Below are 50,088 nucleotides of genomic sequence, written 5' to 3'. Positions count from 1 at the left end.
AGCCAGGATCAAACTCTCAAGTTGACTTGCTGACCATGTCAGCAATCAAGAGCTCGCTTCCTGCACATATCTCAATAGAGCGTGTTTCTCTTTTAAGATGCACAAGAAGCAAGACCATTCCGGTCGCCGCCGCCTGCGCATCCCTTCCGTCTTCACTTGTCAAAGAGCCCGGACAATCCTACCGGTGCCATCGCGCCGCCTCGCCGTCCGCCCCGTCGTCGGGAGGCCGGTTTTTAGCCCCGATGAACCGCGCCTGTCAAAAGGAATAGGAAGCATGATGCGCATTCCTGCTATGCGCGGTGCGCATGCCTTCATCCCATGACGCTGGTGCCAAGTGTACGGTCCTGTATGATCCCCGACCGCTATCCAAGGGGGAGGTCCGAGTGCAGGGAACGCTTGAAATCGTCTTGCCGGTTTTCGCCGTCATCGCTTGCGGCTATCTCTTCGCCCGGCTCAAGCTGATCTCTGACAGCGGCGTCGGCGGCATCGTCAATTTCGTCTTCTACATCGCCATCCCGGCCCTGCTGTTCCGGACGATGGCGGGCGGTGCCGTGCAGCAGCAATTCGATATCTCGATCCTGGGCGCCTATTTCAGCGGGATGCTGCTGCTCTTCGGCCTGAGCTGGCTGGTGTCGCGCCATCTTTTCGGCAACAAGGGCGATTTCAGCGCCGTCGGCGCCATGTCGGCCTCCTTCTCGAACCTGGTGCTGATCGGCTTTCCCCTGGTGCAACGCGCCTATGGCGATGCCGGCCTGCTGCCCCTCACCCTGATCGTCACCATTCATTCCGCCGTCCAGTTCACGACGACGACGCTGGCCATCCAGATCAGCCGCGGCAGCGGCAGGAATTGGGGACATACCCTGGCCACCACCTTGCGTTCCGTCCTGTCCAACCCGGTGGTGCTGGGCGCATTGAGCGGCCTGGCCTATGGCTTCACCGGGCTGGGCCTGCCGGTGATGCTGGACGAGACCCTGTCGCTGCTGGAACGGGGGGCCGGGCCGCTTTCCCTTTTCGCGGTCGGCGCGACCCTGGCGTCCTTCAAGCTGGCCGGCGACCTGCGCGAAAGCCTGACCATGACGGCGCTGAAGCTGGTGGTCATGCCCGCCCTGGTCTGGGTCACCAGCATCCATGTCTTCGCCCTGCCCCCCGGCTGGGTGACCGTCGCCGTCCTCGGCGCCGCCCTGCCCACCGGCGCCAATGTCTATATCCTTGCCCGCAAATACGACATCTACACCGCCCGGGCCACGGCCGTCGTGATGCTGTCCACGCTGGGCTCGATCGTCACCCTGACGCTGCTGATCGCCATCCTGCCGCCGCCCTGAGCAGGACGGCGGCGGACAGGATCATTCCGCCGGCACCGCCTCTTCGGCCAGGTGATAGCTGCGGTCATGGGTCAGCGCCGGGACCATCTGCCGGGCCTCGGCCACGCGGGCCGTGTCGATCTCGGCGATGACGAAGCCCGGTTCCTCGCCCGCATCGGCCAGGACTTCCCCCCAAGGCGCGACGATCAAAGCATGGCCATAGGTCTGCCGGTCGTTGATATGGGTGCCGCATTGGGCGGGGGCGAAGACATAACAGCCGGTCTCGATGGCCCGCGCCCGTTGCAGGACATGCCAATGGGCCATGCCGGTGGTGCGGGTGAAAGCCGCCGGAGTCGCCAGGAAGTCGGCGCCGGCATGAGCAAGGCTGCGGAACAGGTAGGGAAAGCGCAGATCATAGCAGATCGTCAGCCCCAGCCCACCCCAGGGCGTGCGCGCCACCACCGCCCGGTCGCCGGGCTGGAAGGTCGCCGATTCGCGATAGGTCTCGCCGCCGGGCAGACAGACGTCGAACATGTGGATCTTGTCGTACCAGGCGGCGATCTCGCCAGTGGGATCGAGCACATAGCTGCGATTGGCCACCATGTCGCCGGGCAGCCGTATCGCCAGGGTGCCGCAATGCAGCCAGGCCCCCGTCTCGCGCGCCAGCTCGCGGAACGCCGCCAAGGCCGCATGCTCGGATTCGGGCTGGGACTTGGCGAGGATATTGGCCCTGCCCCATTCCATCATCGCCACATTCTCGGGCATCAACACCAGATCGGCCCCCGCGTCGCGGGCCCGGCGCACCAAGTCGCCGGCCGCCTGGATATTCGCCTGCATGTCGTTGAGCGCATTGACCTGGATACAGGCGGCCTTGAACCTTTGGCTCATGAAAGCTTCTCCAGCAGAGGATCGAGATTGCCCGACGCATTGAGCGCGTAGAGATCGTCGCAGCCGCCGACATGCTCTTCGCCGATGAAGATCTGCGGCACCGAAGTGCGCCCCCCGGCACGGCGGGTCATCTCGTCGCGCTTGGCGGGCTGGGACATCACATCGATCTCAGTATAGCGCACCCCCTTCTCGTCGAGCAGCCGCTTGGCGCGGTAGCAATAGGGGCAAATAGAGGTGGTGTAGATTTCCACGCCAGCCATTCGGGTCCTCCTTCGGGTTTGGCCTAATATGTGTGCCCTGCACGCATTTGGCTAGCCGCCCTCTGAAATCCAGTCTTCATCGTGAAAGAATGGGCCTCCTTGGGCTCCGCCCAAAGCCGCGGAACCACTCATCCCCCTGATTTGCTTGGAGTCATGCAGCTTGGACGGCAAAGAGCCCGCAACGGCGCAGGGCAGCCATGCGTCCCTCACCCCACTTCGAGCGCGGCCTCCGCCGAGGCCTGGGCTTGCAGCATGCGGGTCAGTTCCTCGGCGGGAACGGGGCGGCTGATGAGATAGCCCTGGATCTCGTCACAGTTCAGGGCTTCGAGCAATTGCCGCTGCTCCACCGTCTCGACGCCTTCGGCGATGATGCGGCGGCGCAGGGAATGGCCCATGCTGATGATGGTGCGGATGATTTCCAGGTCGTCGGGATCGGTGGCGATGTCGTTGACGAAGGAACGGTCGATCTTGATCACGTCCAGCGGGAAACGCTTCAGGTAGCTGAGCGAGGAATAGCCCGTGCCGAAATCGTCCATCGCCAGGTTGATGCCCATATTGTGCAATTCGCGCAAGGTGGACACCGCATTCTCGGTGTCCTTCATGATCATGCTCTCGGTGATTTCCAGTTCCAGCCCCCAGGGACGCACATCGGCCCGGTTGAGCAGGTCCTCGACCACGCGGGCGAAGCCGGGCTGGCGCAGCTGGCGCACCGACAGGTTGACTGCCACGGGAATCTCGAAACCGGCCTCGCTCCAGGCCTTGTGCTGGCGGCAGGCGGCGTCCAGCACCCATTCCCCCACCGGGCCGATCAGCCCGCTTTCCTCGAGAATGGGGATGAACTTAACCGGCGAGACCAGCCCCAGATCGGCATTGCGCCAGCGCAGCAGCGCCTCGACGCCGACGATGCGGTTGCTGCCGAGTTCGACCTTGGGCTGGTAGAACAGAACGAATTCGTCGCGTTCCAGGGCCTTGGACAGGCCGTTCTTGATGACCAACCTTTCCTTGACCTGGGCATTCATGTCGGCGGTGAAGAATTGGTAATTGGCCTTGCCCTGTTCCTTGGCGCGATACATGGCGGCATCGGCATTCTTGAGCAGGGCATGGGGGTCCTGCGCGTCCTCGGGGAAGGTGGTCAGGCCAATGCTGGCCGAGACGAAGGCCTCGTGGCCGTTCAGGATCATCGGCTTTTCCAGGGCGGCGATGATGCGCCCGGCCACCAGCGACGCGTTCTGCACCCCGCCGAGATCGGGCATGATCACGGTGAATTCGTCGCCGCCCAGCCGCGCCACGGTATCGCCGGAACGCACGCAATCCTGCAGACGCCGCGCCGCCTCCTTGAGCAATTCGTCGCCGATATCGTGGCCCAGCGTGTCGTTGACCAGCTTGAAGCCGTCCAGGTCGATGAACATCAGGCCGACGCGCTGGTGGGAGCGGCGCGCCGAAGCCACGGCCTGCCCCAGGCGGTCGAGGAACAGGGTGCGGTTGGGCAAGCCCGTCAGGCCGTCGTAATTGGCCTGATAACGGATGCGTTCCTCGTCCAGCTTGCGCTGGGTGATATCGCTGAACACCACCACATGCTGGCTGGGCTGGCCGTGTTCGTCACGGATGACCGAGATCGCCAGACGCTCGGCATAACGGGCGCCATCCTTGCGGCGGTTCCATTGCTCGCCTTCCCAGCGCCCCTCCTCGCGCACCGCGCGCCACATTTCAACGTAGAAATCCTCGCCCTCCTCGCCGGTGACCAGGAAGAAAGGCCGTGCGCCGGTCACCTCGGCCGCTTGATAGCCGGTGATGACGGTATAGGCGGGATTGACCATGGTGACGCGGAAGTCGGAATCGAGGACCATGATGGCCTCGGCCGTGGTCTCGAAGACCGTCGCCGCCAGGCGCGACTTCTCCTCCGCCTGCTTGCGCTCGGTGATGTCGCGCACCATCATCACCGAACCGAGCAGCACCCCGCCGTCCTCCATCGGCGCGCTGGCGATCTCGATGGGGAAGGAAGTACCGTCCTTGCGGCGGAATTCCATTTCCGTGTTCTGCTCGACCAAGCCCAGCGAGATCGCCATGCCCAGCGGCAGCACGTCCAGGTCATCCTCCTGCCCCACGGTCCGGATCAGCAGGTCGGACAGCGACCGCCCGACCAGTTCCCCGGGCGAGAAGCCGCTCAACTCAGCCACGCGGGGATTGGCGAAGGTGACGTTGCCGTCGCGGTCGATGCCGACGATGCCCTCTCCCGCCGAATTGAGGATCTGCGTGGTCTGATGGGACAGGCGGCGCAGTTCGGCGGTCCGTTCCTCGACCCGCGCCTCCAATTCGTCGCGGGCGCGGCGCAGGGCTTCCTCGGTGCGCTTGCGCTCGGTCACGTCACGCACGATGCCGATGAACAGGCGGGCCTCGCCCTGACGCAATTCGGTGACGTTGAGATCCAGGGCGAAGACGGAACCGTCGCGCCGCCGCCCTTCCATCTCGCGCGAATGGCCCAGCACCTTGGCCTCGCCGGTCTTCAGGTAATGGGCGATATAGCCATCATGGGCCTGGGCCTGTCGGGAAGGCATCAGCACGGACAGGTTCTGGCCCACCAGTTCCGAGGCTTTCCAGCCGAACAAGGCCTCGGCCGCAGGGTTCAGGGACTGGATGACACCGCGTTCGTCGGCGGTGATGATGCCCTCGGCGACCGAGTCCATGATGCCCTGCAGGCGCTGCTCGCGCTCCTGCAAGGCCTCGGCGGCGCGCTTGCGCTCGCTGATGTCGCGCGCCTCGATCATGTAGACCTGTTCGTCCGGCCCGCCGAACGGCAGGACGGCGATTTCGGCATCCACCACCTTGCCGGTCAGCGACAGGAACTTGACCGGCATGGGGTCACGCTCGTCCACCAGGGCGTCCAGCCCCTCCCGCAGCAGGGCGCGATAATCGGGATGGGCCAGTTCGGCAAAAGCCAGGCCGATCACCTGGTCGGGTGAGGAGGCGTCGAGCAGGCGCAGGCCTGCGGCATTGATGAAGGAGACCGCCCCGCCCGAGACGATGCAGGTAAAGTCCAGCGCCATGTCCACCAGGCGGCGGTAGCGTTCTTCATTGCGCTGGAGGATTTCCGCCGCACGGTTGCGGTCGGTGACGTCGCGGCCATGGATCAGCACGGCGACACCGCCATAGCCCATGGTCAGGAGGCGGGCGGACAATTCCACCTCGACCGGCCGGCCATCCTGACGGACGAGAACCAGGGGCAGGATTTCCCCGTCCTCCTCGGAAAGGATGTCCAGGTTGGAGCGGAAGAGTTCGAGGAAGTCGGGACGGACGAAATCGGCGAGGGAACGGCCCTTCAACGCGGCCGGCGCGGCAAAACCCAGAAGGGAGGCTCCGGCGCTGTTGACGAAAATGATTTCGCCTTCCACGCACACACATACCAGATCGGGCACAAGCTCGACCAGATACGGACTCCATTGCTCGGCGAATCCGTGCATCGTCTCCTGCGCGTTCGTGGCCCTCATATCCGGCGGGCGCACCGCCAGAGGCGTCAACAGGATACCCCAAAGAAACGCCAATACAAGGGAAAGACCCTATCCTTCATGTTCACCCGGCAGGCGCTTTCTCCTTGCTCCTTTCCTTGGTCATCGTTAGACCACCGAGCAATCGGGCGGAGGACAACATGACGAACAAGGACGTGGTGATTATCGGCGCGGGCGCGGCGGGGCTGATGTGCGCCCTGACGGCCGGAAAGCGCGGGCGGTCGGTGATCCTGCTCGACCACGCCCCGAAACTGGCCGAGAAGATCCGCATCTCGGGCGGCGGGCGCTGCAATTTCACCAATCTCGACGTCAGCCCGGCCAACTACCTGTCGGGCAACCCGCATTTCTGCAAATCCGCCCTGGCCCGCTTCCGCCCGCGCGACTTCCTGGACATGGTCGAGGAACACGGCATCGAATGGCACGAGCGCGACCTGGGACAGCTTTTCTGCACCCATTCCGCCCAGGACATCATCGACATGCTGCGCCGCGAGACCGAGGCGGCAGGGGGACGCATCGAACTGGACTGCCCCGTCCACAAGATCGACCGCGCCGCCGAGGGCGGATTCGTGGTGGAGACGGGGCGCGGCACCATCATGGCCGCCTCGGTGGTGGTCGCCACCGGCGGCTTGTCCATCCCCAAGATCGGCGCCAGCGATTTCGGCCACCGCATCGCCCGGCAATTCGGCCTCGGCATCACGGAACTGCGCCCCGCCCTGGTGCCGTTGACCTTCGGGCAGGAACTGCGCGCCTTCTGCGCCGAGCTTGCCGGCATTTCGCTGGATGCCGAGGTCTTCATCGGCAAGCGCCGTTTCCGCGAAGCCCTGCTGTTCACCCATCGCGGCCTCAGCGGCCCGTCGATCCTGCAGATCTCGTCCTATTGGCGGCCCGGCCAGCCGATCCATATCGACCTGCTGCCCGGCATCGACCCGATGGAGGAGATCTTCCTTCCGCACCGCCAGGACAAGGCCCTGCCCACCACCCTGCTGTCCAACGCCCTGCCCCGCCGCTTCGTGCAAGGCTGGTGGGACCGTCACCTGCCCCCGCCCAAGCCCATGGTCCAGCATTCCAACAAGGAACTGGCCGAGGCCGCGCGCAAGCTGAAGCAATGGGAAGTCCTGCCCCAGGGCACGGAAGGCTGGGCCAAGGCCGAAGTCACCCTGGGCGGCATCGACACCGCCTGCCTGTCCTCGGCAACCATGGAAGCCAAGACCGTGCCGGGCCTTTATTTCATCGGGGAAGTGGTGGACGTGACCGGCTGGCTGGGCGGCTACAATTTCCAATGGGCCTGGGCTTCCGGCCATGCCGCCGGGCTGGCCTGCTGATATCCATGCCCGTCTCCTGCCACCGTCTTCAGCAAGGAAACCAGGGCAGCGGCTCTATCGCGTGCTACTCCGCCGCGCCCAGTTGCGGGCATTGCGCCTCGCCACAGCCGTCCGGCACTTCTCCGGCGGGGGCGGACTCGGCAGCCAAGCCCTTTGCGGGCGCATAGATGAAGCCATAGGCGGCGTAGACACGGACACCGAAATCGCCGCTGGGAGCATGCCAGACGCGGACCTGCGACCAATCGTTCTTGGGCGAGACGTCCAGCACCTGCACGTCTTCCGTGACCTTGCCCCGCCCGGCGGCGCCGCGCGGGGCCCAATTGGCGTGATCGACACGGATGCGGCGGGTATCCACCACCGAGGAAACGACGGCGACATGGCCATGGACCATGCTGCCACCCTTCTTGAAGACAAGGACGGAGCCGGGCTTGGGAGAAGCGCCCCGGTCGTAGCGGCCCTTGGCCGAGGACCACCAGGTCCAGGCGTCGCCATGCAATTCGATGCCGGACGCCTCACGGGCGAAGGGCACGCAATGCAGGAATTTGGGGGTGGCCATGGCGGGTGAAGCCACCATCATCCCCAACAGGAAACAGACGAACGCTCCGCGCAAGATGCCTCTCCGCCTTTCTCATTCGGTCACCGTTTCAGTCCTATGGACTAAAGAAAAGGGATTGGCAACCCTGAATTACCTCTTTGGGGGTAGAGAGCAACCTCTTCCGGCACAACAAAAAGGGCCGACCCACCGGGACGGCCCCTATAGCTTGTACCGACCGGAAAGACCTAGCGGGTCAGCGGCTTGTACTTGATGCGGTGGGGCTGGTCGGCCTCGGCGCCCAGGCGGCGCTTACGGTCGGCCTCGTAATCCTGGTAATTGCCCTCGAACCACACGACCTGGCTGTCGCCCTCATAGGCCAGGATATGAGTGGCGATGCGGTCGAGGAACCAGCGATCGTGCGAGATGACCACGGCGCAGCCGGGGAATTCCATCAGCGCCTCTTCCAAGGCGCGCAGGGTATCCACGTCCAGGTCGTTGGTCGGTTCGTCGAGCAGGATGACGTTGGCGGGACGCTTCATCATCTTGGCCAGATGCACGCGGTTGCGTTCACCGCCCGACAGCACGCCGACCTTCTTTTGCTGGTCCGAGCCCTTGAAGTTGAACAGCGAGCAATAGGCGCGCGAGGGGATCTTGCGCCGGCCCAGGTCGATTTCGTCCAGGCCGCCGGAGATTTCCTCCCACACCGTCTTCTTGTCGTCCAGCGCGTCGCGCGACTGGTCGACATAGCCGAGCTGCACCGTCTCACCGACGGTGAAGGTGCCGCTATCCGGCTGTTCCTGCCCGGTGATCATGCGGAACAGCGTGGTCTTGCCGGCGCCGTTGGGGCCGATGACGCCGACGATGCCGCCCGGCGGCAGACGGAAGCTCAGATTCTCGAACAGCAGACGGTCGCCGAAAGCCTTGGACACGCCCTCAGCCTCGATGACCTTGTTGCCCAGGCGCGGACCCGGCGGAATGGTGATCTGCGCCACCCCGGCCTGCTTCTCCTGGGACTGGGCGACCAGTGTCTCGAAGGCGGTGATGCGCGCCTTGCTCTTCGTCTGGCGGGCACGCGGGCTGGCGCGGACCCATTCCAGTTCCTCCTTGATGGTCCGCTGGCGCGCGGATTCCTCGCGGGCTTCCTGCTCCAGCCGCTTTTCCTTCTGCTCCAGCCAGGCGGTGTAGTTGCCTTCGTAGGGAATGCCCTGGCCGCGGTCCAGTTCCAGAATCCAGCCTGTCACGTTGTCCAGGAAGTAGCGGTCGTGGGTGACGATGACCACGGTGCTCTTGTATTCCTCGAGGAAGCGTTCCAGCCAAGCCACCGATTCGGCGTCCAGATGGTTGGTCGGTTCGTCGAGCAGCAGCATGTCGGGGGCCGAGAGCAGCAGGCGGCACAGCGCGACGCGGCGGCGCTCGCCGCCCGACAGCTTGGTCACATCGGAATCGGGGGCCGGGCAGCGCAGGGCATCCATGGCGATCTCGACCTGACGGTCCAGGTCCCACAGATTCTTGGCGTCGATCTTGTCCTGCAACTCGGCCTGCTCGGCGATGAGATCATTCATCTCGTCATCGGTCAGTTCCTCGGCGAACTTCGCCGACACCTCGTTGAAGCGATCGAGCAGCGCCTTGTTCTCGGCCACGCCTTCCAGGATGTTGCCCAGCACGTCCTTGGCCGGATCGAGCTGGGGTTCCTGCGACAGATAGCCGACCTTGACCCCTTCGGCCGCCCAGGCCTCGCCGCCAAATTCCTTGTCGATGCCGGCCATGATCCGCAGCAGCGTCGACTTACCGGCACCGTTATGCCCCAACACGCCGATCTTGGCGCCGGGCAGGAAGGACAGGCTGATATTCTTGATGACCTCGCGGCCGCCCGGATAAACCTTGGACAGGTTCTTCATCACATAGATGTATTGATAGGCGGCCATTTTGCCTCCGAAGTCGTGAACGAAACTGGCGTTCTTGTAACGCACCCCCCCGCCCCGACGCAATGAAGCGTTGGTGAGGCCGTGCCGTCACGGCCTCGGAGAGCCGCCCAGTCAAGGCAGCGCCACCGAACGCGCGCGATAGAACAGCATGCCGCCCAGCAGCAGCCACAATGCCGCGAGAAAGCCGCCCTGCACCACGAAGACCAGCCCCAGGACGGCCAGGGCCAGGGAAAGCGCGGTTGCGGTATAGACCGCGATGCGGGAGGCCTTGCGGCTGTCCATCCGCCAGCTTTCCAGGACCGCGCGCAGCAGCCGTCCGCCGTCGAGCGGATGAACAGGCAGCAGGGCCACCGCCGTCAGCGCCAGATTCGCCGCGGCCAGATAGAAGAGGAGGGCCGCGGGCACCAGCGCCGCCATCATCCCCGCCGCCAGGGCAAGGAACAGGAAGAAGCCCAGCCCCAGTGCAAAGCCGGTGAAAAGGCCGTAGGCCAGCAGGGTCAGTTCGTCACGCGGCGCGGCGGCCTTGCCGTCCGGGGTTTCCGGCACGCCGCCGAAGACGAACAAGGTGATGCCCGCCAGCCGGGGGCCGAAGGCCTGGGCGACGACCGCCCGCCCCACCTCGCGCAGCAGGACCGACAGGAACAGCCCCAGCGCGCCCAGCACCGCCAGCACCCAATAGGCCGCCTCCGCCAGCCCGGGCACCAGAACGGGGAAGATGACCTGGCCGTTGGTCCAGATCAGCAACGCCGACAGGGGCAGCCAGGTCATATCCACCCGCAGGCGGATGCCGAACAGCCCGAACAGCTTGAAACGCCGCCGCAGCATGGCTTTTCTTCATCGCTGGAAATTGTCACGCCATGGTCTTGGAACAGCCTGCGGGCCGAATTGGTTCTTTCCCTTGATGAAAGCGATGCGGGAGGCAGGCATGAACCCTCTCCGGATGACGCGGCGGCGCTTTCTCCTGGCCACGGCGGCGGTGGCGGCCTCCGCTTGGGCCTGGAAGAAAGGCCTTGGCGGGAAAGCCGCCTCTGCCCAGGGCATCTCGCCGGTCTTGGGCGGGGAAAGCGACGTCCTGCGCGGCAGCTTCGTCGATGTCGGGGATTGGCGCATTCATACGCTGGTCTCGACCCTGGACCTGCCCCCCGATGCGCCGAATGTGGTGCTGGTGCACGGATTGGGATTGTCCGGCCAGTACATGGTGCCCACGGCCGAGGCCCTGGCGCCCTATTACCGGGTCTATGTTCCGGACTTCCCCGGTTTCGGCGACAGTAGCAAGCCCTCCCGCGCCCTGGACGTGGCGGGCATGGCCGACGTCCTGAACGCCTGGATGCCCGCCGTCGGGCTGGAGCGCGCCATGCTGCTGGGCAATTCCTTCGGCTGCCAGATCATCGTCGAACTGGCCGCGCGTCACCCCGAGCGCGTGGAGCGTGCCGTCCTCCAGGGGCCGACCACGCCGCCCGAGGAAAGAAGCTGGATCTGGCAGTTCATCCGCTGGCAGCAGAACGGGCCCAACAATCCGCCCAGAATGGAGGAAATCGCGGGCGAGGATTACGAGAAGGCCGGACTCGTGCGGCTGTTCCTGACCTTCCAGTATTCGCTTAACCACGCCATCGAGGACCGGCTGCCGCAGATCCAGGCCCCCATGCTGGTGGTCCGGGGCACCCGCGATCCGATATGCCGGCAGGACTGGGCCGAACGGGTCGCCCAAGGTCTGCCGGACGGGCGCCTGGTCCTGCTGCCGGACGTGGCCCATACACTGGTTTACACCTCGCCGCAGGAGCTGGCCGCCGTGAGCCGCCCCTTCTTCGATGAAGCATGACCCCACCTTTGGACTAGGCCCGATGCCCTAGGTGCAAAGACTTGTCAAAGGGAACATGTCCCGGATACTCACACGGCATTTCGTACGCATTCGTACCTGTACATCCCGCCCAGGAGCAACAATGACCGAATCGAGCCTCACCCGTATTCCGGAGCTACTGCGCCAGCAGCAACAGGCCCTCCTGACGGATTGGCTGGATCGGCAGATGTCCTCCTCGACTCTGCGGCCCGACCTGATCCGCGAACAGGACCTGCGGGAACAGTCCCGCCGCTTCCTGTCGCTGCTTGCTGAAGCCGTTGCCCATGGCCTCGGCGACCATATCCAGGGCGACGGCTACCGCGCCGTCAGCGAGTTTCTCGGAGAGCTTTCGCGTAGCCGCGCGAACCAGGGCTTCAGCCCCACCGAAACCGCGACCTTCGTCTTCTCCTTCAAGGAAACGCTCTTCAACCACCTGCGCGACGCTTGGCAGAACGACGGCGAAGGCCTGGCCGACGACATCTGGCGCGCCAGCACGCTGATCGACCGCCTGGGCCTGCATACGGTGGAAGTCTACCAGAAGGGGCGCGAAGCCATCATCCAGCGCCAGCAGCAGGAAATGATGGAATTGTCCACCCCGGTGGTCGAATTGTGGGGCGGCATCGTCGCCTTGCCGCTGATCGGCACGCTGGACAGCGCCCGCACCCAGGTGGTGATGGAAAACCTGCTGGAGCGCATCGTCGAATCCAATGCCTCCATCGCCATCATCGACATCACCGGGGTCCCGACCGTCGATACCCTGGTGGCGCAGCATCTGCTGAAGACTGTGGCCGCCGCCCGCCTGATGGGCGCGGAATGCATCATCAGCGGCATCCGGCCGCAGATCGCCCAGACCATCGTGCATCTGGGCGTCGATCTGAACGAGGTCCTCACCAAGGCGACATTGGCCTCGGCCTTCCAGATCGCTCTGAAACGTCTGGGTGGAGCCATCCTCACGCCCGATTCCCAGCGTAATTGATCAAGGAAGGCGGGCATGGAACGGATCCCGATCCTGCGCCTGCGCGACTGCCTGCTGGTCACCATTCAGGTGGATATGCACGACCAGCTGGCCTTGACGCTGCAGGACGACCTGACGGAACTCATCGTGCGTCATCAGGCGCGCGGCGTGCTGATCGACATTTCCGCCCTGGAAATCGTTGATTCCTTCATCGGCCGCATGCTGTCCAACATCGCCGCCATGGCCCGCATCCTCGATGCGGTCACGGTCGTGGTGGGGATGCGGCCTGCAGTCGCCATCACCCTGGTCGAACTGGGCCTCGAAATGCCCGGCGTCCGGACCGCCTTGAACGTCGATGCGGGAATGCGGCTGATTGAACGAGCACTCGAGGAAGAACGACAGGCGGGGCATGGTCGTTCTAAAGGCTGAGAGCCTGACCATTGCCACCCAGGAGGACGTGGTCCGTGTCCGCCAGACCACCCGTGCCTGGGCCGCCGAGATCGGCTTCAGTCTGGTCAACCAGACGAAACTGGTCACTGCCGCCAGCGAGCTGGCGCGCAACACCATGCTCTATGGCGGCGGCGGAACGGTCCTCTTGGAGAGCATCAATGACAGCATCCGAGCAGGGTTGCGCATGACCTTTGAAGATGAGGGACCGGGCATCGCCGACATCGAAACCGCCCTGACCGACGGCTACACCACCGGCGGCGGGCTGGGCCTTGGCCTGAGCGGCAGCAAACGCCTGGTGGACGAGTTCAACATCTGGTCGGAACCGGGGCGCGGCACCCGCATCACCATCCTGCGCTGGCGGTGAGCATGATCCGTATTCCCGTCAAGGATCAGAGCGAGGTGGGCGAGGCCCGGCGCCAGGTCCAGGCTATGGCGCGCAGCCTGGGCTTCGACGAAACCGAAGCCGGACGCGCCGCCATCGCCGCCACCGAAGCCGCGACCAATCTGGTCAAGCATGCCGGCGGAGGCGACATCCTGGCCCGCCCCGTCAGCCGCGGCGACACCCTGGGCCTCGAGATCCTGGCCCTGGACAAGGGCCGGGGCATCGCCAACCTGGCCCAGAGCATGGCCGACGGCTATTCCACCGCCGGCAGCCCCGGCACCGGGCTGGGCGCCCTGATGCGCCAGTCCCAGGAATTCGACATCTACGCCCCGACGGGCAAGGGCACGGTCGTCCTCGCCCGGCTGTGGCGCCACGGCGTCATCCCGCCGCGCGGCCCGGCGGAGGCCTCGGCCATCTCCCTGCCCATGACCGGCGAATCCGTCTGCGGAGACAGCTGGGCGGTCCTGCCGCGTCCCGACGGGATCAGGGTGATGGTCGCCGACGGCCTGGGCCATGGCTCCTTCGCCGCCCAGGCGGCGCTGGAGGCACAGCGCATCTTTTCCAATTACGGGCACCAGCGGCTGGAAGCCTTGATGGACAGCCTTCACCGGGCCCTGAAGCCGACGCGAGGCGCGGCTATCGCCATTGCGGAATTGGATTATGGACTCGGCAACGCCACATTCTGTGGAGTGGGCAATATCGCTGCGGCCCTGCTGGGGCCGAGTGGTGTCCGTCGCCTTGTTTCCACGAATGGAACGGTCGGCCACAGCATGCGCAAGATCCTCGGCGTCTCTTATCCCTGCGACCGTCAAACGCTGCTGGTGATGCATTCCGATGGCCTGGGCGGACAGGTCAGCCTGGATTCCTATCCCGGCCTGACGATGCGCGATTCCGCGATCATTGCCGGTGTCCTCTTCCGCGACCTTCCCCACCGGCACGACGACCATACGCTGCTGGTGGCCAAGGCCACGCCCTGACGACTGGATCTACCGGGTGGAGCTTCTGACGACGACAATCCGCAACGAAGCCGACGTGGTGACCGTGCGCCAGCGGGCCCGCCAGTTGGCCGCCATGTTGGGCTTCGACACGCAGGACCAGACGCGCATCTCGACCGCCGTGTCCGAAGTCGCCCGCAATGCCCAGGCCTATGCCGGCGGCGGCAAGGCCCGCTTCGGGCTGAATCTCGACGGCGAGCATCCGCTCTTTTCCGTCGAGATCAGCGACCAGGGACCTGGCATTCCCAATCTGCAATCCATCCTGGACGGCCAATACGTCTCATCCACCGGCATGGGGATCGGGCTGATGGGCGTGCGGCGCCTGATGGACGATTTCGCCATCGACACCGGCCCCAAAGGCACCAAGCTGCGTCTCGTCAAGCATCTGCCGCGCCATGTCCGCCCGCCCAGCCCCAGGGAGATTGGCGCCCTGGTCGGCCGTCTCGCGCAGGAAAGCGGGCCGCGCATCGAGGACGAACTGTACCAGCAGAACCAAGAAATCCTGCGCAATCTCGAAGAACTGCGCCGCCGCCAGGAGGACCTGCGGTCGCTGAACGCCGAACTGGAGGAAACCAATCGCGGCGTCGTCGCCCTTTATGCCGAACTGGAGGACAAGGCCGAGCAACTGCGCCGGGCGCATGAGCTTAAAACGCGCTTCATGTCCCATATCGGCCATGAATTCCGCACCCCCGTGAATGCCATCCTGGCGCTGGCGCGCATGTTGCTCGACCGCATGGACGGGCCGCTGACCGAGGAACAGGAACGCCAGGTCGGCTTCATCCAGAAGGCCGCTGGCGATCTGGGCGGGCTGGTGGACGACCTGCTGGACCTCGCAAGAGTCGAAGCCGGCAAGACGCCGCTGGAGATCGCCCCCGTCGCCATTGAGGAATTGTTCGGCACGCTGCGGGGCATCATCAAGCCGCTGCTGCGCGGCGATGCCGTGGCCCTGCATGTCGACCCCGCCCCGCCGGGCCTGGAGATGACGACCGATGAAAGCAAGCTGTCGCAGATCCTGCGCAACTTCCTGTCCAACGCCGTCAAGTTCACCGAAAAGGGCGAAATCCGCCTTTCCCTTTCCCTTGACGGCGGCCAGGTGATCTTCACCGTGCGCGACAGCGGCATCGGCATCCCGGAAGAAAACCTGGAAACCGTCTTCGAGGAATTCTCCCAGGTCCGCAACCCGCTGCAACGCCAGGCCAAGGGCACCGGGCTGGGGCTGTCCCTGTCGCGCAAGCTGGCCGCCCTGCTGGGCGGCGAGGTCTGGGCGGAAAGCCGCCTCGGCGAGGGCTCGGCCTTCCATCTGCGCCTGCCGCTTCATCATCCCAGCATCCCCCCCGTCCAAGCAGAGGAGGAGGAAGAAACCCATCCCGCTGTTCCAGCCCCCGCGCTGGATGAGGCGCCGATCCTGATCGTCGACGACGACCCCGCCGCGCGCTATGTGCTGCGCCAGATCCTGCTGGCCGAGAACCGCGTGGTGGCGGAAGCGGGCAGTGCGGACGAGGCACGGGAATGGCTGGACCAGCGCCCGCCCTGCCTGATCTTCCTCGACCTGGTCATGGGCACCGGCATCGACGGCTTCCAATTCCTCGCCGAACTAAAACGGAATGCCGCCACCGCCGCCATCCCCGTCATCGTTTGTACCTCGCAAAGCCTGGACGACAGCGATCTCCAACGCTTGACCGCAGCTACCGCCATCCTGCCCAAGAAAGACGTGCGCCGCGACACCGTTGCCGGACTGCTGCAGACTATTTTCCCAAAAGGCGCCGCATCATGACTCCTGACGTCTCTCCCACCACCATCCTGAACGTGGACGACGACGATGCCGGCCGCTATGTCCGCTCGCGCCTGTTACGCCAGCAGGGCTGGCGCGTGATCGAAGCGGCAAGCGGGGCCGAGGCCTTGGAACTGGTGGCCCGGGAGCGGCCGCAACTGGTGCTGCTCGACGTCAACCTGCCCGACCTGGACGGGATCGAGGTCTGCCGCCGCATCAAGAACGACCCTTCCCTGCCCTCGACCCTGGTCCTCCATATCTCGGCCTGGCGCATCACCGGCGCCGACCGCGTGCGGGCGCTGGATGTCGGTGCCGACGGCTATCTGGTCGAACCGCTGGAACCCGACGAACTGGTGGCGGTCACCCGCGCCCTGCTACGCCTGCATTCCGCCGAAGCGGGCCTGCGCGTCGCCGCACGGCAATGGGAGGCCAGCTTCAACGCCATCGGCGACGGCGTCTGCCTGCTGGACGACAAGAACAGGGTCCTGCGCAACAACCCCGCCTTCGAGCGGCTTCTCGGCCTGCCCCGCGGCGCCGCCGAAGGCTCCGCCGCCGACGACCTGCCGGTGCCCGGCCTGGCAGAACTGCTGAAGAAAAAAGTGCGCGGCGACAGCGACATCGCCCTGCCCGGCGACCGCTGGCTGCGCGTCGCCATCAATCCGGTTGCCGCGAACGAGGACGGACCTCCGGCCAACGTCCTGGTGGTGACCGACATCTCCGAGCGCAAGCGCGCCGAAGTGGCGGTGGCGCGCACCAACATGGCCAAGTCCCGCTTCCTGGCCGCCGCCAGCCATGATCTGCGCCAGCCCTTCCAGGCCATGCAGCTCTACCGCCATCTGCTGGAACAGCGCCTGACCGAGGCACGCGACATGGACATCTTCGCCAAGATGAGCGAGGCCATGGCCGCAGGAGAGCAATTGCTCAACGCCCTGCTCGACGTCTCGACGCTGGAAGCAGGCACGGTCCGTGTCAATCTGACCAATTTCGCGACCTCCGACCTGTTCGAGCAACTGGGCGCGGAAATGATCGAGCAGGCCGAGCGCCAGGGCCTTCAGTTGATCCTGCGCCCCTGCAAATGGCATTTGCACAGCGATCCGGTGCTGCTGGCCCGCATGCTGCGCAATCTTGTCCATAACGCCATCCGCTATACCGAGAAAGGCCGCGTCTTCGTGGCCTGCCGCCGGCGCGGCGACAATGCCGTCATCGAAGTACGCGACAGCGGCCCCGGCATTCCCCTGGACCGCCAGGAAGCAATCTTCGAGGAATTCGTTCAATTACATAACCCGGAACGCGACCGAAACCTTGGCCTTGGACTGGGACTGTCGGTGGTGGCGCGCATGGGACGACTGCTGGACCATCCGGTCCAGATCCGTTCCGCGCCCGGCCGGGGCTCGACCTTCAGCATCACGGTGCCCTTGGCCAAGGAAGACGCAAAGACGGAAGAAACGGCAACACCGGTGGAAGACGAGCCCCTGTGGGCGAGCCTGGCCCAACTGAGCGTGGGCATCATCGAGGATGACGCCATCCAGCTCGAAGCCCTGCGCATGCTGCTGTCGGGGTGGAACTGCACGGTCTTCGCCGCCACCACCCCCTCCGCCCTGGCCGAGGATGTGATCCTCAAGAGTGGTCATCTGGACCTGCTGATCACGGATTTCCGCCTGCGCGGGGGCGAGACTGGCCCTGCCGCCGCAGGGGCCGTCGCGGCCGCCCTGGGCCATCCTTTGCCGGTCATCATCATCACCGGCGACACCAGCCCCGAACGCCTTCATGAAGCCATGGAATCGGGCTATACCGTCATCCATAAACCTTTCGACCCCGGCGAATTGCAGCAGGCGGTGCGCAACACGGTCTTGGCGGGTGGTAAAACGGCACGGCTCTCCCGCCTTTCCCGCACCCCCATCGTCACGAAGGTGGAGTGCGTAAAGCGCGGGACTTGAATCGGCGGCGCTTTACGGTTACTTGGTGCGCGCTCGGGCAGGACAGATGCCCGCGATCCCTGCCCCGCAATTCTTGCAAAGGCGTCCTGCCCGCCGGGACGCCCCGCCGCGTTGAGGACCGATGAACAAAGCCATTCCGAAGATCGGCATCGTCAGCCTGGGCTGCCCCAAGGCTTTGGTGGATTCCGAACGCATCCTGACCCGCCTGCGCGCCGAAGGATACGAAATCTCCCCCACCTATGACGGCGCCGACGCGGTCATCGTCAATACCTGCGGTTTTCTCGACACCGCCAAGCAGGAATCGCTGGAAGCCATCGGCGAGGCCCTGGCCGAGAACGGCAAGGTCATCGTCACCGGCTGCATGGGCGCCAATGAAAGCGCCATCCGCGAAGTGCATCCGGGCGTGCTATCGGTCACCGGGCCCCATCAATACGAATCGGTGGTCGAGGCCGTGCATCGCGTGGTGCCGCCCTCGCACGATCCCTTCCTCGATCTTGTGCCGCCGGCCGGGCTGAAGCTGACGCCGCGCCATTACTCCTATCTGAAGATCTCGGAAGGCTGCAACCACCGCTGCACCTTCTGCATCATCCCCTCGCTACGCGGCGACCTTGCCAGCCGCCCCGCCGCCGAGATCATGGACGAGGCCGAGAAGCTGGCCATCTCGGGCGTCAAGGAATTGCTGGTCATCTCGCAGGATACCAGCGCCTACGGCCTCGACCTGCGCCATGCCGAGAGCAACTGGCACGGCCGCAAGATCAAGTCGCGCATGACCGAGCTCTGCGAGGCCTTGGGCGATTTGGGCATCTGGGTGCGGCTGCACTACGTCTATCCCTATCCCCATGTGGACGAGGTCATCCCGCTGATGGCCCAGGGCAAGATCCTGCCCTATCTGGACATCCCCTTCCAGCATGCCAGCCCGCGCGTGCTGAAGGCCATGAAGCGCCCGGCCGATCATGAAAAGCTGCTCGACCGCATCAAGCGCTGGCGCGACATCTGCCCCGACCTGACCCTGCGCTCGACCTTCATCGTCGGCTTCCCCGGCGAGACGGAAGAGGATTTCGAGTTCATGCTGGAATGGCTGGAAGAAGCCAAGCTGGACCGCGTCGGCTGCTTCAAATACGAAGCCGTCGAAGGCGCGCGCGCCAACGAACTGCCCGACGCAGTGGACGAGGACGACAAGCAGGAGCGCTGGGAACGCTTCATGGAAGTCTCGCGCCAGATCAGCGCCGAACGCCTGGCCGAGAAAGTCGGCCGCACCATCGACGTCATCATCGACGAGGTGGACGAGGACGGCGCCACGGGGCGGTCCAAGGGCGATGCCCCGGAGATCGACGGCCAGGTCTTCCTCGACGGCGCCACCCATCTGAAGCCCGGCGACATCATCCGGGCCGAAGTGGAGGAGGCCGACGACTTCGACCTCTGGGCCCGTCAGGTCGGGACCTAGCATCCCGTGGCGCCACCCCCTATACAAAAGAATAGGGGCGTGACGCACCATAGGATTGTGAGGGACCATCTTAAAGGCTAATATCCCTCTGGCTTTTCAGGGATGGTCCGCTCATGAAGCAACTCGGCAAACTGGTTGCGCTGGTCGCGCTTGCTCTCGCCGTGCCGGGACCGGCACAGGCCGAAACCCGCTATGTGGTGGGCGTCGAGAACATCCCCTACCTTCCCTATTATACCTGGGAAAACGGGGCCTATGACGGCTTCGGCCGAGAAGTCCTCGACGCCTATGCCGAAGACCGGGGCATCGTCTTCGAATACCGCTCCATGCCGGTGCAACGGCTGTTCGTCTCCTTCTTCGAGGGACAGGTGGACTTCAAGTTCCCCGATTCCCCGGACTGGAAGGCGGAGATGCGCGAGGGCAAGCCGCTGGTCTACAGCGACCCGGTGGTCGTCTATGTGGACGGCAGCAACATCCGCCCCGAGGACAAGGGGCGGCCGGTGGACGAGGTGCGCAATGTCGGCACCATGGCCGGCTTCAGCCCCTGGGCCTGGCTGCCCCGCCTGAACAGCGGCGAAGCCACGCTGACCGAGAACGGCAATCTCCAGGCCCTGCTGCACCAGGCGATCAACCGGCGCATCGACGCCGCCTACGCCAATATCGCCGTGGTCCGGCACCAGCTTTCCTTGATGGGCCAATCCGACGCGCTGGTCTTCGATCCCGGCCTCCCCCATGTGCGCGACTATTACTACCTCGCCAGCCAGAAACATCCCGAGGTCATCGCCGACTTCAATGTCTGGCAAAAGGAAAATGCCGGGCGTATCGCCGAGATCGCCCGCCGCTATAACGTGGAAGTGCCGCAGCGATGAGTGTCCGCTGGCCCAAGGAAGGTTTCAATACGTTCAGCCGCGGCCTGACCGCCAAACAGGCCCTGGTGACCCTGGCGGTGGCCCTGACGCTGGGCTTCGGGATCGGCATCATCCAATTGCTGGGCGACTGGCGCGACATGCGCGCCGACACTCACGCCAACACCACCCGCGACATCGCCATGGTCAGCGATTCGGCCATGGAAGCGGCCTTCCAGATGAATTCCACCCTGGCCGAGCGGGTCGCACTGGGATTGCTGGGCAAGGAAGCGGTCCTGTCGGTCAGGATCGAGGACAATTTCGGCAATGTCCTGGCCGAACACCAGCGCGAGGCACAGCGTGCAAGCCGCGTCGCCAAGTCCCTGTTCGGCGACATCTCCGAATATTCGGTGCCGCTGACCCAAAGCGGCAGCGACGAATTGCTGGGGCGGCTTTCGCTGCAACTGGACCAGAACTGGCTGACCAACCGCTTCCTGGAAGGGATGCTGCACCGCGTCCTGCTCGAAATCCTGCGCGCTGTCGTCATCAGCGCCGTGACCATCGGCGTCTTCCACCTGCTGGTCACGCGCCCGCTGCTGCGCGTCAGCAATGCCATCGGCAAGGTCGATCCCTCGCGCCCCGCCGAGGGACAAGTGGCCCTGCCCAAGCATCACGACAACGACGAAATGGGCCAGCTGGTCACCAGCTTCAACACCCTGCTGCATGCCTTCCAGCGCGGCCTGGACGAGCGCGACCGCGCCCAGGAAGAACTGACCGAACTGACCCGCACCCTGGAACGCCGCGTCGCCGACCGGACCCACGACCTGGAACAAGCCCATGACGCCCTGGCGCGCGAACGCGACGAACTGGTCCGCACGCTGGCGGAACTCAACGCCGCCCATAACAAGCTGAACGCCGCCAGCCACAACATCGCCGAAAGCATACGCTACGCCAGCCGCATCCAGGCCTCGCTGCTGCCTCAGCCCCAGGCGTTGGACGAGATGTTCCACGATTCCGCCGTGGCATGGTATCCGCGCGACGTGGTGGGCGGCGACTTCTACTGGGTCGGCCGCCATCGCGGGCTGGAGATCGTCGCCGTGCTGGATTGCACCGGCCATGGCGTGCCCGGCGCCTTCATGACCGCCATCGCGGCCTCGGTGCTGCAACGGGTGCTGACCGATTACTGCCATGACGATCCGGCGCGCATCCTGTCCCTGATGGACGACATGGTGCGTCAGGCCCTGCGCCAGGAAAAGGACGAATCCCTGTCCGACGACGGCCTGGACGCCGCCATCTGCGTCTTCGATCCCGCCGCCCGCACCCTGTCCTTCGCCGGGGCCAACCTGCCCCTGCTGATCGCCCATAACGGCATCCTGGAACGGATCAAGGGCGACCGGCGCGGCCTGGGATACCGCACGGCCAATCCCGACTACGTCTTCACCCGCCACGACCTGACCGTCGAACCGGGCATGGGATTCTATCTCTTCACCGACGGCATCACCGATCAGGTCGGCGGCCCGTCCCGCCGCATGTTCGGCCGCCAGCGCGTCGAGCAGACCCTCGCCCAGTTCCTCGGCCGCCCCATGACCGAGCAGTTCGACCGCCTGATCTCGGCCCTGGAGGAGTGGCGCGGCGAGGAAAACAAGCGCGACGACATGACCTTCCTCGCCTTCACTCCCCTGCCGCCGGAACACGCCACCGCCAAGGCTTCCCCCCTCAGCGCCATGGCCTGATGCGGCCTAATGGTCCTCGCTCCTGGGGTCCAGGGCGTCCTGCAAACCGTCGCCCAGGAAGTTGAAGGCGAGGACGGTGATGAAGATCATCAGGCCGGGCCAGACGGCCAGGGAGGGCGCGGTCCAGACCTGATCCAGGGCGCCGGTCAGCATATTGCCCCAGGACGGCACCGGCGGCTGGATGCCCAGCCCCAGGAAGCTGAGCGCGCTTTCCAGCAGGATCACATTGCCGACGCTCAGGGTGGTGGCGACGATGATGGGCGAGGCGGCATTGGGCAGGATGTGGCGGCGCATCACCCGCCCGGGCCCGGCCCCGGCGGCGATGGCGGCACGGACGAAATCCCGCGTCTTCAGGCTCAGCGTCGCCGCCCGCACCAGGCGCGCCACCGTCGTCCAGCCGACCAGGGCGATGATCAGCACGATGCGCAGCACGCCCTGCGCTTCGGGCGGCAGCAGGTCCGGCGCCAGCCCCAGCTTGGCCGGGTCGGCGGCCGCCAGCACGATCAGCAGGGGCAGCAGCGGCAAGGCGACGACGCCATCGGTCAGGCGCATGATCACGGCATCAAAGCGCCCGCCCAGATAGCCCGAAACCAGCCCGATGGCGGTGCCGATCACGGCGGCCACCAGGGCGGCGGCCAATCCCACCGCCAGAGACACCTGTCCGCCGCGCAGCAGCCTTGCCAGCACGTCGCGGCCCAGCTCGTCGGTTCCCAGGGGATGCGCAAGCGAAGGCGAAGCGTTGCGAGCCAGCAGGTTGACCGCCTCGGCATCCACGCCGCGCCAGGCTTCCAGCAGCGGCGCGGCCAGGGCCAGCAGGGTCAGCAGCAGAATCACCACCAACCCGGCCACGGCCAAGCGATGGCGGCGGAAACGCTTGATGGCCCGGGCCGCGGGGCTGCCCTGGCGTCGAGAAAGGCCGTCCATCATCGATAGCTGATCCGCGGGTCGAGCCAAGCATAGGCGATATCGGCCAGCAGGTTGCCTGCCAGCGTCATCGCCGTCGCCAGCAGCAGCCCTGCCAGGGCGAGGTTGTAGTCGTTGCCCATCACCGCGTCATAGATCAGCTTGCCCATGCCGGGATAGGCAAAGACCGTCTCGGTGATCAGGGCGCCCGAGAACATCGCCCCGATATCCAGCGCCAGGATGGTGGTCACCGGGATCATGGCATTGCGCAAGGCATGATGCATCACGATCCGGCGGCGCGAGCATCCCTTGGCCTGGGCGGTGCGGATATGGTCCTGGCGCAGGATCTCGATCATCGCCGCCCGCACATGGCGCACATATTGCCCCGTCCCCGCCACCGCCAGCGTGACGACGGGCAGGACCAGATGCAGGGCGCGGTCGGCCAGCCCGCCGCCGCCGATGGTCTCGACCCCGCCCGCCGGTAGCCAGCCCAGCAATACGGCGAAGACGACGATCAGCATCAGTCCCAGCCAGAAGACCGGCATCGAGATGCCCGCAAAGGCAATCATGTTGACGAAGGTATCGAAGACCGATCCGGGACGCATGGCCGCCAGGACGCCCAGCGGCAGGGCGATGGCCAGGGCCACGGCAAGACTGGCGACCAGCAGGATCAGGCTGTTGCCCAAGGCCGGCAGCAGGGCGTCGAGGACGGGGCGGGCCTGAAGGCGGGAATAGCCCAAATCGCCTTGCAGCACGTTCCCGGCCCAGGCCAGATAACGGCCGAGCAGCGGCTGGTCGAGCCCGTGCAACTCGCGCAGGCGCCGCTGGTCCTCGGCGGTCAGGCCGGGGGTATGGGCGATCATCAAATCCACCGGATCGCCCGGCATCAGGCCGATCAGGCTGTAGATGACGAAGGACATCACCGCCAGCACGACGGCCGACTGGATCAGGCGCGAGAAGATGTGGCGCAGCACGCCGCTAGCTCCTCACCCGCCATTCCTCGACCCACAATGTCGCCGGATATTGATGCCCGGTCGGCCGCACCCCTTCCAGCCAAAGCGGCATGATATGGGCGTCGGAACGGAAGAAGAGCGGCAGGGCCGGCAGCGTCTCGGCATAAAGATGCTGCAGGCGGCGCCATTTCTCGCGCCGCGCCTCGCGGTCCAGCTCCACTTCGATCTCGCCAATCAGGCGGTCCATCTCCTCGTTCGCGTAGCCGCCGTAATTCTGACCGGCCCAGCCGTTCTCCTCGCTGGGGATCGATTCCGAATGCAGCGTCGTGCGCGGCACGTTCTCCGGCGAACTGATCCAGGCGAACATCACCATATGCGGAAAACGCCGGCGGGTCAGGGTCTCGCCGAACAGCACCCGGGGCGGCTCGTTGTTGATGCGCACATCCACGCCGATCTGCCGCCATTGCGCCTGGAGCACCTGCTGCACCAGTTCGCGGGTACGGTTGCCCCCGGTGCTCATGAAGGTCAGCGAAAGCGGCCGCCCTTCCGCATCGCGGCGGATGCCGCCCGGGCCGGGACGGAAACCGGCCTCGTCCAGCAATTCGCCCGCCCGCCGCGCATCGTATTCATAGACCGGGACATCCTCGGCATGGACCCAGTCCAGCGGGTGGACGGTGCCATGGGCGACCTGCTGGCGGCCCTGGAAAAGCTGCTGGACCAGCGCCTCGCGGTCCAGGGCATAGAGCAGCGCCTGGCGCACCGGCAATTGCGACAGGATGGGGTCGGACAGGTTGAAGTCCACATGCTCGTAGGACAGGTTGGGCTGGTAATGGATCTGGAAACGCTGGCCGTGGCGCTGCTCGAAGGCCAGGACCTGATCGATGGGCAGGCCGCTTTCCCCGGCGATCATGTCCACCTGCCCCGAAAGCAGATTGGCCTCCAACGCCTGGGTGTTCTCGATGGCGCGCACGATGATGCGCTCGAAAGCCGCCTGCTCGCCCCACCAATGCGGATTCCGCTCCAGCACCACATGGCTGCCGTGGCGCATCTCGGTGATGCGGTAGGGACCAGCGGACAGGGCCGGATTGGTCGGATCGGCGTCATAGAGGCTGCGCTGGCGATAGGCGGCGGGATCGGCGAAGGCCTCCCGCTCCACATGGGCCGGCAGCAGGTTGAAGTCGTTGATGGCGTTATAGGCGAAGGTCAGCCGGTCCACATGCAGGATGAAGGTCTTGTCGTCCACCACCTCGACCTCGGTGATGCGGCGATAGAGTTCGGCATTGGACACCCCGCTCTGCGGATGGCGCCCGACCTCCCAGGTGAACACCGCATCGGCCGAGGTGATCGGCGTCCCGTCGCCCCAGACGGCCTCGGGCAGCAGCCGGTAGGTCAGCGCCACGCCCTGGCGTCCGTCTTCCAGCTCCGTGAGCACGGCCTGCCCGTTCTCCAGGGTCGGCAGTTCGACGCACAGCATGCAGATCAGCGTCCAATCGGCGTCATAGACAGTGAGCGGACGCCGGGTCAGGCCGAGAATGTAGCTCTTGGCCATCATGGCATCGATGCTGGGATGGAAGGTGGAAGGAAACTGGCTGATGCCGATTGTGATCTGGCGGCGTTCCTGGGCCTGGCTGGGGGCGGGCAGAAGAAAGGCGGCGGCAAGGGCGCTGAACAGAAGGCGCTTGATCCACATACGGCGATGTCTCCGGACCGGACGAACCAATCCTCATGCTAACACCGCCGATGCCTCTCCGTCAGGCCTGGGAAAGAGGAATTTCGTTCTGCGCCAAAAGGATATGCCCCTGCCTATAAGGCCAGAAGGTTGGCACGCACCTGCAGGAGGTGCTTCTGGAGCTCCTGCCGCGCCAGGTCGCTGTCACGATCCTTCAGCGCCGCGACGATGCGGGAATGCTGTTCCTGATAGCAGGCGCGCCGTTCGGGCGTGACGCTGCGGGCCTTCAGCCTGGCCCATTCCGGCTGGTTACGGACGGAATTGATCAGGTCGTAGACGGCGGTCAGCAGGCCGTTCTTGGCCGCCGCCATGATGGTGCCGTGCAGCATGCCGTCCCAATGCTCGAAGGTGGGAATGTCCGGGGCCTGGCCGGCATTGACCAGGCATTGCTCCATCTTCCGGAGTTCCTCGAGATTGGCGCGCCCTGCCGCCAGTTCGGCGGCCAAAGGTTCGATGATCAGCCTGACCTCCATCACCTCGGCCGGGCTGGCGCCCTGGATGCGGCGGATCACCTCGCCCAGGCCCAGGGCGAAGCTGACATCCGGAAGATCGGGCTGCGCCTCCTTTCCGGCGACGAAGGACCCGCGCCCGACCTGGCGCACGATCTTCCCCTGCTCCTCCAACTGCCGCAGGCTCTTGCGCAGGGTATTGCGCGAGACGCCGAAACGCTTTTCCAGCTCCCGTTCCGTCGGCAGCTTGGCGCCCGGGCCCAAGGTCCCGTCCGAGATGCATTTCTCGATATAGGCGACCACCGCGCTCGTACCGCTGGCGGCCCGGTCCCTGATGTTCAGAGCGTCCACTCTTTCACTCAATACTGATCCATACTTGATCCAATATAGCCATTCCCCTGGAACGGCACAACAGCGAAAGGCGCCCTAGCCGTAAGTCCATTGCTCCCTGACCAAATTTCTCTTGACCAAACCAGACCCAATGGCACCATATTGGCTCTATTGGAGCGCAAATTGGATCATGATTGGTTCAAGATTGCGCATGAGACGCTAGGAGCATCCATGAGATTAGCCAGCTTCCGGATTGATGACCGGCAACATGTCGGCGCGGTCAGCGCCGACGGAAAGGAAATTCTGCCTCTGCACGATTCCTCGGGTGAGCCGATCCGCGACATGGTCGAGGCCATCCGCCGTTTCGACGAGATCCGCGAGGTCAGGCTCAAGGGGAAAGCGCTTCCCCTGGCGGAGGTTCGGCTCGAAGCCCCCTTGCCCCGCCCGGCCCGCAACATCTTCTGTGTCGGCAAGAATTATCATGCCCATGCGCATGAATTCACCCGCAGCGGCTTCGACAGCAGCGCCTCTTCCCAGGCCGAGGCCATTCCCAACGCGCCCTTCATCTTCACCAAGACCCCCGAAACGGTGATCGGCCACGGCCAGCCGATCCTCTATCCCACGGGCGTGAGCGAGAAGGTCGATTACGAGGCCGAGCTGGCGGTCATCATCGGCAAGCCCGGACGCGGCATCGCCAAGAACCGGGCGCTGGACCATGTCTGGGGCTATACCATCCTCAACGACGTCACCGCCCGCGACCTCCAGGCCCGGCACAAGCAATGGTTCCTGGGCAAGTCCCTGGATACCTTCTGCCCCATGGGCCCCTGGGCGGTAACGGCCGATGAACTGGACGGCAGCAAGCTGAACCTGCGCTGCTGGGTCAATGGCGAACTGCGCCAGGACGCCAATACCCGGGACCTGATCTTCGATATTCCGACGCTGATCGAAACCATCTCGGCCGGCATCACCCTCCAGCCCGGAGACGTGATCGCCACCGGCACGCCGGTAGGCGTCGGCATCGGCTTCGATCCGCCGAAATTCCTGCAGCCGGGCGACGAGGTGACCATCGAGATCGAGGGCATCGGCCGCCTGAGCAACCGCCTTGTCGAAAAGCCTTAGAAAAGCAGAGGAAGTGCTCATGCCCACCAAACTTGCCATAGAAGTCCATGGGGATGGCGATCCGGTCCTGATGATCCACGGACTGGGCGGAACCTCCAACGTCTTCAGCCCGCAGATCCCCAGCCTGTCCCGCTTCTTCCAATGCATCCGGCCGGACCTGCCTGGTTCTGGCCGCAGCCCGGCGACCGGCGAAGCCTCGATCGCGGCCTATGCTGACCGGATGCTGAAGCTGATGGACGAACGGGGACTGGACCGCGTCCATCTGGTCGGCCATTCCCTGGGAACCATCGTCTGCCAGCATATGGCGGCGCAATCCCCGTCCCGCGTGCGCAGCCTCGCCCTCATCGGGCCGCTGGCGGCCCCGCCGGAAGCGGCGCGCACCGCCATCCGCGACCGGGCGGCCAAGGCCCGCGCGGAAGGCATGGTCGGCATCGCCGATGCCATCGTCCAGGGCGGCACCTCGGCGGAAACCAAGGCGGCCCGCCCCGAGGTGGCGGCGCTGGTCCGGGAAATGCTGATGCGCCAGGACTCGGAAGGCTATGCGCAGACCTGCGAGGCCCTGGCCGAGGCCCAGCCCGCCGACCTGTCCCAACTCGCCTGCCCGGCCCTGCTGATCACCGGCGACGAGGACATGACGGCCCCGCCGCGAGCGGTCCGCCTGCTGGCGTCGAAATTCCAGAATCCGGACTTCCGCGTCCTGACCCGCTGCGGTCACTGGACGACCTTCGAACGGCCGCAAGAAGTCACCGAGGCCTTGGTGAACTTCCTGCTCAAGGCCGAATAAGAAAGCTGCGCCCCCTACTTGGCTAAGGAATCGAAATGACTCTCTGACGTGCAACAGCGGCGGCAACAATCAAAGAAACATGCCGCCCATGGGAGGCAACATGCAGACGACACTCTTCACGAACGTCCAAGTCCTGGATGGCACCGGCGCGCTGCCCTATGCCGCCGAAGTGCTGGTCGAGGGAAACAGGATCAGCCATGTCGCCCGGCAGGCGGGCACCATTTCCCGCTCCGCCCACCGGGTCGTCGACGGCGGCGGCGCCACATTGATGCCGGGCCTTGTCGATGCGCATCTCCATCTCACCTGGAACAATCAGCCCAGCCTGTCGGCGATCCAGCAGATGCCGCCGGAAGAACATGTCCTCTTCGCCTCGGAGATGGCGAAGCTGGTGCTGGACCACGGCTTCACCTCGGGCTTCGGCGCCGCCGCGGCCAAGCCGCGCCTGGACGTGGTGATCCGCAATGCCATCAATTCCGGCCGCATCCCCGGTCCGCGCTACAAGGCCGCAGGCCAGGAAATCGCCACCCATGGCGGCCTGGGCGACACCTGTCCGCCCCATATCGAGCATGAGGGCCTGAATTTCGGCTATATCGTCTCCGGCCCGGAAGAAGTCCGGCGGGCGGTAAGGCTCTTCATCAAATACGGGGTGGACAATATCAAGCTGAACCTCTCGGGCGAGGAAATCGTCGGCGTCGGCGCCAACGAGACACCGATGTCGCGCGAAGAGGTGGCGATGGCCTGTTCCGAGGCCAAGATGCGCGGCAAGACCTTGTGCGCCCATGCCCGCTCGGCCCAGTCCATCAAGCTGTGCGTCGATTACGGCATCGAGGTCATCTATCACGCCTCCTATGCCGACGAAGAGGCCCTGGACAAGCTGGAAGCGGTCAAGGACAGGCATTTCGTCGCCCCGGCCCTGGCCTGGCTGATCGGCACGGCGCGCTATGCCGAAGCCTACGGCATCATTCCGGGAACGCCTCTTGCCGACCAATACGAGGCGGAACTGGAAGTCGCCTGCCAGAACATGAAGAAGATGCACCAGCGCGGCATCCGCGTCCTGCCCGGCGGCGATTACGGCTTCGCCTGGATTCCCCACGGCACCAATGCCCGGGACCTGGAATATTTCGTCGATCTGGTCGGCTTCACCCCGATGGAGGCCATCCTGTCCGCCACCAAATATGGCGGGCAGCTGATGGGAATGGGCGAGGAACTGGGGCAGATCCAGCCCGGCTATCTGGCCGACCTGCTGCTCGTCAACGGCGATCCCTTGGGGGATGTGACGATCCTGCAGGACCAGGCGAACCTGCTGGCGATCATGAAGGACGGGACCTTCCACAAGGAACCCGCCCCGGCCCTCCAGGACCTGGCGGTCGCCCCTCCGCCCGCCCAGCCCGCCTATGCCGAGCAGGCCGCTCCGTGAGCCGCCGGGCCGGATAACTGAAAAAAAGCCCCCGGCCTCTAGGGGGGAGAAGGCCGGGGGCATGATCTTAGGGACTTCCGACAGCCAGGAAGCCCTAAGAGGGGGAAAGGATCAGCCGTTCACCGGGCGGGAGAAGCCGGTGCGGCGGTCGAATTCCAGGGTGCTGACCAGCGACCCGTCCTTGGTGACGATGGTGGCGGTCACGGTCTTCTCGTCCTTCTCCGACACCTGCCCCACGGTCAGGTTGCGATTGGCCATGAAGGCCAAGCGGCCGCGCAGGATGGCCTCCACTTCCTCGGCCGTCAGTTGCTTGTCGATATTGCGGGCCGCGCCGAACATCCCGGGCATGCCATGCATGCCGTGGTGATGGCCCTGGCGGTGCATCTTCTTCATCCGCTCGCCCGGCTGCTTCTGCTGCTGTTCGGCGGCAGGCGCGTCGGGCGCCGGGGCCGGCTGCTGGGCGATGGCGGCACTGCCCAGACCGGCGGCGATCAGCAGGGCGGCAGCGGCGGTGGCGAATTTTCTCGTCTTCATCTCGATGGCTCCACTAAGGCAATGTCCTTGCGATGGAGGACATTCCACCACGGCCCTGTAACAGCAGGATGTCGGCCGACCTGCCTTTTTGTAACGCTTTGTAACAGCCCCCGGCGCCGTTACGCGCTGTTACCAAAACCTTCGGGCGGAAGGCCTTCGCCGGTTGTATTATCCCTCCATGACCGACACCGCCCCCCATATCCTGGTCGTCGACGACGACCGCGAGATCCGCGACCTGCTGGCACGTTTCCTGACGCGCCATAATTATCGCGTCACCACCGCCCGCGACGGCGTCGAGATGTTCCGCGCGCTGGACGACTGGAAACTGGACCTGGTGATCCTGGACCTGATGCTGCCCGGCGAGGACGGTCTAAGCCTGTGCCGCCGCCTGCGTGCTAATTCCGACCTGCCGGTGATCATGCTGACGGCGGTGGGGGAAGAGACCGACCGCATCATCGGCCTGGAAATGGGCGCCGACGATTACCTGCCCAAACCCTTCAACCCGCGCGAATTGCTCGCCCGCATGAAGGCCGTGCTGCGCCGCGCACAAGGATTGCCGCGCCTGCGCGAGGCGGAAAATAGCGGCGCCCTGCGCTTCGCCGGCTGGACCCTGGATGGCGCCACCCGCGCCCTGACCGCCCCGGACGGACGCGACGTGGAATTGTCGGCGGGCGAGTATGAATTGCTGTCGGCCTTCCTCGACCATCCCCGCCGGGTACTCAGCCGCGACCAGTTGCTGGACCTGGCGCGCGGCCGGACCGCCGCGCCCTTCGACCGCTCCATCGACATCCAGGTCAGCCGCCTGCGCCGCAAGATCGAGGAGGACCCCAAGGAACCCCGCCTGATCAAGACCGTGCGCGGCGGCGGCTATATGTTCACCGCCGAGGTGGAACGGACATGACCCTGCGCCGCCTGCTGCCCGATTCCATCGCCGGCTGGACCATGCTGGTGCTGGTCGCCGGATTGATCCTGGCCCAGTTCGTAGGCTTCCTCTTCTATACCGGCCACCGCATGGAGACCCTGACCGCGCTGGGCGGGCGGCAGGCCGCCGACCGCGTGGCGGGTGTGGTCCATCTGGCCGAGGAGACGCCCCGGCAGAACCGGCGGGAGGTTCTGCGCAGCCTGGATATGCCCGGCCTGCGCATCGTCTGGACGCAGGTTCCGCGCCTGCGCCGGCAAGGAGAGGACAGCCTGTCGCGCATGGTGGCCGCGACCCTGAGCGAGCGCCTGGACGACCGGCGCCTGCTGGTCTCGGTGCTGGAAGGGCCGCCGCCGCCGCCCCAGCCGCTGGACCAAGCCTGGACGCAGGAACGCCACCACCGCCCCTGGCACGGCGTCTCCGCGCCCGGCCTGATCCGCATTTCCGTGCAATTGTCCGACGGCAGCTGGCTGAATTTCGTGGCGCCCATCGACCTGGACCAAGGCGCCATCCGCCCGCGCTTCGCCGGTCCCTTCCTGCTGGTCGTGCTGGTGGTGGCGGGCTTCTCGCTGTGGGCGGTCAGCCGCGCCACCCGCCCGCTGGCCCGCTTCGCCGCCGCTGCCGAACGCCTGGGCGTCGACGTCGCCGCCCCGCCCCTGCCCGAAAGCGGCCCGCGCGAGGTACGCCGCGCCGCCCATGCCTTCAACGAGATGCAGACCCGCCTGCGCCGCTATATCGACGACCGCACCCAGATGCTGGCGGCCATCTCGCACGACCTCCGCACGCCCATCACGCGGCTGCGGCTGCGGGCGGAATTCGTCGATGACGACGAGCAGCGGACCAAGATGCTGGCCGATCTGGCCGAGATGGAGGCGATGATCGCCGCCACCCTGGCCTTCGCCCGCGACGATGCCGCCACCGAGGCGCGCGAGCCCATCGACCTTGCCGCCCTGTGCCAGGGCCTGGCCGAGGATTTCGCCATGGACTATGACGGCCCCGAGACCCTGGCCGCCGAAGCCCGCCCGCTGGGGCTGAAACGCGCGCTGACCAACCTGATGGACAATGCCCGCAAATATGGCGGCGACGCCCGCATCGTCCTGACCGCCGGCAAGGCCGAAGCCGTCGTCGAGATCATCGATTCCGGCCCCGGCATCCCGCCGGAAGAACTGGACCGCGTCTTCGCCCCCTTCCACCGCGTCGAACGCTCGCGCTCGCGCGAGACCGGCGGCGTCGGCCTCGGCCTGTCGGTGGCGCGCAACATCCTGCGCGCCCATGGCGGCGACATCACCTTGTCCAACCGGCCCGAAGGCGGCCTGAAGGCGACGATGGTCCTGCCTTTGGCGGGCTAAGCCGCCCTCAGGCCTTCGCCTTCATCCGCACCCGGCCCGCCAGCAGATGGGCCATGAGAGAGCGCAGCTTGGCCGGTTTGATCGGCTTGTTGAGCAGGTGCCAGCCGGCGGCGGAGACGGCGGACTGGACTTCGGGCGTGTGGTTGGCGGTCACCACGATCGCCGGAACCCGCCCGCCCAGGCGGGACTGAAGCGCGGCGATGGCGTCCAGGCCGATATCGCCCTCGTCCAGATGGTAATCGACGATCAGTAGTTCCGGACGGCGGCCATCGGCCTCCAGCAGGGCCAGGGCCTCGGCACGGGAGGACGCGGACAGGACATCGCAGGACCAGCCTTCCAGCAAAGCCGACATGCCGCTCAGCACCTTGGCATCGTTGTCGAGGACTAGCACCAGGGCCCCGGCAAGGTTGTTGCCCCGATGCACCGGGGAAAGATCGTCCCGCACCTGGACCGTGAGGCTGTCGCCATAGGGCACGACGACGCCGAACATGCTGCCTCGCCCGGGAACCGAGCGCACGACGATGCGATGGCCTAGTTTGCGACAGATGCGTTCGACGATCGCCAGGCCCAGCCCCATGCCCTTTTCGCGGCTGTCGTTCTGCAAACGGCGGAATTCCTCGAAGATATCGCCCAGTTTGTCTTCGGGAATACCGATGCCGGTGTCCCAGACCCCGATCAGCAGGCCGTCATCCTGGCGGCGGCAACCCACCAGGATGCGTCCGCGCGGCGTATAGCGGATGGCGTTGCTGATGAAATTGCGCAGGATGCGCCCGAGCAGCCGCTGGTCGCTGCGCAGCACGCAGGAACAGGGGCGGACCTTCAGCGACAGCCCCTTGGCGCGGGCTTGCAGCACATGCTCGGCCGCCATCGCCGCCAGCAGGGAATCCACGTTGAAATCCACCGGCTGGGCATTCAGCACCCCGGCATCCAGCTTGGAGATGTCGAGCAGGGCGTTGAGCAATTCGTCCACCGCTTCCAGGGCCGATACGGTGTTCTCGGCCAAAGCGCGGTTCGTCGCCGACAGGCGCCGTTCCGATAAGGCGGTGGCGAAGACGCGGGCGGCGTTCAGCGGTTGCAGCAGATCGTGGCTCGCCGCCGCCAGGAACTTGGTCTTCGACAAATTGGCCTGATCGGCAGCGGTCTTGGCCTCGCGCAGGGCGGCATTGGCGGCACTCAATTCGGCGGTGCGCTCCTTCACCCGCCGTTCCAGCGTCTCCTTGGCCTCGCGCAATTGCTCGTCCGCCAGCCGCCTTTCCGTGATGTCCTGGATCAGGGCGAAGAAGCCCAGAACCTCGCCATGGGCGCCCATATGGGGCACATAGGTGGCCAGGGCGTATTGGATATGGCGTTCCTTGACCGGCAGCGTCATCTCGAAGCTGCAGGCCTGGCCGGACATGACCACGTCGATATAGTGGCTGCGCTTGTTATAGAGTTCCTCGCCCAGTACCTCGCGCATGTAGCTGCCGTTGATCTCGCTGCGCGGACGGCCGAACCATTCCTCATAGGCCTTGTTGGTGAAGCTGTAACGCTCCTCGCCGTCCACATAGGCGATCAGGGCCGGCATGGCATCCGTGATCAGGCGGAGCCGTCGCTCGCTGTCGCGCAGCGCTTCCTCGGACTGCTTGCGCCCGGTGATGTCGGTGAAGGTGGCGACGAAGCCGCCGCCCGGCATGGCATTGCGGTGGATTTCCAGCACGCGGCCGTCGCGGCAGGCATGTTCGGTCAACAGTGGGACGGCCTCGTCCCTTTCGGCGGCGGCCATGGCCTCGGCATCCAGGAAGGCGGAAAGCGGCATGCCCGGCCGGGCGAGATCCCGATCCAGGCCCAGCAGGTCGATGAAACGCTCGTTCCAGGCGGTCAGCCGCTGCTCCGCATCGAAGACACAGACGCCTTGCGACAGATTGTCCAGAGTCGCCTGCAACAGGACGGATTTCTGCGCCAGTTCCCGTTCGCGCCGCCGCTTTTCCGAGATCTTGATCTCGGTGATGTCGGTATAGATGCCGACGATGCCGCCATCGGCGGTGCGGCGCTCGCTGACCTGCACCCAGCGCCCGTCCTTGAACTGCATCACGAAAAGCTCGCCCGGCGCGCGGTGATGCGCCAGGCGGCGCTCCAGCCAGCCCGTGGGATCGTCCTGCGCATCCGCCACTTGGCCGGTCTGGACGGCCTTGCGCAGCATGTCCTCGAAGCCCAGGCCGGGACGCATGATCCCGTCCGCCCCCGGCCACATCTCGCGGAACTTGCTGTTGAACAGCACCAGCCGGTCGTCGCCGTCAGTCAGCACGAAGCCTTCGGAAATGGCCTCGATGGCCTCGCTCAGCCGGGCCTTGGCGGTTTCCTCTTCTTCCTTGGCGAGGCTTAAGGCGCCGTTGGAGCGTTCCAGCTCGCGCAGGGCCGATTCCAGGGCCATGGTGCGTTCGCGCACCTTGCTTTCCAGCAGGATGGCCGTCTGGAACAGGGAAAAGGCATTGCCCTGGTAATCCATGCTGCGCTCGACCCGGTCCATCAGGGCCTTGTTGATCTTGCGCAGCTTGGCATTCTCGCGCTCCAGCTCGGCCAGCCTGTCCTCGGCCGTCACCGGATGTGGCTGGGGCGCGAAATCGTCCATGGCCTCAGCTCCGCCCCGAAGCGGCGATGGCGACCCCGGTGAAGGTCTGGTTCACATGCATCGCCTGGAATTGCTCGCCGAAGGTGGAGAAGCCGATGACGTTGTTCTCGGCCATGATGCGTCCCGCCCGCCCCAGCAACTGGTGCTGTTCCAGTTCCAGATAGCGCAGGATGCAGTCGCAGCCGATGACCAGGCCGGGCGGCCCCATCTCGTCGCGCAGGCGGTCGAAAAGCCGCAGCAGGTCCTGGGTGATGTCGGTGCTGCCGCGCGCCAGGGTCAGGACGATTCCCTCGTCGATGGCGCAGAAGAAGGTCAGGCTTTCATCCGGATTGACCTTCTGGATCGAGCGCACGAAGTTCATGCCCCCCACCCGCACCACCACCGGCCGGGCGGCGAAGATCTGGGGCGTGAGGTCCTCCATCTCCAGGCCGATCAGCCGGGCATATTCCCGCGCCGCCGGCTCGGCATTGATCTCGTTGACGACGCGGCGGGTGGGATCGGCCTCGGTGACCACCATCTTCTCGCCATATCCGGCGAAATGCTCGGTCTTGAAGACGCGGAAGGGATGGCGGCAGGCGATCAGGGTGAAGACGGCGCTGTTGCTGCGGAACTCGCCGTCATACAGGACCGGCGTCTTCTGGAAGCGCAGGGAATCCGCCGCCGAGCCGCCGAAGAGCGGGATCTCCCCCAGGGCGCCGTGCAGCGAACTGACCACCGTCTCCTCGCAGATGGACAGGCCGTCGATCAGAACCATGGCAAAGATCTGGTCGCGCCGCAGGCCGGGCATCTGGCGCTCCAGGCGCTGCAAGGCATGGCGCACCACTTCATGGCCCTGGGCCATGGTGAAGGCGGCCAGATTGTCGATCCGTTCGCTGGCGGCGTGGAAATCCGGGGCGGACAGGCTGAGCCCCACCGCACCGCCGCGCATATAGCCGCCCGGCCCCAATTCGCCGGCCGTGGTGCAGCCGATCACCGGCACGTCGCCGAACCGCCTGCGCAAGGCGGCGGAAAAGGCGGACAAGTCCATCTCGGCCGAACAGAACACCATCACCAAGGACGTGCCGGGCCCGGAGAGGGCGCGGAACAGGTCCTCCGCCGCGTCTTCGGCCGTTGTCGCTCGCGTGACACCCCGCCGGGTGCATGTCCCTTCCAGTACTCCCTCCCGTGCCGTCCCTGCCCTTTCGGGGGGCGGCATCATCTTTTCATGATGAGGAGTATACTTTGGCTTGCAGCGAAGCCAAACCGGCAACGCAAGGGTCCCCCGGAATAATACCCAAGCCCGTATCGCGGCAGGCTGCTCTTCGCGCAGGCTGCATTTCGATGTATTGTGCCGCAGCGGATAGGCCGAGAATTGATCTCTTTTCAAATGAATAACGCGTGACCCCGGACGCATGAGCCTGCCGATGACGTCCCCGGGGGTGGGGACGAACAGGCGGACCGTCGCGGGATGCCTCGACAAGGAGGGGGATATGGGGCGTATCCTGGTCGTCGAAGACGAAATGACGTTGCGCCAGGACCTGATCGAACACCTGACCGATTGCGGACACGAGGTGGATGGCGCCGGCAGTGGACCCGAGATGGACTGCCTGCTGGAGAAGAAGATCTGGGATCTGGTCCTGCTGGACGTCAATCTTCCGGGCGAGGACGGATTCCGCATCGCCGCACGGCTGCGCCGCCAGTCGCAGATCGGCATCATCATGATGACCGCGCGGGGCCTGACCGTCGACCGGGTGGTCGGCCTGGAAATGGGGGCCGACGCCTATATGGTGAAACCGGTCGACCTGCGCGAGTTGCAGGCCCAGGTGGGCACCCTGCTGCGCCGCCTGGGGAACGACGCCCCCCTGCCGCGCCCCCCGGCACAGGTAGCCACGTCGGTCCCAGATTTCGCCGAACGCACCACCTGGATCTTCGATGCCGTGGGATGGACCCTGCAAGGGCCGTCCGGAGCCTGCGTCACCCTGACGGCCACCGAGAAGACCTTCCTGTCGCTGCTCGCCGCGCGTCCGGGCACGCCCGTCTCGCGCAACGACATCTTCGCCGCCCTGGGCAAGCGCCATTGGTCGCCGGGCGACCGTTCCATCGATTCCCTGGTCCGGCGCCTGCGCAGCAAGGTCGAGAAGGAACTGGGCATCCCCCTGCCGGTGCAATCCGTGCATGGCATCGGCTATGCCTTTGCCGCCCCGATCACCCTTGCTTAAGCAAGGGTCATCACAATTCGTCACAAGATGTCTCAGCTTGCGGTTTGTTCCCTGGGTTGATCTGCCGTTTATTTACCGGCCAGATCGACAACAGGAGGACAGCCATGGGAAACCACAGCGCGGTTGCTGGTTCCGATGACGCCGCATGGCGGTCCGGCGAGTATGACGATCTGCGCACCGCCGCGCAGGACATGATCGCGGAAATGGTCGAGACCATCACCAGCCTGTGGGATGTCGTCGACAATGCGGACAGCTGGAGCCCGGACATGGGCGCCTGCATCGATTCCCTCTTCTCCGCCGCCCATTGCCTGACCGGCACCAGCGGCACCGTCGGCTGCACGCAGATCCATCAAACCTCTGCACCGCTGGAATCCGCCCTGCGTCAGTTGCGCAACGAACGCTCCCTGCCCTCGCCCGAAGCCCGCGCGCAGATCTCCCTGTGGATCTCGGAGCTGCGCGACATCTGGTATAAGGGCGACGCCTCCATCATGCTGCCCGCCAAGCCCGGGAAAGGGGCGGAAGCCCCCCCGTCTTCCGACCGCCGCGTCGTGCTGCTGATCGGCAAGGACGCCGACCCGGCGCTGAACCGGCAGCTGACCCTGTTCGGCTATGACGTGCGCGCCTGCCCCTCGGGCGCCGAGGCCCTGGCGAAACTGGCGGAGATCAAGCCCTGCGCCGCCGTGATGGACATGGGCCAGGGCGGCACCTGGGATTACGCCCTGGCTGAACTGAAACAGATCGCCGGAACCGTTCCCACCATCGCCGTGGCCGCGCCGGGCGGCATCGGCGACCGCCTGACCGCCGTCCGCGCCGGATGCCAGGCCTATCTGACCAAGCCGGTCGATGGGGACGATCTGGTACAATGCCTGGACGGCCTGACGCGGGGCGACCAGAACATTCCCTACCGGGTCCTGATCGTCGATGACGACCCGGTCCTGGCACGCAGCTTCTCGCTCACCCTTCGCGGCGTCGGCATGGAAGTGGACGTGCTGTGCCAGCCCTTCGGCATTCTCGACAAGCTGGCGGAATTCCGCCCCGACCTGGTGCTGATGGACGTCTACATGCCCGGCTGCACCGGGATCGAACTGGCCCAGGTGGTACGCCAGCACAAGGAGCATCTGGGCCTGCCGATCGTCTTCCTGTCGGTGGAAAAGGACCTGGACATGGGCCTTACCGCCAAGACCCTGGTCGGTGACGAATTCCTGAACAAGCCCATCGCCCCCAGCCATCTGGCCGCCCATGTGACCAGCCGCATCCGCCGCGCCCGCCAATTGCGGGCGGTGATGGATTGCGACAGTCTGACGGGGCTGCTCAACCATGTTCGGATCAAGGACCGGCTGTCCGCCGAGATCGCCCGCGCCCGCCGCCAGAACACGTTGCTGTCCTTCGCCCTGATCGACCTGGATCATTTCAAGCAGGTCAACGACCGCCTGGGCCACCTGGCCGGCGACCGGGTGATCAAGGCGCTGTCCACCATGCTGACGCGGCGGCTGCGCGCCAGCGACGTGATCGGCCGCTATGGCGGCGAGGAATTCGCCGTGATCCTGCCCGACACGCCCCCCGACCGCGCCATGGAGGTGCTCGACCGCCTGCGGGAAAGCTTCGGCAGCCTGCATCATGGAAGCGAGGAGAGCGGCTTCAAGGTTACCCTGAGCTGCGGAGTCGCCCATTGGAATTCAGGGCTGGACGTAGAAGGCTTCATCCATGCCGCCGACACCGCGCTTTATGCCGCGAAACGCTCTGGTCGGAATCGTGTGGCCGCCTTTTCCTACCATGCTTCAAAAGCCGAATTGGCCGTGCCATGATATACCATACGGGTAGGATATAGAGGATGGCGGGCAAGGAATTGGACGATTTTCTTTTCGCCGAGGAGGCGGACGATCTTTTCGTGACGTCCGCCCAGCAGGACGAGCCCTGGCCGATCCTGGTCGTCGACGACGACCCCCAGGTCCATGCCATGACCCGGGTCATCCTGCGCGACTTCGACTTCCAGGGCCGCGGGTTCGAGGTGGTCAGCGCCTCTTCGGCCGCCGAAGCGCGCTCGATCCTGGCCCAGCGCGCCGACCTTCCCGTGGCGCTTCTCGACGTCGTCATGGAAACCGACGATGCCGGGCTGCGGCTGGTGCGCTATATCCGCGAGGATTTGGGCAACCAGCGCATGCGCATCATCCTGCGCACCGGTCAGCCGGGCGAGGCCCCGGAACGCGACGTCGTCCTGTCCTACGACATCAACGACTACAAGAACAAGACCGAGCTGACGGCGCAGAAACTGTTCACCGCCCTGGTCGGCGCCTTGCGTTCCTGGCAGGACCTCGTCGCCATCGAACGCAACCGGCGCGGCCTGGAAAAGCTGGTGAACGCCACCGGCTCGCTGCTCGATACCCGCTCCATGCGCAGCTTGATGGAGGCCATGGTCCAGCAGCTCACCGACCTGCTGGACAGCCCCGAGGCCGGGGTGGTGGCCTGCCGCGACACCGAACGGGCCGGGGACCGCAGGGTCACGGTGATGGCCGCCGCAGGCTGCTTCGCCGGGACAACCGGCCAATCCATCCATCAATGCCTGCCGTCCGAACTGGTCGATACGATCGAGCTCGGCTTCCTCGAGCAAACCCATCTCTTCGCCGAGGATCACTGCCTGCTGGTCTTCCGCACCCTGGAGCACGGCACCACCGTCCTGCTGCTGCAACGGCGCGAGCCGCTGACCGAGGACGAAAAGCGCCTGCTGGAAGTGTTCTGTACCCATGTCGCAGCGGGGCTGGACAATGCCTGCCTCTATGAAGATCTCTCGCGCCTCAACAAGACGCTGGAACAGCGCGTGGCCGCGCGCACGGCGGAATTGAAGGCCAGCCGGCAGGCCCTGCTGGAGGCCAAGGCGCGGATCGAGCTGGCCCTGGCCCGCGAGACCGAGGCCAAGCAGCAGCAGCGCCAGTTCCTGTCCATGGTCTCGCACGAATTCCGCACGCCGCTGGCGGTGATCGACAGTTCCGCCCAGATGCTGGCGATCAAGGCAGAAAGCCAAGCTCCCACCATGCTGCCGCGCCTGGACACCATCCGCAGCAATGTCAGGCGCATGATCGGGCTGATCGACACCTGCCTGGCCGACGAACGCCTAGATACCGGCCGGCTGGAATTGCGCCTGCGCGACATGGACCTGACGGAATTGCTGCGCGGCCTCGTGGAAAGCCATCGCGCGGCAGCGCCTTCCCACAGCATCCTGCTGGACATGGACTGCCGCAGCCTCCCGTTCCGGGGGGACAGCCAGATGCTGGAACTGGCGATCTCCAACCTTCTGAGCAATGCGGTGAAGTATTCCTCGGAGGTGCGGGTGATCGAATTGCGGCTGCGGGCCGAAGGCCAGGGCGCCGTGATCTCCGTGCGCGATCACGGCGTCGGCGTGCCGCCCGCGGAACAGGAGCGGATCTTCGAGCGCTTCTTCCGCGGCAGCAATTCCAATTGCGCCCCGGGCGCCGGGATCGGGCTGCATCTGGTCCGCCAGATCGCGGAGTTGCACGGCGGAAGCGTGATCGTGGAAAGCGAGGTAGGAGCCGGCTCGACCTTCAGCCTCGTCCTGCCCGGCGAAGCGCCGCCTATCGGCTGACAGCCATGACGCTTCCCGCTATCCTGCCCTCGGGGGCCACTAATTTCGAGTACAGAGAAATGCTTGCCGCACAATACGCCAACTTCAAGCGATCCTTGGACGAAAAAGGGATCATCTTCTCTTTCAGCGGCTATGTCTCCGAGGGGATCCTGTTCTCCCTGGGAGAAGCATTGCGTCAGAAGATGACCCTCGAAGATGCCGACGTGACCACCGTCAAGAAAGTGTTCTCGGTCTTCGTCGAGCAGGTGCAGAACATCATCCGCTATTCCGCCGACCGCATCGGCGAGGCGGGAAGATCGGAACTGAGCTCCGGCATGGTCATCATCGGCATGCAGGAGGGCGATTTCTTCATCGTCTGCGGCAATGTGGTACGCCAGGACGACGTGCCGCGCCTGCGCGAAAGGCTGGACCATATCCGCAGCCTCGACCGCGACGAGTTGAAGGCCCATTACCGCCAGCAACTGCGCGAGGCGCCGGAGGACGGCAGCAAGGGGGCGACCATCGGCCTGATCGAAATCGCCCGGCGCGCCAGCAGCCCCCTCGAATACGACTTCGAGGAATGGGACGACCAGCGCGCCTTTTTCTGCCTGAAGGTCTCGATCTGATAAGAACGATAAACGATAAAGAGTAAGTAAGAGTATTATGACGCAGGAACGATTGACTATTGCCGGGACGGAGCGGTCACCGGAAGTCGACTTCGACTTCGCATCCGGTCGCTTCTCCATGCGCGGGGAATCCTATCCCGAAGATGCCGCCGCCTTCTTCGGGCCGATCTTCGATGCCCTGCGCCGCTATCTCCAGGCCCCCGCCCCGGACGGCATCACGCTTGACATAGAATTCATCTATTTCAACAGCAGCAGTGCCAAGGCCCTGATGAACATCCTGGAAATGCTGGAGAAATCCGCTGCCGACGGCACCAGGGTGGAAATCAACTGGCATTATGCCGATGACGACGACACCATGAAGGAATTCGGCGAGGACTTTTCCGAAGATCTGGAACACGTGACCTTCAATCTTGTCTCGGTGGACGGGTGAACGATCTTTTCGATGCCGAGGAAAAAGCGCTGGCCGATGCCCGCCGCCTTCGGGAGCATCTGGAGGAGGTCGCCGACCCCGAGCTGCGCCGGGGGGTCGGGGCGCTGGTCAAGGCTTTCGAGCGGAGCCTGCGCGAACAACGCCGTCTGGTCCGGTTCAGCGACCGCCTGCAAGGGCAGCTGGCCAATCTGAACCAGGAGCTTCAGCGCCGCCGCCAGGAAGCGGAAGACGCCTTGGCGCGGCTGGAGGAAACCCAGGAAACCCTCGTCCAGCAGGAAAAGCTGGCATCGCTCGGCGCGCTGGTCGCCGGGGTGGCCCATGAAATCAACACACCAGTGGGCATCGCCCTGTCCTGCGCCTCGCATCTCGCCGACGCCACCGAGCGGCTGAAGGATGACTTCGCCTCCGGCAGCCTGTCGCGCAGCGAATTTTCCCGCTATCTGGCCACGGCCGAGGATACCAGCGGCCTGATCCTCGCCAATTGCGACCGCGCCGCGCAGCTGATCCGCAGCTTCAAGCAGGTGGCGACCGACCGCACGAGTTCCGAGCGGCGCCAGTTCGACCTTCGGGACTATGTCGAGGAAGTGCTGTTCAGCCTTGCTCCGCGCCTGCGCCAGCTGGGGCATCAGGTCAGTATCGACTGCCCCTCCGGCCTCACCATGGACAGCTATCCGGGAGCGCTGGCCCAGGTCCTGACCAATCTGGTCATGAACAGCATCCTGCACGCCTATGACGAGGGCCAGACGGGCCAATTCTCCATCACCGTCACCCAGCCCGATGCCGACAGCCTGCGCCTCGTCTTCGCCGATGACGGCAAGGGAATCCCGACCGAGCACCTGCCCCGCATCTTCGACCCCTTCTTCACCACCCGCCGCGGCAACGGCGGCAGCGGGCTGGGCCTGCACATCGTCTACAATCTCGTCACCGGCCCGCTGGGCGGCAGCCTCGGCGTGGACAGCGCCCCCGGCAAGGGAAGCAGCTTCACCCTGCTCCTGCCGCGCGTGGTACGCGAGCGGGAAAACGACACCGTCGAAGCGGAACAGGAGGCCTGAGCGCCTCCTATTCCAGCGGCGCGGTCGCCTGCGCCAGCCAAGCGGCGGTGTCGGAATCGACCAGCGGCGTGATGACGTCGCGCACGCGGGCGTGATAGGCATCCAGCCATGCCGCTTCCTCATCCGTCAGAAGATCCCGGAGGATCAGGCGGCGGTCGATGGGGGCCAGGGTCAGGGTCTCGAAGTCCAGCAGCTTGCGCTCCGCCCCCGGCGGAACCTCGGCCTCGCGCACCACCACCAGATTCTCGATGCGGATGCCATAGGCTCCGGTCTTGTAGTAGCCGGGCTCGTTGGACAGGATCATGCCCGGCTTCAGGGCGATGGCGTTGCCTGCCTTCGAGATGCGCTGCGGCCCTTCATGGACACCCAGATAACTGCCGACGCCGTGGCCGGTGCCATGGTCGTAATCCAGCCCTTCGGCCCAGAGGGCCATGCGAGCCAGGGCATCGAGCTGGCTGCCGGTGGTGCCCTCGGGAAAGCGGGCCCGGGCCAGGGCGATATGGCCCTTCAGCACCAGGGTGAACCGCCGCCTTTCCTCCTCGCCCGGCGTGCCGATGGCGATGGTGCGGGTGACGTCGGTGGTGCCGTCCAGATATTGCGCCCCTGAATCCAGCAGATAGATCTGCCCCGGCTCGATCCGGCGGTCCGTGCGCTCGGTGACGCGGTAATGGACGATGGCGCCATTGGGACCGGCACCCGAGATGGTGGGGAAGCTGAGGCCCCGGAAATGCTCGTTCTCGCGGCGGAAGGCTTCCAGGCGGTCGGCAGCACTGATCTCCGTCAGCCCGCCCTTGGGGGCCTCGGCATCCAGCCAGGCGAGGAAACGACACAGGGCGGCACCGTCACGGCGATGCGCCGCCCTGGTGCCTTCCAGCTCCGCCTCGTTCTTGCAGGCCTTGGGCAAGGCGCAAGGATCGGCGCCACGTACCACCTGCGCCCCGCCCGCTTGCAGGCGTTCGACCGTCCAGGCCGGGGCACCGGCATGGTCCACCCGCACCTTCCTGCCGTTCAGGGCCTCCAGCGCCCCGCCGAATTCTTCCGGGCGGCGCAGGGAGACATCCGCGCCGAGATGTTCGGCCAAGCCGGGAGCCAGCTTGCGCGGGTCCACGAACAGATCCATCCGCCCATCGGCGTATAACAGACCGAAGCACAGAGGCAAGGGCGTGAAGGGCACGTCGCCGCCGCGGATGTTCAGCAGCCAAGCCAGGGAATCGGGCTGGGTCAGGACCACCGCATCCTGCTTGGCGGCAGCCAGCAAAGCGCCGATCTCGCGCCGTTTTTCCGCCGAGGCGCGGCCCGCCAGATGATCGGGATGAGGCCGGATGGGTGAAACGGGCGGCGGCGGCTGGTCGTCCCAGACGGCATCCAAGGGATTATCCGCACAGCCCACCAGCATCGCCCCGGCGCGTTCGCAGGCCTTGGCCAGGCGGTCGGCGCCGTCGGGGGTATGCAGCCAGGGATCGTAGCCGAGACGCGCCCCCTCGCCCAAATTCTCGGCAAGCCAGTCGGTCGGCGGCGATTCCGAGATATGACGGTATTCGAAGGCGGTGCCGTCGACCTCGCTTTCCACCTGGAGCGTATAGCGGCCGTCCACGAAGACGGCGGCCTTGTCGGCCAGCACGACGGCCATACCGGCCGAGCCGGTGAAGCCCGTCAGCCAAGCCAGCCGTTCGGCACGGGCGGGAACATATTCGCCCTGATGCTCGTCGCTGCGCGGCACCACGAAGCCGTCCAGCCCGCGCCGCGCCAGTTCCGCCCGCAGGGCCTGCAAGCGCCCGACCGGCACTGGCCCCGGCCCGGTGCCGGGAACGGCACGCAACCGCGCCACCAATTCCGTCAGCGCCCGGCGCTGGTCGGGGCTGGGCGGGGGCTGGACCAGGGCCAGCCAGCCTTCCGGCTCGACCCCTTCCGGGGCGGCGGCAATTCCGGCGGCAAGGTCACGCCATTCCTGGGGCAAGTGTTCTTCATCCTGCTGGGCGATATAGGAAGCCACGGCAAATCCTCCTCTTCGCCTGAAAGCTAAGCGCCCATCGCCTTGCGGGCAAGTAGGGCTTTCGCCCCCTGTCCGCGCGGGACGGCGGAAAGGGGATATGCGGCAATGGAATTGCTGCTCTGCAAAATTTCCGCCACCGGTTCGGCGAAAGCGGGCATATGGTGTCGCCGTGGCATCAATTGCTGCAGTTGCGAAGAAGGTTTTGTCATGAATACCTCCCAGTCCGACATCCTCTACCACGACACCAACGAGGTCTTGGCCGCCGCGCGCAAGGCCCGCGCCGAAGCCTTCGCCACCGTGTGCCTGTCGGCGTTCCGGGGTGTTGGCGCTGCCCTGGCCCCGCTTGTCGCGCCGCTGCGCGAGTGGGTGGCGCGTAGCAAGATGCAGGCGGAACTGAACGGCCTGACCGACGCGGAACTGGCCGATATGGGTCTGACCCGCGGCGACATTCCCGCCGTCGTCGACGGCACCTACGGCGACATGCGCAGCCAGCGCAGCCGCATCCGCCCGCTGTCCGTCCGCATCGATCCCGGCGCCCGCCGCACCTCCAAGGACGGCAAGTCGCTGGCGGCCTGATTTTTTCTTTCCAGTCAGTCCATTGAAAAACGCCCCGGCCTCTCGGCCGGGGCGTTTTCCTTTACGCCTTCGCCTTCACTTCAAGGCGATAGCGGTGCAGCAGCGGTTCGGTATAGCCGCTGGGCTGCTCGCGGCCCTTGAAGACGAGATCGCAAGCCGCCTTGAAGGCGATGCTGTTCTCGAAATCGGCGGCCATGGGCTTATAGGCCGGATCGCCCGCATTCTGACGGTCCACCACGGCGGCCATGCGCTTCATGGTCTCCATCACCTGCTCCTCGGTGCAGATGCCGTGATGCAGCCAGTTGGCCATGTGCTGGCTGGAGATACGCAAGGTCGCGCGGTCTTCCATCAGGCCGACATTGTGGATGTCCGGCACCTTGGAACAGCCGACGCCCTGGTCGATCCAGCGGACGACGTAACCCAGGATGCCCTGGGCGTTGTTGTCCAGTTCCTGCTGGATTTCCTCTTCCGACCAGTTGGGGCGGTCGGCCAGCGGAATGGTCAGCAGGTCGTCCAGGCTGGCGCGCTTGCGGCTCTTCAGTTCTTCCTGGCGGGCGGCCACGTCGACCTGATGATAATGCAACGCATGCAGGGTGGCGGCGGTGGGCGACGGCACCCAGGCGGTGTTGGCCCCGGCCTGCGGATGGCCGATCTTGACCTTCAGCATCTCGGCCATGCGGTCGGGCATCGCCCACATGCCCTTGCCGATCTGCGCCCGGCCCTTCAGGCCGCAAGCCAGGCCGATATCGACGTTCCAGTCCTCGTAGGCCTTGATCCAGGCCGTCGCCTTCATGTCGGCCTTGCGGACCACCGGACCGGCTTCCATGGCGGTGTGGATCTCGTCGCCGGTGCGGTCGAGGAAGCCGGTATTGATGAAGACCACGCGGTTCTTGGCGGCGCGGATGCATTCCTTGAGGTTGACGGTGGTGCGCCGCTCCTCGTCCATGATGCCGATCTTCAGGGTATGGCGCGCCAGACCCAGGGCATCCTCGACGCGGTCGAAGAGTTCGTTGGCGAAGGCCACTTCCTCGGGACCGTGCATCTTGGGCTTGACGATATAGACCGACCCGGCGCGGCTGTTGCGCAGGCGGCCCAGGCCCTTCAGGTCATGGATGGCGATCAGCGAGGTGATCATGGCATCCAGCAGGCCTTCCGGCGCCGGGCTGCCGTCCTTCAGGCGCACCGCGTCGATGGTCATCAGATGGCCGACATTGCGGATCAGCATCAGGCTGCGGCCATGCAGGGTCAACGTGCTGCCGTCCGGGGCGGTATAGACGCGGTCGCCTTCCAGGCTGCGCTCGACGGTCTTGCCGCCCTTGGGGAAGGAAGCCGTCAGGGTCCCCTTCATCAGGCCCAGCCAGTTGCGGTAGACGGCGACCTTGTCGGCGGCGTCCACGGCGGCGATGGAATCCTCGCAGTCCATGATGGTGGTCAGCGCCGATTCCACCACCAGGTCGGCGACGCCCGCCGGATCGTCCTTGCCGATGGGATGGCTGCGGTCGATGCGGATTTCCAGATGCAGGCCGTTATTGCGCAGCAGGATCGCTTCCGGGGCCGAGGCATCGCCGCGATAACCGACGAATTTGCTCGGATCCGCCAAGCCGACGATCTGGTCGTCGGGCAGGCCGACCAGCAGGGCGCCGTCCTCGACCGTATAGGACAGGGACTCGGCATGGGAGCCGGTCTCCAGCGGCGCCGCCTGGTCCAGGATGTTGCGGGCGAAGGCGATGACCTTGGCGCCGCGCTTCGGATTGTAGCCCGCGCCACGCTCGGCGCCGTCTTCGTCGCTGATGGCATCCGTGCCGTACAGGGCGTCATACAGGCTGCCCCAGCGGGCATTGGCGGCGTTCAGGGCATAGCGGGCGTTCATCACCGGCACGACCAGCTGCGGGCCAGCCGTATGGGCGATCTCGGTATCCACATTGCTGGTGCTGGCGCTGAAATCCTCGCCTTCGGGCAGCAGATAGCCGATTTCGCGCAGGAAGGCCTTATAGGCGTCCAGGTCGATCTGCTGGCCGCGCCGGCTGCGGTACCATTCGTCGATCTTGGCCTGCAACTCGTCGCGCTTGGCAAGCAGCGCCTTGTTGCGCGGGGCCATGTCGTGCAGAAGGGCATCCAGGGCCGACCAGAACTGGCCGGAGGAGATGCCGGTACCGGGCAGAGCCTCTTGTTCGATAAAGTGGTGAAGTTCGGCGGCAACCTGGATGTTGCCGGTCTCGATCCACAAGCTCACTGCTCCGCTCCTTTCTTCTTATACGCCGTCGTGGCGGTCAAGCTGTGTGCAAACTTTTCCAACGCTCCCTCCGGCCAGACATTGACATCGAATACAAATCGGCAATTCTACCCCCTCCAAGAAGGAAGGAGAGACACCGTGAGCCTGACACTATCCTCTGCCGATGCGATCGTTGACAAGGCCTTGCAGACAGGTCGGGAAAAAGGTTTCCAGCCGCTGACCGTCGTCGTGCTGGATGCCGGCGGCCAGATCAAGGTCCTGAAGCGCGAAGACAATGCCAGCCTGCTGCGTCCGGAAATCGCCATCGGCAAGGCCTGGGGCGCCCTGGGCCTGGGCTTCGGCGGACGTGAACTGGCCCGCCGTGCCGCCAAGATGCCCGCCTTCATGAATGCCGCCTCGGACCTGGCCGGCGGCAAGATGGTGCCGGTGCCCGGCGGCGTGCTGATCCGCGACAAGGACGGCATGATCGTCGGTGCCGTGGGCGTGACCGGCGACCTGTCGGAGAACGACGAGCTCTGCGCCGTCGCCGGCATCGAATCGGTCGGCCTGGTGGCCGATACCGGCGGGGAATAAGCCGCACGGACAACCTGTAAAACCTTTCCTCGTCATTCCCGCGAAAGCGGGGATGACGGGCTGGTGCGGGAGGAACCGGCTTTGCCGGTATCCTGCAGGCAGATTGTCTTCCCGCTACAGCGGCAAATCCACCACCACCCGCAAGCCTCCTTCGGCGCGATTGCTCAGCGACAGGTCGCCGCCATGGGCATGGATGACGGACGAGGCGACGGAGAGGCCTAGTCCGGCCCCGCCGGTTTCCCGCGAGCGGGAAGCCTCGACGCGGTAGAAGGGCAGCAGCACCTTCCGCAATTCCTCCTCGGGAATACCCGGCCCCCGATCCTCGATCACCACCCTGGCACCCCCTTCGCCTGCCGAGACATGGACCCTGACCGCGCCGCCATATTTGACGGCATTCCCAATCAGGTTGGTGAAGGCGCGCTTCAGGGCCAGGGGGCGGCCCTCGACGGGCAGGCGCTGGGGCGCCTCGCAGGACGCCTCGGCCCCGGCATCGCTGAAATCGTCGCAGATGCTGGACAGCAAGGCCGCCAGATCGACGACGCGCGTCTCTTCCTGGGCGGCATCGTCGCGGGCGAAGGCAAGGATCGAGGCGACCATCGCCTCCATCTCGTCCAACGTCTCCCGCATCCGGGCCCGTTCCTCCTCATCCTCCATGAATTCGGTGCGCAGCTTCAGCAGGGTGATGGGCGTGCGTAAATCGTGGGATATGGCGGCCAGCATGCGGGTGCGGTTGTCGACCAGACGGCGCAAGCGTTCCTGCATTCGGTTAAAGGCCCGCGCGGCCTGACGCACTTCGTCGGGGCCGTCCTCGACCAGCGGCGGCGCCTCCACATTGCGGCCCAGGCGCTCGGCGGCACCCGCGAAGGCGGCCAGGGGCGCGGCCAGCCGCCGCACCACCCAGATCGACAGCACCACCACGCCCGCCGCCATCAGCGCCATGGACCACAGATGGCGCGACCATTGATCGGCCGGCACCATTTCGTCATGGGCGAAGTTCAGCCATCCGCCGCCTTCCAGCCGCACCGAGGCCTGGACCCGGTAGAGCCCTTGCGCACCGTCCACCGGTGCATCCATGGCCTGGATCGGACGCGACCCGAAATCCTGGCGCAGGGCATCGCGCATCAGCAGGGCACGGCGGGACTGGGCCTGTTCCGCCACGGCAGGAACTTCGCTCAGGCTCACCGCCAGGTCCGGGCCGCCGATGGCGCGCAGCATCCGCTCGTGCCAGTCCTGCGGCGTTTCGTCGAACAGCCGCACCACCTCGGCCACCCGCGCCGCTGTATGGCGGGAATCCATCTGGGCCAGCGTGTCCATCCGGTCGCCGGAATAGATGATCATGCTGAGAAGATGAGAGACGGTCAGGCCGACCAGCAGCACCAGCACCGTCTGGCCCGCCAGGCTGCGCGGCAGCAACCGCCTCATTGCCGCGTCACCTCGGGGGTGAAGATATAGCCCTCGCCCCAGACGGTCTTGATCAGGACAGGCTCGCGCACATCCTCCTCGATCTTGCGGCGCAGGCGGCTGACCTGGGTATCCACCGCCCGGTCGAAGGGTGCCGCCGCCCGCCCCCGCGCCAGATCGAGAAGCTGGTCGCGGCTGAGCACCCGCCGGGGATGCTCGACGAAGGCCAGCAGCAGGGCGAATTCGCCCGAACTC

43 protein-coding genes (1 of these 43 running past the window's edge) are annotated in these 50,088 nt (G+C 65.6%); 25 read left to right on the top strand and 18 right to left on the bottom strand.

Features of this window, described 5'->3' with window-relative positions; all coding sequences use genetic code 11:
• The first annotated feature begins 383 nt into the window (after positions 1 to 383).
• Positions 384 to 1,322: an AEC family transporter gene (locus tag EPD66_RS11665; protein WP_185961378.1), complete on the top strand. Its 939-nt coding sequence runs from the start codon at positions 384 to 386 to the stop codon at positions 1,320 to 1,322.
• 21 nt (positions 1,323 to 1,343) lie between these two features.
• Here EPD66_RS11665 and EPD66_RS11660 read toward each other — a convergent pair whose 3' ends face one another.
• From EPD66_RS11660 to EPD66_RS11650, 3 genes are all read right to left on the bottom strand, one after another.
• Positions 1,344 to 2,189, bottom strand: coding sequence for a carbon-nitrogen hydrolase family protein (locus EPD66_RS11660; RefSeq protein ID WP_142848680.1), 846 nt, complete (start codon positions 2,187 to 2,189; stop codon positions 1,344 to 1,346).
• The gene (grxC, locus tag EPD66_RS11655) at positions 2,186 to 2,449 is read right to left on the bottom strand and encodes a glutaredoxin 3 (protein WP_142848679.1); all 264 of its coding nucleotides are present in this window, start codon (positions 2,447 to 2,449) and stop codon (positions 2,186 to 2,188) included. Before grxC ends, EPD66_RS11660 begins: the two co-directional genes overlap by 4 nt.
• A gap of 206 nt (positions 2,450 to 2,655) precedes the next feature.
• Complete coding sequence (locus tag EPD66_RS11650) at positions 2,656 to 5,907, bottom strand: PAS domain S-box protein (RefSeq protein WP_185961377.1); 3,252 nt, start codon at positions 5,905 to 5,907, stop codon at positions 2,656 to 2,658.
• A gap of 185 nt (positions 5,908 to 6,092) precedes the next feature.
• Here EPD66_RS11650 and EPD66_RS11645 point away from each other — a divergent pair, with 185 nt between their 5' ends.
• Entirely contained in the window at positions 6,093 to 7,274 is a 1,182-nt protein-coding gene (locus tag EPD66_RS11645; RefSeq protein ID WP_142848677.1) for an NAD(P)/FAD-dependent oxidoreductase, read from the top strand.
• Between the two features lie 64 nt (positions 7,275 to 7,338).
• Here EPD66_RS11645 and EPD66_RS11640 read toward each other — a convergent pair whose 3' ends face one another.
• The 3 genes from EPD66_RS11640 to EPD66_RS11630 all read right to left on the bottom strand — a co-directional run bounded on the left by EPD66_RS11640 (position 7,339) and on the right by EPD66_RS11630 (position 10,559).
• On the bottom strand, positions 7,339 to 7,884 hold the full coding sequence (locus EPD66_RS11640) for a CHAP domain-containing protein (RefSeq protein WP_255448455.1): 546 nt from the start codon (positions 7,882 to 7,884) through the stop codon (positions 7,339 to 7,341).
• A 170-nt stretch (positions 7,885 to 8,054) separates the two neighbouring features.
• Positions 8,055 to 9,734, bottom strand: a complete 1,680-nt coding sequence (gene ettA, locus EPD66_RS11635; protein ID WP_142848676.1) for an energy-dependent translational throttle protein EttA — start codon at positions 9,732 to 9,734, stop codon at positions 8,055 to 8,057.
• Positions 9,735 to 9,845: 111 nt separating this feature from the next.
• On the bottom strand, positions 9,846 to 10,559 hold the full coding sequence (locus EPD66_RS11630; RefSeq protein WP_142848675.1) for a site-2 protease family protein: 714 nt from the start codon (positions 10,557 to 10,559) through the stop codon (positions 9,846 to 9,848).
• Between the two features lie 100 nt (positions 10,560 to 10,659).
• Here EPD66_RS11630 and EPD66_RS11625 point away from each other — a divergent pair, with 100 nt between their 5' ends.
• From EPD66_RS11625 to EPD66_RS11580, 10 genes are all read left to right on the top strand, one after another.
• The gene (locus tag EPD66_RS11625; protein ID WP_221930963.1) at positions 10,660 to 11,553 is read left to right on the top strand and encodes an alpha/beta fold hydrolase; all 894 of its coding nucleotides are present in this window, start codon (positions 10,660 to 10,662) and stop codon (positions 11,551 to 11,553) included.
• Between the two features lie 121 nt (positions 11,554 to 11,674).
• Entirely contained in the window at positions 11,675 to 12,547 is an 873-nt protein-coding gene (locus EPD66_RS11620; protein WP_142848674.1) for an STAS domain-containing protein, read from the top strand.
• Between the two features lie 15 nt (positions 12,548 to 12,562).
• Positions 12,563 to 12,955, top strand: coding sequence for an STAS domain-containing protein (locus tag EPD66_RS11615; RefSeq protein ID WP_142848673.1), 393 nt, complete (start codon positions 12,563 to 12,565; stop codon positions 12,953 to 12,955).
• Complete coding sequence (locus tag EPD66_RS11610) at positions 12,936 to 13,340, top strand: anti-sigma regulatory factor (protein WP_142848672.1); 405 nt, start codon at positions 12,936 to 12,938, stop codon at positions 13,338 to 13,340. Before EPD66_RS11615 ends, EPD66_RS11610 begins: the two co-directional genes overlap by 20 nt.
• A gap of 2 nt (positions 13,341 to 13,342) precedes the next feature.
• Entirely contained in the window at positions 13,343 to 14,335 is a 993-nt protein-coding gene (locus EPD66_RS11605; protein ID WP_142848671.1) for an ATP-binding protein, read from the top strand.
• A gap of 16 nt (positions 14,336 to 14,351) precedes the next feature.
• Positions 14,352 to 16,127 (top strand): ATP-binding protein, encoded by a 1,776-nt coding sequence (locus EPD66_RS11600; protein ID WP_142848670.1) that lies wholly within the window; start codon positions 14,352 to 14,354, stop codon positions 16,125 to 16,127.
• Complete coding sequence (locus EPD66_RS11595; protein WP_142848669.1) at positions 16,124 to 18,061, top strand: response regulator; 1,938 nt, start codon at positions 16,124 to 16,126, stop codon at positions 18,059 to 18,061. The genes EPD66_RS11600 and EPD66_RS11595 overlap by 4 nt, the downstream gene beginning before the upstream one ends.
• Before the next feature lie 121 nt (positions 18,062 to 18,182).
• Positions 18,183 to 19,505 carry a 30S ribosomal protein S12 methylthiotransferase RimO gene (rimO, locus tag EPD66_RS11590; protein ID WP_142848668.1) on the top strand — a complete coding sequence of 441 codons (1,323 nt, stop codon included), beginning with the start codon at positions 18,183 to 18,185 and terminating at the stop codon, positions 19,503 to 19,505.
• Between the two features lie 113 nt (positions 19,506 to 19,618).
• Positions 19,619 to 20,371 carry an ABC transporter substrate-binding protein gene (locus tag EPD66_RS11585; protein WP_142848667.1) on the top strand — a complete coding sequence of 251 codons (753 nt, stop codon included), beginning with the start codon at positions 19,619 to 19,621 and terminating at the stop codon, positions 20,369 to 20,371.
• On the top strand, positions 20,368 to 22,080 hold the full coding sequence (locus EPD66_RS11580; protein WP_142848666.1) for a SpoIIE family protein phosphatase: 1,713 nt from the start codon (positions 20,368 to 20,370) through the stop codon (positions 22,078 to 22,080). Before EPD66_RS11585 ends, EPD66_RS11580 begins: the two co-directional genes overlap by 4 nt.
• A 6-nt stretch (positions 22,081 to 22,086) precedes the next feature.
• Here EPD66_RS11580 and EPD66_RS11575 read toward each other — a convergent pair whose 3' ends face one another.
• The 4 genes from EPD66_RS11575 to EPD66_RS11560 all read right to left on the bottom strand — a co-directional run bounded on the left by EPD66_RS11575 (position 22,087) and on the right by EPD66_RS11560 (position 26,465).
• Entirely contained in the window at positions 22,087 to 23,007 is a 921-nt protein-coding gene (locus EPD66_RS11575) for an ABC transporter permease (RefSeq protein WP_185961375.1), read from the bottom strand.
• Entirely contained in the window at positions 23,004 to 23,957 is a 954-nt protein-coding gene (locus EPD66_RS11570) for an ABC transporter permease (RefSeq protein WP_142848665.1), read from the bottom strand. Before EPD66_RS11570 ends, EPD66_RS11575 begins: the two co-directional genes overlap by 4 nt.
• Positions 23,958 to 23,961: 4 nt before the next feature.
• Positions 23,962 to 25,626: a peptide ABC transporter substrate-binding protein gene (locus EPD66_RS11565; protein WP_142848664.1), complete on the bottom strand. Its 1,665-nt coding sequence runs from the start codon at positions 25,624 to 25,626 to the stop codon at positions 23,962 to 23,964.
• 113 nt (positions 25,627 to 25,739) lie between these two features.
• Entirely contained in the window at positions 25,740 to 26,465 is a 726-nt protein-coding gene (locus tag EPD66_RS11560) for a FadR/GntR family transcriptional regulator (RefSeq protein WP_255448454.1), read from the bottom strand.
• Between the two features lie 210 nt (positions 26,466 to 26,675).
• Between EPD66_RS11560 and EPD66_RS11555 the strand changes: the two genes are divergently transcribed.
• The 3 genes from EPD66_RS11555 to EPD66_RS11545 all read left to right on the top strand — a co-directional run bounded on the left by EPD66_RS11555 (position 26,676) and on the right by EPD66_RS11545 (position 29,764).
• On the top strand, positions 26,676 to 27,563 hold the full coding sequence (locus EPD66_RS11555) for a fumarylacetoacetate hydrolase family protein (RefSeq protein ID WP_142848662.1): 888 nt from the start codon (positions 26,676 to 26,678) through the stop codon (positions 27,561 to 27,563).
• Positions 27,564 to 27,582: 19 nt separating this feature from the next.
• Entirely contained in the window at positions 27,583 to 28,347 is a 765-nt protein-coding gene (locus EPD66_RS11550) for an alpha/beta fold hydrolase (RefSeq protein ID WP_142848661.1), read from the top strand.
• 100 nt (positions 28,348 to 28,447) lie between these two features.
• Positions 28,448 to 29,764, top strand: a complete 1,317-nt coding sequence (locus tag EPD66_RS11545; RefSeq protein WP_142848660.1) for an amidohydrolase family protein — start codon at positions 28,448 to 28,450, stop codon at positions 29,762 to 29,764.
• A 111-nt stretch (positions 29,765 to 29,875) separates the two neighbouring features.
• On the opposite strand, the gene EPD66_RS11540 is transcribed toward EPD66_RS11545, so the two are convergent.
• A complete protein-coding gene (locus EPD66_RS11540) occupies positions 29,876 to 30,298 on the bottom strand; it encodes a hypothetical protein (protein ID WP_142848659.1) in 423 nt (140 codons plus the stop codon).
• Positions 30,299 to 30,476: 178 nt separating this feature from the next.
• Here EPD66_RS11540 and EPD66_RS11535 point away from each other — a divergent pair, with 178 nt between their 5' ends.
• Both EPD66_RS11535 and EPD66_RS11530 read left to right on the top strand, forming a co-directional pair.
• Positions 30,477 to 31,199, top strand: coding sequence for a response regulator (locus tag EPD66_RS11535; protein WP_142848658.1), 723 nt, complete (start codon positions 30,477 to 30,479; stop codon positions 31,197 to 31,199).
• Entirely contained in the window at positions 31,196 to 32,566 is a 1,371-nt protein-coding gene (locus EPD66_RS11530; protein WP_142848657.1) for an ATP-binding protein, read from the top strand. Before EPD66_RS11535 ends, EPD66_RS11530 begins: the two co-directional genes overlap by 4 nt.
• A 7-nt stretch (positions 32,567 to 32,573) precedes the next feature.
• On the opposite strand, the gene EPD66_RS11525 is transcribed toward EPD66_RS11530, so the two are convergent.
• A complete protein-coding gene (locus EPD66_RS11525; RefSeq protein WP_142848656.1) occupies positions 32,574 to 35,174 on the bottom strand; it encodes a NahK/ErcS family hybrid sensor histidine kinase/response regulator in 2,601 nt (866 codons plus the stop codon).
• 4 nt (positions 35,175 to 35,178) lie between these two features.
• Complete coding sequence (gene nosP, locus EPD66_RS11520; RefSeq protein WP_142848688.1) at positions 35,179 to 36,369, bottom strand: nitric oxide-sensing protein NosP; 1,191 nt, start codon at positions 36,367 to 36,369, stop codon at positions 35,179 to 35,181.
• A 274-nt stretch (positions 36,370 to 36,643) separates the two neighbouring features.
• Here nosP and EPD66_RS11515 point away from each other — a divergent pair, with 274 nt between their 5' ends.
• From EPD66_RS11515 to EPD66_RS11490, 6 genes are all read left to right on the top strand, one after another.
• The gene (locus tag EPD66_RS11515; RefSeq protein ID WP_142848655.1) at positions 36,644 to 37,372 is read left to right on the top strand and encodes a response regulator transcription factor; all 729 of its coding nucleotides are present in this window, start codon (positions 36,644 to 36,646) and stop codon (positions 37,370 to 37,372) included.
• A gap of 104 nt (positions 37,373 to 37,476) precedes the next feature.
• Positions 37,477 to 39,177: a diguanylate cyclase gene (locus tag EPD66_RS11510; protein WP_142848654.1), complete on the top strand. Its 1,701-nt coding sequence runs from the start codon at positions 37,477 to 37,479 to the stop codon at positions 39,175 to 39,177.
• 26 nt (positions 39,178 to 39,203) lie between these two features.
• Positions 39,204 to 40,970: a DUF3369 domain-containing protein gene (locus EPD66_RS11505; protein ID WP_142848653.1), complete on the top strand. Its 1,767-nt coding sequence runs from the start codon at positions 39,204 to 39,206 to the stop codon at positions 40,968 to 40,970.
• Between the two features lie 5 nt (positions 40,971 to 40,975).
• The gene (locus EPD66_RS11500) at positions 40,976 to 41,575 is read left to right on the top strand and encodes a SiaB family protein kinase (RefSeq protein WP_255448452.1); all 600 of its coding nucleotides are present in this window, start codon (positions 40,976 to 40,978) and stop codon (positions 41,573 to 41,575) included.
• Positions 41,576 to 41,612: 37 nt separating this feature from the next.
• Positions 41,613 to 42,005: a DUF1987 domain-containing protein gene (locus EPD66_RS11495; RefSeq protein WP_142848652.1), complete on the top strand. Its 393-nt coding sequence runs from the start codon at positions 41,613 to 41,615 to the stop codon at positions 42,003 to 42,005.
• Positions 42,002 to 43,057, top strand: a complete 1,056-nt coding sequence (locus EPD66_RS11490) for a sensor histidine kinase (protein WP_142848651.1) — start codon at positions 42,002 to 42,004, stop codon at positions 43,055 to 43,057. The genes EPD66_RS11495 and EPD66_RS11490 overlap by 4 nt, the downstream gene beginning before the upstream one ends.
• A 7-nt stretch (positions 43,058 to 43,064) precedes the next feature.
• Here EPD66_RS11490 and EPD66_RS11485 read toward each other — a convergent pair whose 3' ends face one another.
• Positions 43,065 to 45,050: an aminopeptidase P family protein gene (locus tag EPD66_RS11485; RefSeq protein WP_142848650.1), complete on the bottom strand. Its 1,986-nt coding sequence runs from the start codon at positions 45,048 to 45,050 to the stop codon at positions 43,065 to 43,067.
• Between the two features lie 26 nt (positions 45,051 to 45,076).
• On the bottom strand, positions 45,077 to 45,259 hold the full coding sequence (locus EPD66_RS24050) for a hypothetical protein (protein ID WP_185961374.1): 183 nt from the start codon (positions 45,257 to 45,259) through the stop codon (positions 45,077 to 45,079).
• Between EPD66_RS24050 and EPD66_RS11480 the strand changes: the two genes are divergently transcribed.
• Positions 45,258 to 45,626: a DUF1127 domain-containing protein gene (locus tag EPD66_RS11480; RefSeq protein WP_185961373.1), complete on the top strand. Its 369-nt coding sequence runs from the start codon at positions 45,258 to 45,260 to the stop codon at positions 45,624 to 45,626. The genes EPD66_RS24050 and EPD66_RS11480 overlap by 2 nt on opposite strands.
• A gap of 61 nt (positions 45,627 to 45,687) precedes the next feature.
• On the opposite strand, the gene EPD66_RS11475 is transcribed toward EPD66_RS11480, so the two are convergent.
• The gene (locus tag EPD66_RS11475; protein ID WP_142848648.1) at positions 45,688 to 47,859 is read right to left on the bottom strand and encodes a malate synthase G; all 2,172 of its coding nucleotides are present in this window, start codon (positions 47,857 to 47,859) and stop codon (positions 45,688 to 45,690) included.
• A gap of 138 nt (positions 47,860 to 47,997) precedes the next feature.
• Between EPD66_RS11475 and EPD66_RS11470 the strand changes: the two genes are divergently transcribed.
• Entirely contained in the window at positions 47,998 to 48,432 is a 435-nt protein-coding gene (locus EPD66_RS11470) for a heme-binding protein (protein WP_142848647.1), read from the top strand.
• A gap of 114 nt (positions 48,433 to 48,546) precedes the next feature.
• Here the strand turns inward: EPD66_RS11470 and EPD66_RS11465 are convergent, their stop codons facing one another.
• Positions 48,547 to 49,854: a cell wall metabolism sensor histidine kinase WalK gene (locus EPD66_RS11465; RefSeq protein WP_221930962.1), complete on the bottom strand. Its 1,308-nt coding sequence runs from the start codon at positions 49,852 to 49,854 to the stop codon at positions 48,547 to 48,549.
• Positions 49,851 to 50,088, bottom strand: the end of a protein-coding gene (locus tag EPD66_RS11460; protein ID WP_142848646.1) for a response regulator. 488 nt of this gene lie beyond the right edge of the window; the window shows 238 of its 726 coding nt (coding positions 489-726); its start codon lies off the right edge, out of view; the stop codon is at positions 49,851 to 49,853. Before EPD66_RS11460 ends, EPD66_RS11465 begins: the two co-directional genes overlap by 4 nt.

The sequence above is a fragment of the Telmatospirillum sp. J64-1 genome (assembly GCF_006980715.1).
GTDB lineage: Bacteria > Pseudomonadota > Alphaproteobacteria > Rhodospirillales > Magnetospirillaceae > Oleiliquidispirillum > Oleiliquidispirillum nitrogeniifigens.
This window is presented reverse-complemented; position numbering and strand designations above follow the sequence as displayed.

Coding starts and splice junctions, on each gene's coding strand:
- EPD66_RS11575 (WP_185961375.1), bottom strand. CDS start 23,007: ATGATGGACGGCCTTTCTCGACGCCAGGGCAGCCCCGCGGCCCGGGCC.
- EPD66_RS11625 (WP_221930963.1), top strand. CDS start 10,660: ATGAACCCTCTCCGGATGACGCGGCGGCGCTTTCTCCTGGCCACGGCG.
- grxC (WP_142848679.1), bottom strand. CDS start 2,449: ATGGCTGGCGTGGAAATCTACACCACCTCTATTTGCCCCTATTGCTAC.
- EPD66_RS11555 (WP_142848662.1), top strand. CDS start 26,676: ATGAGATTAGCCAGCTTCCGGATTGATGACCGGCAACATGTCGGCGCG.
- EPD66_RS11540 (WP_142848659.1), bottom strand. CDS start 30,298: ATGAAGACGAGAAAATTCGCCACCGCCGCTGCCGCCCTGCTGATCGCC.
- EPD66_RS11550 (WP_142848661.1), top strand. CDS start 27,583: ATGCCCACCAAACTTGCCATAGAAGTCCATGGGGATGGCGATCCGGTC.
- EPD66_RS11660 (WP_142848680.1), bottom strand. CDS start 2,189: ATGAGCCAAAGGTTCAAGGCCGCCTGTATCCAGGTCAATGCGCTCAAC.
- EPD66_RS11595 (WP_142848669.1), top strand. CDS start 16,124: ATGACTCCTGACGTCTCTCCCACCACCATCCTGAACGTGGACGACGAC.
- EPD66_RS11630 (WP_142848675.1), bottom strand. CDS start 10,559: ATGCTGCGGCGGCGTTTCAAGCTGTTCGGGCTGTTCGGCATCCGCCTG.
- EPD66_RS11620 (WP_142848674.1), top strand. CDS start 11,675: ATGACCGAATCGAGCCTCACCCGTATTCCGGAGCTACTGCGCCAGCAG.
- EPD66_RS11605 (WP_142848671.1), top strand. CDS start 13,343: ATGATCCGTATTCCCGTCAAGGATCAGAGCGAGGTGGGCGAGGCCCGG.
- EPD66_RS11650 (WP_185961377.1), bottom strand. CDS start 5,907: ATGCACGGATTCGCCGAGCAATGGAGTCCGTATCTGGTCGAGCTTGTG.
- EPD66_RS11525 (WP_142848656.1), bottom strand. CDS start 35,174: ATGGACGATTTCGCGCCCCAGCCACATCCGGTGACGGCCGAGGACAGG.
- EPD66_RS11465 (WP_221930962.1), bottom strand. CDS start 49,854: ATGAGGCGGTTGCTGCCGCGCAGCCTGGCGGGCCAGACGGTGCTGGTG.
- EPD66_RS11480 (WP_185961373.1), top strand. CDS start 45,258: ATGAATACCTCCCAGTCCGACATCCTCTACCACGACACCAACGAGGTC.
- EPD66_RS11615 (WP_142848673.1), top strand. CDS start 12,563: ATGGAACGGATCCCGATCCTGCGCCTGCGCGACTGCCTGCTGGTCACC.
- rimO (WP_142848668.1), top strand. CDS start 18,183: ATGAACAAAGCCATTCCGAAGATCGGCATCGTCAGCCTGGGCTGCCCC.
- EPD66_RS11510 (WP_142848654.1), top strand. CDS start 37,477: ATGGGAAACCACAGCGCGGTTGCTGGTTCCGATGACGCCGCATGGCGG.
- EPD66_RS11500 (WP_255448452.1), top strand. CDS start 40,976: ATGACGCTTCCCGCTATCCTGCCCTCGGGGGCCACTAATTTCGAGTAC.
- EPD66_RS11610 (WP_142848672.1), top strand. CDS start 12,936: ATGGTCGTTCTAAAGGCTGAGAGCCTGACCATTGCCACCCAGGAGGAC.
- EPD66_RS11565 (WP_142848664.1), bottom strand. CDS start 25,626: ATGTGGATCAAGCGCCTTCTGTTCAGCGCCCTTGCCGCCGCCTTTCTT.
- EPD66_RS11505 (WP_142848653.1), top strand. CDS start 39,204: ATGGCGGGCAAGGAATTGGACGATTTTCTTTTCGCCGAGGAGGCGGAC.
- EPD66_RS11495 (WP_142848652.1), top strand. CDS start 41,613: ATGACGCAGGAACGATTGACTATTGCCGGGACGGAGCGGTCACCGGAA.
- ettA (WP_142848676.1), bottom strand. CDS start 9,734: ATGGCCGCCTATCAATACATCTATGTGATGAAGAACCTGTCCAAGGTT.
- EPD66_RS11585 (WP_142848667.1), top strand. CDS start 19,619: ATGAAGCAACTCGGCAAACTGGTTGCGCTGGTCGCGCTTGCTCTCGCC.
- EPD66_RS11535 (WP_142848658.1), top strand. CDS start 30,477: ATGACCGACACCGCCCCCCATATCCTGGTCGTCGACGACGACCGCGAG.
- nosP (WP_142848688.1), bottom strand. CDS start 36,369: ATGCCGCCCCCCGAAAGGGCAGGGACGGCACGGGAGGGAGTACTGGAA.
- EPD66_RS11645 (WP_142848677.1), top strand. CDS start 6,093: ATGACGAACAAGGACGTGGTGATTATCGGCGCGGGCGCGGCGGGGCTG.
- EPD66_RS11515 (WP_142848655.1), top strand. CDS start 36,644: ATGGGGCGTATCCTGGTCGTCGAAGACGAAATGACGTTGCGCCAGGAC.
- EPD66_RS11545 (WP_142848660.1), top strand. CDS start 28,448: ATGCAGACGACACTCTTCACGAACGTCCAAGTCCTGGATGGCACCGGC.
- EPD66_RS11580 (WP_142848666.1), top strand. CDS start 20,368: ATGAGTGTCCGCTGGCCCAAGGAAGGTTTCAATACGTTCAGCCGCGGC.
- EPD66_RS24050 (WP_185961374.1), bottom strand. CDS start 45,259: ATGACAAAACCTTCTTCGCAACTGCAGCAATTGATGCCACGGCGACAC.
- EPD66_RS11530 (WP_142848657.1), top strand. CDS start 31,196: ATGACCCTGCGCCGCCTGCTGCCCGATTCCATCGCCGGCTGGACCATG.